Annotated in this window: 65 protein-coding genes and 2 tRNA genes (1 of these 67 running past the window's edge); 50 read left to right on the top strand and 17 right to left on the bottom strand. The window is 67.1% G+C overall.

The genetic code is table 11. The features are described 5' to 3' along the window. On the bottom strand, positions 1-137 hold the 5' end (the start) of the coding sequence (gene pip / locus AC07R7_RS00335; protein ID WP_492883813.1) for a prolyl aminopeptidase. It extends 853 nt beyond the left edge of the window; 137 of the gene's 990 nt are visible here — the first part of the coding sequence; its start codon is at positions 135-137; its stop codon lies beyond the left edge, outside the window. Between the two features lie 177 nt (positions 138-314). Between pip and AC07R7_RS00330 the strand changes: the two genes are divergently transcribed. Then, on the top strand, positions 315-575 hold the full coding sequence (locus tag AC07R7_RS00330) for a low temperature requirement protein A (RefSeq protein ID WP_492883815.1): 261 nt from the start codon (positions 315-317) through the stop codon (positions 573-575). Positions 576-679: 104 nt separating this feature from the next. Here AC07R7_RS00330 and AC07R7_RS00325 read toward each other — a convergent pair whose 3' ends face one another. Further along, the gene (locus tag AC07R7_RS00325) at positions 680-1,663 is read right to left on the bottom strand and encodes an alpha/beta fold hydrolase (protein WP_494633540.1); all 984 of its coding nucleotides are present in this window, start codon (positions 1,661-1,663) and stop codon (positions 680-682) included. 117 nt (positions 1,664-1,780) lie between these two features. On the opposite strand from AC07R7_RS00325, the gene AC07R7_RS00320 reads away from it, so the two are divergent. Then, complete coding sequence (locus tag AC07R7_RS00320) at positions 1,781-2,998, top strand: multidrug effflux MFS transporter (RefSeq protein ID WP_494633538.1); 1,218 nt, start codon at positions 1,781-1,783, stop codon at positions 2,996-2,998. Here AC07R7_RS00320 and AC07R7_RS00315 read toward each other — a convergent pair. After that, the gene (locus tag AC07R7_RS00315) at positions 2,989-3,369 is read right to left on the bottom strand and encodes a DUF423 domain-containing protein (protein WP_492884387.1); all 381 of its coding nucleotides are present in this window, start codon (positions 3,367-3,369) and stop codon (positions 2,989-2,991) included. The genes AC07R7_RS00320 and AC07R7_RS00315 overlap by 10 nt on opposite strands. Positions 3,370-3,491: 122 nt before the next feature. Between AC07R7_RS00315 and AC07R7_RS00310 the strand changes: the two genes are divergently transcribed. Genes AC07R7_RS00310 through AC07R7_RS00300 form a run of 3 tightly spaced genes read left to right on the top strand, consistent with a single transcriptional unit; the run spans position 3,492 to position 6,030 of the window. Continuing rightward, complete coding sequence (locus tag AC07R7_RS00310) at positions 3,492-4,598, top strand: Rv3169 family protein (protein WP_494633536.1); 1,107 nt, start codon at positions 3,492-3,494, stop codon at positions 4,596-4,598. A gap of 5 nt (positions 4,599-4,603) precedes the next feature. Continuing rightward, positions 4,604-5,608, top strand: coding sequence for a phosphotransferase family protein (locus tag AC07R7_RS00305; RefSeq protein WP_494634262.1), 1,005 nt, complete (start codon positions 4,604-4,606; stop codon positions 5,606-5,608). Then, complete coding sequence (locus tag AC07R7_RS00300; protein ID WP_494633535.1) at positions 5,605-6,030, top strand: hypothetical protein; 426 nt, start codon at positions 5,605-5,607, stop codon at positions 6,028-6,030. The genes AC07R7_RS00305 and AC07R7_RS00300 overlap by 4 nt, the downstream gene beginning before the upstream one ends. Before the next feature lie 14 nt (positions 6,031-6,044). On the opposite strand, the gene AC07R7_RS00295 is transcribed toward AC07R7_RS00300, so the two are convergent. The 3 genes from AC07R7_RS00295 to rlmB form a co-directional block, all read right to left on the bottom strand. Next, positions 6,045-6,782, bottom strand: coding sequence for a TerC family protein (locus tag AC07R7_RS00295; protein WP_494633533.1), 738 nt, complete (start codon positions 6,780-6,782; stop codon positions 6,045-6,047). Between the two features lie 120 nt (positions 6,783-6,902). Beyond that, complete coding sequence (stpX, locus tag AC07R7_RS00290; protein ID WP_494633531.1) at positions 6,903-8,636, bottom strand: stalk-specific protein StpX; 1,734 nt, start codon at positions 8,634-8,636, stop codon at positions 6,903-6,905. Between the two features lie 107 nt (positions 8,637-8,743). Then, positions 8,744-9,580 (bottom strand): 23S rRNA (guanosine(2251)-2'-O)-methyltransferase RlmB, encoded by an 837-nt coding sequence (gene rlmB / locus AC07R7_RS00285; RefSeq protein ID WP_492883828.1) that lies wholly within the window; start codon positions 9,578-9,580, stop codon positions 8,744-8,746. Between the two features lie 173 nt (positions 9,581-9,753). Between rlmB and AC07R7_RS00280 the strand changes: the two genes are divergently transcribed. From AC07R7_RS00280 to tuf, 3 genes are all read left to right on the top strand, one after another. Further along, positions 9,754-9,839, top strand: a tRNA-Tyr gene (locus AC07R7_RS00280). Positions 9,840-9,946: 107 nt separating this feature from the next. After that, a tRNA-Gly gene (locus tag AC07R7_RS00275) sits at positions 9,947-10,020 on the top strand. Between the two features lie 52 nt (positions 10,021-10,072). After that, on the top strand, positions 10,073-11,263 hold the full coding sequence (gene tuf, locus AC07R7_RS00270; RefSeq protein ID WP_492883830.1) for an elongation factor Tu: 1,191 nt from the start codon (positions 10,073-10,075) through the stop codon (positions 11,261-11,263). Positions 11,264-11,335: 72 nt separating this feature from the next. Here tuf and AC07R7_RS00265 read toward each other — a convergent pair whose 3' ends face one another. The 3 genes from AC07R7_RS00265 to AC07R7_RS00255 all read right to left on the bottom strand — a co-directional run bounded on the left by AC07R7_RS00265 (position 11,336) and on the right by AC07R7_RS00255 (position 14,751). After that, the gene (locus AC07R7_RS00265; RefSeq protein ID WP_494633528.1) at positions 11,336-12,700 is read right to left on the bottom strand and encodes a serine hydrolase; all 1,365 of its coding nucleotides are present in this window, start codon (positions 12,698-12,700) and stop codon (positions 11,336-11,338) included. 79 nt (positions 12,701-12,779) lie between these two features. Beyond that, complete coding sequence (locus AC07R7_RS00260) at positions 12,780-13,085, bottom strand: UBP-type zinc finger domain-containing protein (RefSeq protein WP_492883834.1); 306 nt, start codon at positions 13,083-13,085, stop codon at positions 12,780-12,782. A gap of 13 nt (positions 13,086-13,098) precedes the next feature. Then, positions 13,099-14,751, bottom strand: coding sequence for an FAD-dependent oxidoreductase (locus AC07R7_RS00255; RefSeq protein WP_494633526.1), 1,653 nt, complete (start codon positions 14,749-14,751; stop codon positions 13,099-13,101). A 133-nt stretch (positions 14,752-14,884) separates the two neighbouring features. On the opposite strand from AC07R7_RS00255, the gene fdhD reads away from it, so the two are divergent. The 4 genes from fdhD (at position 14,885) to AC07R7_RS00235 (ending at position 20,173) form a co-directional block, all read left to right on the top strand. Next, a complete protein-coding gene (gene fdhD, locus AC07R7_RS00250) occupies positions 14,885-15,700 on the top strand; it encodes a formate dehydrogenase accessory sulfurtransferase FdhD (RefSeq protein ID WP_494633524.1) in 816 nt (271 codons plus the stop codon). Then, complete coding sequence (locus AC07R7_RS00245) at positions 15,700-18,018, top strand: FdhF/YdeP family oxidoreductase (RefSeq protein WP_494633523.1); 2,319 nt, start codon at positions 15,700-15,702, stop codon at positions 18,016-18,018. The genes fdhD and AC07R7_RS00245 overlap by 1 nt, the downstream gene beginning before the upstream one ends. Before the next feature lie 54 nt (positions 18,019-18,072). After that, positions 18,073-19,218 (top strand): GNAT family N-acetyltransferase, encoded by a 1,146-nt coding sequence (locus AC07R7_RS00240; protein WP_494633521.1) that lies wholly within the window; start codon positions 18,073-18,075, stop codon positions 19,216-19,218. 112 nt (positions 19,219-19,330) lie between these two features. Then, positions 19,331-20,173 (top strand): GIN domain-containing protein, encoded by an 843-nt coding sequence (locus AC07R7_RS00235; protein ID WP_494633520.1) that lies wholly within the window; start codon positions 19,331-19,333, stop codon positions 20,171-20,173. Between the two features lie 87 nt (positions 20,174-20,260). Here AC07R7_RS00235 and AC07R7_RS00230 read toward each other — a convergent pair whose 3' ends face one another. Continuing rightward, positions 20,261-21,019: an outer membrane protein gene (locus AC07R7_RS00230; RefSeq protein ID WP_492841095.1), complete on the bottom strand. Its 759-nt coding sequence runs from the start codon at positions 21,017-21,019 to the stop codon at positions 20,261-20,263. A gap of 403 nt (positions 21,020-21,422) precedes the next feature. Here AC07R7_RS00230 and AC07R7_RS00225 point away from each other — a divergent pair, with 403 nt between their 5' ends. The 28 genes from AC07R7_RS00225 to rplQ all read left to right on the top strand — a co-directional run bounded on the left by AC07R7_RS00225 (position 21,423) and on the right by rplQ (position 36,279). Then, positions 21,423-21,626 (top strand): hypothetical protein, encoded by a 204-nt coding sequence (locus tag AC07R7_RS00225; RefSeq protein ID WP_492841093.1) that lies wholly within the window; start codon positions 21,423-21,425, stop codon positions 21,624-21,626. Between the two features lie 13 nt (positions 21,627-21,639). After that, positions 21,640-21,948, top strand: coding sequence for a 30S ribosomal protein S10 (gene rpsJ / locus AC07R7_RS00220; protein WP_004616952.1), 309 nt, complete (start codon positions 21,640-21,642; stop codon positions 21,946-21,948). Positions 21,949-21,961: 13 nt separating this feature from the next. Further along, on the top strand, positions 21,962-22,726 hold the full coding sequence (rplC, locus tag AC07R7_RS00215) for a 50S ribosomal protein L3 (protein ID WP_494633517.1): 765 nt from the start codon (positions 21,962-21,964) through the stop codon (positions 22,724-22,726). Next, on the top strand, positions 22,726-23,364 hold the full coding sequence (gene rplD, locus AC07R7_RS00210; protein WP_125159668.1) for a 50S ribosomal protein L4: 639 nt from the start codon (positions 22,726-22,728) through the stop codon (positions 23,362-23,364). Before rplC ends, rplD begins: the two co-directional genes overlap by 1 nt. Continuing rightward, positions 23,364-23,660, top strand: a complete 297-nt coding sequence (locus AC07R7_RS00205; protein ID WP_004616934.1) for a 50S ribosomal protein L23 — start codon at positions 23,364-23,366, stop codon at positions 23,658-23,660. The genes rplD and AC07R7_RS00205 overlap by 1 nt, the downstream gene beginning before the upstream one ends. A gap of 4 nt (positions 23,661-23,664) precedes the next feature. Further along, the gene (gene rplB, locus AC07R7_RS00200; protein ID WP_492841089.1) at positions 23,665-24,504 is read left to right on the top strand and encodes a 50S ribosomal protein L2; all 840 of its coding nucleotides are present in this window, start codon (positions 23,665-23,667) and stop codon (positions 24,502-24,504) included. A 3-nt stretch (positions 24,505-24,507) separates the two neighbouring features. Next, a complete protein-coding gene (gene rpsS / locus AC07R7_RS00195) occupies positions 24,508-24,786 on the top strand; it encodes a 30S ribosomal protein S19 (protein WP_035049354.1) in 279 nt (92 codons plus the stop codon). 2 nt (positions 24,787-24,788) lie between these two features. Beyond that, positions 24,789-25,169, top strand: a complete 381-nt coding sequence (gene rplV, locus AC07R7_RS00190) for a 50S ribosomal protein L22 (RefSeq protein ID WP_010919132.1) — start codon at positions 24,789-24,791, stop codon at positions 25,167-25,169. Next, on the top strand, positions 25,169-25,918 hold the full coding sequence (rpsC, locus tag AC07R7_RS00185; protein WP_492841086.1) for a 30S ribosomal protein S3: 750 nt from the start codon (positions 25,169-25,171) through the stop codon (positions 25,916-25,918). The genes rplV and rpsC overlap by 1 nt, the downstream gene beginning before the upstream one ends. A 13-nt stretch (positions 25,919-25,931) precedes the next feature. Continuing rightward, positions 25,932-26,363: a 50S ribosomal protein L16 gene (gene rplP / locus AC07R7_RS00180; protein ID WP_125159664.1), complete on the top strand. Its 432-nt coding sequence runs from the start codon at positions 25,932-25,934 to the stop codon at positions 26,361-26,363. Positions 26,364-26,368: 5 nt separating this feature from the next. Continuing rightward, positions 26,369-26,560, top strand: coding sequence for a 50S ribosomal protein L29 (gene rpmC, locus AC07R7_RS00175; protein WP_047413099.1), 192 nt, complete (start codon positions 26,369-26,371; stop codon positions 26,558-26,560). Positions 26,561-26,570: 10 nt separating this feature from the next. Beyond that, on the top strand, positions 26,571-26,810 hold the full coding sequence (gene rpsQ, locus AC07R7_RS00170; RefSeq protein WP_492841083.1) for a 30S ribosomal protein S17: 240 nt from the start codon (positions 26,571-26,573) through the stop codon (positions 26,808-26,810). A gap of 17 nt (positions 26,811-26,827) precedes the next feature. Beyond that, positions 26,828-27,196, top strand: coding sequence for a 50S ribosomal protein L14 (gene rplN / locus AC07R7_RS00165; protein WP_125159663.1), 369 nt, complete (start codon positions 26,828-26,830; stop codon positions 27,194-27,196). Continuing rightward, positions 27,196-27,510: a 50S ribosomal protein L24 gene (rplX, locus tag AC07R7_RS00160; protein WP_125159662.1), complete on the top strand. Its 315-nt coding sequence runs from the start codon at positions 27,196-27,198 to the stop codon at positions 27,508-27,510. Before rplN ends, rplX begins: the two co-directional genes overlap by 1 nt. After that, positions 27,503-28,060, top strand: a complete 558-nt coding sequence (gene rplE, locus AC07R7_RS00155) for a 50S ribosomal protein L5 (RefSeq protein ID WP_125159661.1) — start codon at positions 27,503-27,505, stop codon at positions 28,058-28,060. Before rplX ends, rplE begins: the two co-directional genes overlap by 8 nt. 21 nt (positions 28,061-28,081) lie before the next feature. Beyond that, positions 28,082-28,387 carry a 30S ribosomal protein S14 gene (gene rpsN / locus AC07R7_RS00150; protein WP_047413112.1) on the top strand — a complete coding sequence of 102 codons (306 nt, stop codon included), beginning with the start codon at positions 28,082-28,084 and terminating at the stop codon, positions 28,385-28,387. 10 nt (positions 28,388-28,397) lie between these two features. Beyond that, positions 28,398-28,796, top strand: coding sequence for a 30S ribosomal protein S8 (gene rpsH, locus AC07R7_RS00145; RefSeq protein ID WP_099579526.1), 399 nt, complete (start codon positions 28,398-28,400; stop codon positions 28,794-28,796). Between the two features lie 18 nt (positions 28,797-28,814). Next, on the top strand, positions 28,815-29,348 hold the full coding sequence (gene rplF, locus AC07R7_RS00140; protein WP_101719243.1) for a 50S ribosomal protein L6: 534 nt from the start codon (positions 28,815-28,817) through the stop codon (positions 29,346-29,348). A 3-nt stretch (positions 29,349-29,351) separates the two neighbouring features. Next, on the top strand, positions 29,352-29,702 hold the full coding sequence (gene rplR / locus AC07R7_RS00135) for a 50S ribosomal protein L18 (protein ID WP_013078658.1): 351 nt from the start codon (positions 29,352-29,354) through the stop codon (positions 29,700-29,702). Between the two features lie 10 nt (positions 29,703-29,712). Beyond that, positions 29,713-30,318 carry a 30S ribosomal protein S5 gene (gene rpsE / locus AC07R7_RS00130; protein ID WP_096051657.1) on the top strand — a complete coding sequence of 202 codons (606 nt, stop codon included), beginning with the start codon at positions 29,713-29,715 and terminating at the stop codon, positions 30,316-30,318. Positions 30,319-30,321: 3 nt separating this feature from the next. Beyond that, positions 30,322-30,507, top strand: coding sequence for a 50S ribosomal protein L30 (rpmD, locus tag AC07R7_RS00125; RefSeq protein ID WP_099579521.1), 186 nt, complete (start codon positions 30,322-30,324; stop codon positions 30,505-30,507). A gap of 171 nt (positions 30,508-30,678) precedes the next feature. Beyond that, positions 30,679-31,164 carry a 50S ribosomal protein L15 gene (gene rplO, locus AC07R7_RS00120; protein WP_125159660.1) on the top strand — a complete coding sequence of 162 codons (486 nt, stop codon included), beginning with the start codon at positions 30,679-30,681 and terminating at the stop codon, positions 31,162-31,164. Between the two features lie 233 nt (positions 31,165-31,397). Next, on the top strand, positions 31,398-32,753 hold the full coding sequence (secY, locus tag AC07R7_RS00115; RefSeq protein WP_492883854.1) for a preprotein translocase subunit SecY: 1,356 nt from the start codon (positions 31,398-31,400) through the stop codon (positions 32,751-32,753). Positions 32,754-32,974: 221 nt separating this feature from the next. After that, positions 32,975-33,550 (top strand): adenylate kinase, encoded by a 576-nt coding sequence (locus tag AC07R7_RS00110; RefSeq protein ID WP_492883856.1) that lies wholly within the window; start codon positions 32,975-32,977, stop codon positions 33,548-33,550. A gap of 247 nt (positions 33,551-33,797) precedes the next feature. Then, the gene (gene rpsM / locus AC07R7_RS00105) at positions 33,798-34,166 is read left to right on the top strand and encodes a 30S ribosomal protein S13 (protein WP_047413133.1); all 369 of its coding nucleotides are present in this window, start codon (positions 33,798-33,800) and stop codon (positions 34,164-34,166) included. A 12-nt stretch (positions 34,167-34,178) separates the two neighbouring features. After that, on the top strand, positions 34,179-34,568 hold the full coding sequence (gene rpsK / locus AC07R7_RS00100) for a 30S ribosomal protein S11 (RefSeq protein WP_004616890.1): 390 nt from the start codon (positions 34,179-34,181) through the stop codon (positions 34,566-34,568). A 77-nt stretch (positions 34,569-34,645) separates the two neighbouring features. Further along, complete coding sequence (locus AC07R7_RS00095; protein ID WP_047413138.1) at positions 34,646-35,662, top strand: DNA-directed RNA polymerase subunit alpha; 1,017 nt, start codon at positions 34,646-34,648, stop codon at positions 35,660-35,662. A gap of 203 nt (positions 35,663-35,865) precedes the next feature. After that, positions 35,866-36,279, top strand: a complete 414-nt coding sequence (rplQ, locus tag AC07R7_RS00090; RefSeq protein ID WP_492100988.1) for a 50S ribosomal protein L17 — start codon at positions 35,866-35,868, stop codon at positions 36,277-36,279. Positions 36,280-36,345: 66 nt separating this feature from the next. Here rplQ and AC07R7_RS00085 read toward each other — a convergent pair whose 3' ends face one another. From AC07R7_RS00085 to AC07R7_RS00070, 4 genes are all read right to left on the bottom strand, one after another. Further along, complete coding sequence (locus tag AC07R7_RS00085; protein WP_494633509.1) at positions 36,346-36,912, bottom strand: hypothetical protein; 567 nt, start codon at positions 36,910-36,912, stop codon at positions 36,346-36,348. 104 nt (positions 36,913-37,016) lie between these two features. Further along, on the bottom strand, positions 37,017-37,562 hold the full coding sequence (locus tag AC07R7_RS00080) for a sugar O-acetyltransferase (protein WP_494633507.1): 546 nt from the start codon (positions 37,560-37,562) through the stop codon (positions 37,017-37,019). A 2-nt stretch (positions 37,563-37,564) separates the two neighbouring features. Next, positions 37,565-38,392, bottom strand: coding sequence for an ABC transporter permease (locus AC07R7_RS00075; RefSeq protein ID WP_492883863.1), 828 nt, complete (start codon positions 38,390-38,392; stop codon positions 37,565-37,567). After that, complete coding sequence (locus tag AC07R7_RS00070) at positions 38,392-39,303, bottom strand: ABC transporter ATP-binding protein (protein WP_494633505.1); 912 nt, start codon at positions 39,301-39,303, stop codon at positions 38,392-38,394. Before AC07R7_RS00070 ends, AC07R7_RS00075 begins: the two co-directional genes overlap by 1 nt. Positions 39,304-39,466: 163 nt before the next feature. On the opposite strand from AC07R7_RS00070, the gene AC07R7_RS00065 reads away from it, so the two are divergent. The 6 genes from AC07R7_RS00065 (at position 39,467) to AC07R7_RS00040 (ending at position 46,258) form a co-directional block, all read left to right on the top strand. Beyond that, on the top strand, positions 39,467-40,702 hold the full coding sequence (locus AC07R7_RS00065; protein ID WP_494633503.1) for an alkaline phosphatase family protein: 1,236 nt from the start codon (positions 39,467-39,469) through the stop codon (positions 40,700-40,702). Between the two features lie 106 nt (positions 40,703-40,808). Continuing rightward, on the top strand, positions 40,809-42,074 hold the full coding sequence (locus AC07R7_RS00060; protein ID WP_494633502.1) for a TCR/Tet family MFS transporter: 1,266 nt from the start codon (positions 40,809-40,811) through the stop codon (positions 42,072-42,074). Positions 42,075-42,152: 78 nt separating this feature from the next. Continuing rightward, positions 42,153-43,589, top strand: coding sequence for a DegQ family serine endoprotease (locus tag AC07R7_RS00055; protein WP_494633500.1), 1,437 nt, complete (start codon positions 42,153-42,155; stop codon positions 43,587-43,589). Between the two features lie 34 nt (positions 43,590-43,623). After that, positions 43,624-44,925 (top strand): replication-associated recombination protein A, encoded by a 1,302-nt coding sequence (locus AC07R7_RS00050; protein ID WP_494633498.1) that lies wholly within the window; start codon positions 43,624-43,626, stop codon positions 44,923-44,925. Further along, positions 44,922-45,737, top strand: coding sequence for an RluA family pseudouridine synthase (locus AC07R7_RS00045; protein WP_492883871.1), 816 nt, complete (start codon positions 44,922-44,924; stop codon positions 45,735-45,737). Before AC07R7_RS00050 ends, AC07R7_RS00045 begins: the two co-directional genes overlap by 4 nt. An 11-nt stretch (positions 45,738-45,748) precedes the next feature. Further along, the gene (locus tag AC07R7_RS00040) at positions 45,749-46,258 is read left to right on the top strand and encodes a CC0125/CC1285 family lipoprotein (protein WP_494633496.1); all 510 of its coding nucleotides are present in this window, start codon (positions 45,749-45,751) and stop codon (positions 46,256-46,258) included. Here the strand turns inward: AC07R7_RS00040 and AC07R7_RS00035 are convergent, their stop codons facing one another. Continuing rightward, positions 46,259-47,491: a hypothetical protein gene (locus tag AC07R7_RS00035; protein WP_492883872.1), complete on the bottom strand. Its 1,233-nt coding sequence runs from the start codon at positions 47,489-47,491 to the stop codon at positions 46,259-46,261. A gap of 164 nt (positions 47,492-47,655) precedes the next feature. On the opposite strand from AC07R7_RS00035, the gene crcB reads away from it, so the two are divergent. Continuing rightward, positions 47,656-48,039: a fluoride efflux transporter CrcB gene (gene crcB / locus AC07R7_RS00030; protein ID WP_492883874.1), complete on the top strand. Its 384-nt coding sequence runs from the start codon at positions 47,656-47,658 to the stop codon at positions 48,037-48,039. Next, complete coding sequence (locus AC07R7_RS00025) at positions 48,036-49,031, top strand: RluA family pseudouridine synthase (RefSeq protein WP_492841591.1); 996 nt, start codon at positions 48,036-48,038, stop codon at positions 49,029-49,031. Before crcB ends, AC07R7_RS00025 begins: the two co-directional genes overlap by 4 nt. Positions 49,032-49,034: 3 nt before the next feature. On the opposite strand, the gene AC07R7_RS00020 is transcribed toward AC07R7_RS00025, so the two are convergent. Next, the gene (locus AC07R7_RS00020; RefSeq protein WP_494633494.1) at positions 49,035-50,312 is read right to left on the bottom strand and encodes a DUF1501 domain-containing protein; all 1,278 of its coding nucleotides are present in this window, start codon (positions 50,310-50,312) and stop codon (positions 49,035-49,037) included. Continuing rightward, on the bottom strand, positions 50,309-51,742 hold the full coding sequence (locus tag AC07R7_RS00015) for a DUF1800 domain-containing protein (RefSeq protein ID WP_494633493.1): 1,434 nt from the start codon (positions 51,740-51,742) through the stop codon (positions 50,309-50,311). Before AC07R7_RS00015 ends, AC07R7_RS00020 begins: the two co-directional genes overlap by 4 nt. 53 nt (positions 51,743-51,795) lie before the next feature. Here AC07R7_RS00015 and AC07R7_RS00010 point away from each other — a divergent pair, with 53 nt between their 5' ends. Further along, positions 51,796-52,518, top strand: coding sequence for an ATP12 family chaperone protein (locus tag AC07R7_RS00010; RefSeq protein WP_494633491.1), 723 nt, complete (start codon positions 51,796-51,798; stop codon positions 52,516-52,518). A gap of 129 nt (positions 52,519-52,647) precedes the next feature. Further along, the coding region (locus AC07R7_RS00005) for a carboxyl transferase domain-containing protein (RefSeq protein WP_494633489.1) at positions 52,648-53,108 on the top strand (461 nt) is incomplete at its 3' end.

Genomic DNA, 53,108 nt, shown 5'->3' with positions numbered 1-53,108 from the left:
GGATTGCCGCATTCCTCGTAGTAGATTTCGTGCGGGCCGCCGGTGGGCATCCAGCCGAACGAAAAAGGTTCGACCTCGCGGAACAGGCCGCGACGACCAACGGAACTCATGGCGGCGACGGAAGCGTTACGATCCATGAGACGAACCTAACGTGTTTTTCCGCCGCCTGTGAACGGAGGAAAGCAAAAGGCCTGCCCGATCGCGGGGATTTCCTCGCGTCGGAAAAGCAGGCCTTTCGTCAAAGAAACACACGAGTCTGCTTCGGCGGACCCTTGAGGTTTTCGCCTTTCGCTCGGTTCTGTATGTTGCCCGCCATGACTCAGCTCGCGCCCGAAGACTATTCCGACGACGAACTTCTCGCGATGCTGAACCCGGCGCAGTTGGCCGAACTCGATCGGCAGATCGGTGAGATGTTCGGGGCCGAGGGCGTCGATCGCGCCGAGGCGCTGTTCGCCATGGCCAGCGTCTACAGCCTGCGCGCCGGCGAGCGCGACGAGGTTTCGGCCCTGGCCATGCTGCAGCTGGCGGCCGCCATGCGTCGCCGGGCCGATCAGATGATCGCGGCCCGGAACTGAGAGACCGAAAACCTCGTCCTTCGACAAGCTCAGGATGAGGTTTTCTACTGAGCCCGCCTTGATCCTCATCCTGAGCCTGTCGAAGGACGAGGATCGCGCATCGGCTACAGCGGGAACCGCCGCTCCACCCAGTCCAGGATCGCCGCGTTGACCTCGGCGGGCTTCTCCTGCTGGGTCCAGTGGCCGCTGCCTTCGATCAGCACCTTCTCCAGGTCCGAGATCTGCTCACCCATGCGGTCGGCCATGGCTGGCGGCAGGACGACGTCCAGCTCGGCCATGATCATCAGGCAGGGGATGCCGTCGATCCGGCGGGGCAGGGTCTCGGCCTTCTCCCAGTTGCGGGTGAAATTGCGATACCAGTTGATGCCGCCGGTGAAGCCCGTACGCTTGAAGGCGTCGACGAAAAAGGCCAGTTCGTCGGGTTCCAGGAACTGATTGTCGTCGGTCGCCGGGTCGTAGTGGAGCAGGGCGTCCTGCAGGGCCAGGCTCCGGCGTTCGGCCGGGCGGCCCAGGAACTCGTCTTGTGAGCTCTTGGGCTTGCGCATGAAGAAGCGGATCGTCCGTTCCGGATCCGCGCCCAGCCGCGCGTCGGCCTCGCCCGGCTTCTGGAAGTTGACGATGTACATGTCCTCGCCATAGGCGTTGCGGAACATCTCGATCGGATCCAGCGGCAGGCGCGGGGTGAAGGGGGTGTTGAGGCCGATAATCCCGGCCACGCGATCGGGATGCAGCAGCGGCATCTGCCAGACGATGATGCCGCCCCAGTCATGGCCGACGAAGATCGCCTTCTCCACGCCCAGATGATCCAGCAGTCCGACGAGATCGCCGGTCAGGTGCTCCATGTCATAGGCCTCGACCGCCTCGGGACCGGGGGTCAGGCCATAGCCGCGCTGGTCGGGGGCGATCACCCAGCGGCCGGCGGCGGCCAAGGCGGCGATCTGGTGGCGCCACGAAAAGGCCAGCTCCGGAAAGCCGTGGCAGAAGACGATGGGCGCGCCCTGGCGCGGACCGGCCTCGTAATAGGCCATGCGGATGCCGTTGACGTCGGCGTACCGCGGCTCGGGCAGGCCCGGATTCTTGACCGTCATGATCGCGCGTCCTCCCGCGTTTCCAGGTGATTGCTGATCACCCTGGAGCCCGTCGCGGATCCGGGCAAGCTTCATTTCAGGTTTGCGTAAGGTCCAAAGGGCGTAGAAGGGCGCGCCATGACCGACACCGTTCCGCCGCCCGCCGCCGTTCCGTGGCGTCTCGTCCTGCTCCTCGGCGCGCTGACGGCCTTCGCGCCGATGTCGATCGACATGTATCTGTCCAGCCTGCCGGAGATCGGCCACAACCTGTCGGCGCGGCCGGACCAGACCCAGGCCACGCTGGCAGCCTTCTTCGCGGGCATGGCCATCGGTCAGTTCGTCTATGGTCCCCTGTCCGACCGTCTGGGGCGGCGCGGCCCCCTGCTGACGGGGATCGGTGTCTATATCATCGCGTCGCTGGCCTGCGCCCTGGCGCCCAACATCCACGCCCTGATCGGGGCGCGCTTCGTCCAGGCCCTGGGGGGATGCGCCGGAGCGGTGGTGGCGCGCGCGGTGGTGCGCGATCGCTTTGGCCACACCGACACCGCCCGGGTGCTATCGCTGATGATGCTGATCATGGGGCTGGCGCCGGTCCTGGCGCCGCAACTGGGGGGCGTGATCCAGGCGTTCGCCGGCTGGCGGGTGGTGTTCTGGGTCCAGGTCATCTTCGGCCTCGCTGTCGGGGCCTGGGTGCTGGCGAGCCTGAAGGAATCACGCTCGGCCGAGACCCTGGCCCAGGCGCGGTCGGAGAACCCACTGAAGGCCTATGTCGCCCTCCTGGGTCTGCGTCGCCTGGTCGGCTACGCCCTGGCCGGCGCGCTGAACGGGGCGGTGCTGTTCACCTATATCTCGGGCGCGCCGGATCTGGTGATGGGGACCTATGGCCACACGCCATTGGTCTTCAACCTGATCTTCGCCTTCAACGCCGTCGGCATTATCGGGGCCAGCCAGGTCAATCGTATGCTGCTGCGCCGCAACCTGCCGGACGAGGTGCTGAGCAAGGCCAGCATCGCCTCGATCGTCGCGGCTTTCCTGCTGACCCTGGCGGCCTGGACCGGCTGGGGCGGCCAGTGGACCGTTCTGCCGCTGCTGTTCGCCTCTCTGTCGCTGTACGGCCTGATGGGCGGCAACACCATGGCGGGCGCGCTCAGCGTCGACCCGCGCCGCGCCGGCTCGATCTCGGCCCTGATGGGCTCGGCCTCGTTCGGAGCGGGCGCGCTGGCGTCATGGGCTGGCGGCCTGCTGCACGACGGCACGGCGCGTCCGGTGGCCGTTGTGATGTTCGCCTGCCTGGTCGGCTCGGCCCTGGCGATCTTCTTCCTGGCCCTGCCGGTCGCGAGGAAGGCTCAGGCCTGATTGGGCATCGAGAAGCCGCGCCAAGCCATCAGCGCCCACGCGGCCATGAACGACAGCCCGCCGATCGGGGTGATCGCGCCCAGGATCCTCGGCGCGCCCAGGGCCATGGCGTAGAGCGAGCCCGAAAACACCAGCGTCCCGACGAAGAACAGCGCCGTGACCAAGCCCATGCCCTTGGCCCCGGCCCGATGCAGGGCGAAGGCTCCAAACACCGCCAGGGCGTGGATCATCTGGTACTGGGCGCCGGTCTTCAGCCACTCGACGGCCTTCCAGCTGTCGACGCCATGGGCGGCGAAGGCGCCGAAGGCCACGGACAGCAGGCCGCTCAGCGCCGCCAGGCCCGTCCAGGTCCGGGGAGTCCATCCCTCCATCGGCTTACGCTCCGTCACCGTTGCAATCGTCGAGCGCGACCTTAACGTCGTTCATCTGGACGTAAAGCGAAGCCGACTTCGTAAGCAGTCAGAGCGTTCGCGTGTCCAGAAGGGAGGACGGCATGGCGCTCACCTGGGGCGACGATTACCCGATCCATCAGACGCCCGAGCCCGTGGCCTACGCGGGGACGGATCGGAACTTCTACGACCGCTACTTCTTCAACGGCTACGCCGCTCAGGGCGACGGCGCCGACCTGTTCTTCGCCGCCGCGTTCGGCGTCTATCCGCATCTCAACATCGCTGACGCGGCCTTCTGCGTGATGAAGGAGGGCAGGCAGGTCAATCTGCACGCCAGCCGCTGGCTGAAGATGGAGCGAATGGATCTGACGGTCGGGCCGATCGCCATCGAAGTCCTTGAGCCGCTGCGGCGCCTGAAGCTGACCGTGACCGCGCCGGAGCAGGGGATCGCCGCCGAGATCGTCTTCGAGGGCCGATCCTTCCCGATCGAGGAGCCGCGCTTCGTGCGCCGCAACGGCCCGCGCACGTTGCTGGACTACACGCGCCTGACCCAGAATGGCCGTTACAGCGGCTGGATCGAGGTCGACGGCGCGCGGACCTCGGTGGACGGTTTCGTCGGCACGCGCGACCGCTCGTGGGGCGTCCGCCCCGTCGGCGCGCGCGACCCGCAGGAGCTGGCGCCGCCGGCCCCGCCGCAGTTCTTCTGGCTGTGGGCGCCGTGCAATTTCGCCGACGGGAGCCTCTTCTTCCACACCAATGACGACGAACTGGGCCGGCCCTGGAACCGCCGCGCGCTCTGGCTGGAGGACGGCGGTCGCGAGGACGATTTCGGCGGCTTCGCGCAGTCGTCCTGCGCCATCGAGTGGAAGAGCGGCACGCGCCACGCGTCCGCCGCGACGCTCGATCTGGGCGCCGACGGGACGATGACGATCGAGCCCAAGACCGAGTTCTTCATGCTGGGCCTGGGCTACAACCACCCCGTCTGGGGGCATGGCCTGAACCACGGCGAACTGAAGGTCGAGCGGGAGGACTTCGTCACCGCCGACATGGACCGGAAGATGCCGCATCTGCTGCACGTCCAGGCGCTGAGCGATGTGACCTATGTCGACGGCGCGGGCCGCTCGCGAAAGGGCAGGGGCGTCTTCGAGCAGCTGGCCATCGGTCCGCACGCGACATCGGGCTTCGCCTCGATCCTGGACATGGCCCCTTGAGCGGCCTGGCCGAACGCCTGGAGGCGTATCTTACCCGGATCTGGAGCCAGCCGGTCACCGTCGCCGACCTGTCGCGCATTCCCGGCGGAGCTAGCCGCGAGACCTATCGTTTCGTGGCGAACACGGGGGGAGAGGCCAAGCCGCTGATCCTGCGCCGCGACCCGTCCGGCAGCCTGATCGAGACCGACCGCGGCCTGGAATACCTGGCCCTGGAGAGTTTCCACGATCGCGTGCCCGCGCCGCGTCCCGTGGCGATGGACGCCGAGGGCGCGGAACTGGAGCGGCCGTTCTTCATCATGGAGCGGGTCGAGGGCGGGACGGTGGTCTCGCCGTTCACGGCGATGCCCTACGGCGCCCACGCGCGGACGGTCGGCGAGGCGTTCTTCGACATCCTGGGCCGCATAGCGGGCGTCGATCCCGGCGGCCTGCCATTGGCGAAAGCCGCCGAGACGCCCGCGCCCAAAGACTGTTGGCGAATCGCCGTCGACCATTGGGCCGGCGTGATCGAGGCCGACGAACAGCATCCGCAACCGATCGTCCGCGCCGCCATCCGGCTGTTGCGCCGCAAGCCGCCGCCTCCGCCCAGCGCGGTGCGGGTTGTGCATGGCGACTATCGCGGCGGCAATTTCCTGCACGCCCCGGACGGCCGCATCCTGGCGGTGCTGGACTGGGAGATGGTCCATCTGGGCGACCCGCTGGAGGATCTGGCCTGGGCCATCGACCCCCTGTGGAATCCGTTCGACTCCACGACCGTCGCCGCCATGATCCCGCGCGACGAGGCCCTCGCCATCTGGTCGAAGGCCAGCGGTCTCACGGTCGATGAGGAGGCCCTGGCCTGGTGGTCGCTGTTCGCGGCCGTGAAGGGCCAGGCGATCTGGACCTCGGCGGCCAAGGAATATCGCGACGGCGGTTTCAAGGAGCCGATCCTGGCGGTGTCGGGCTGGTACACCGCCCGGCGGCACGACCAGATCCTGGCCGCCGCGATGCTGCGTCTGGAGGACCTGTCATGACTCCGAGCCTGCCCGACATCCTAGTCGGCAACTTCATGTGCATGGCCGATCCCGGTCCGCCCGAACAGCAGGGCGAATTCATGGCCGGCAAGGTCGGGCTGGTGGCTCTGCTGTCGCTGCTGGCGGCTCAGGAAGCCGAGCGCGGCGTGGCGGCGCGGGTCGAGGAGAACGCCCTGATCCGCGCGACCCTGGCCGAGGCGGCGGCCGACTACGGGCTGGACGTCGTGGGCCTTCCGTCTACGGACGAGATGACGATCTCGGCGCTCGACCGCGTCAACGCGGCGCTGCGGACGGCGCTGATCGGCCTGCACGAGGCGGTCGAGGCGCGGGACGACACGGTCCGCCACCACGCGATCCTGCGGCTCTATGTCAGGATGGCCGACCTTCGACGGCTGGACCTGCCGCCGCTTCCGGCGCGCTGAGCGTGATCCTCGCCCTATTTGTGCTTGTTGTGCTGGGCCAGCTCGTCCGGCTTGATGTCTAGCGGCGCCGGGGCGGCGGCGTTGTAGGTGGCCGTCTGGTTCAGGTCCATGACCACGCTGCGGTGGCCTTCCCAGATCATGTGCACGGCGACATAGAGCACGATCGCCAGGCCGATGAAGCCGATCCAACGGTGCTTGTGCAGCAGGTTGGCGATGGCGCTGGCGGCCAGGCCCATCAGGGCGATCGACAGCAGCAGGCCGAAGATCAGGATGCCCGGGTGCTCGCGCGCCGCGCCGGCGACGGCCAGCACATTGTCCAGCGACATCGAGACGTCGGCGATCAGGACCTGCAGGAAAGCCTGCTTGAACGACTTGGGCTGGCGGGCGACGCGTGGCTCGGTGTTCGGATCGCCATCGACGCAGGCCATGGCGTCGGCCTCGGCCGCCTGTTCGCGCAGCTCGCGCCACATCTTCCAGCACACCCACAGCAGCAGGAAGCCGCCGGCCAGCAGCAGGCCGATGACGCCCAGCAGCCAAGTGGTGATCAGGGCGAAGCTGATGCGCAGCACGACCGCCGCGCCCAGGCCGTAGAGAATGACCTTCTTGCGGTCCTTGGGCGGCAGGCCGCCGGCCGCCAGGCCCACGGCCACGGCGTTGTCGCCGGCCAGGACCAGGTCGATCATCAGCACTTGCAGCAGAGCGGTCAGAGGGCCTTGAAGGCCGCCCAGATGGGCCGTCAGCGTTTCGAACATGTACCCTCAATGCGGTGAGGCGCGCGGCGATGCAAGGCGCAAAAAGGTCAGGTCCGCCGCAAATACGAGGACGCCCCGGACCATCGATCCGGGGCGTCGCTTTTTCGTCCGGCGCGGGCCCTAGTGGGCGTGCTCGGGTTCCTTGTGGTGGGCGTCGTGATGCCCGGCGGCGTGAGCGTCATGACCGGGCGCGGCGTGCGCGGGCTCGTCGTGAGTCGCGGCATGTTCGCCGTGGTGCTCGTCATGGACCGCGGCGTGCGTGTCGTGGCCGTGGTCGTCATGGCTGACCGGGTGGGCCGAGGCGGCGGCGACCATCGGGTTCACGTAACCGACGTGCTCGGCCGGCGCGTGCGGCTCGGGATGAGCCTCGGCGTGCAGATCGTGGCCGTGGCCGTCATGCGCGGCATAGCCATGGTCGTCATGGGCGTGAGCGTCGTGCCCATGGCTGTCATGCGCCTGGCCATGATCGACGTGGCCATGACCGTGGTCGTCATGATGCGAGACCGCCGAAGCGACCGCCGCGCCGGCCACCGCGCCGCCGGCGGCGGCCAGGAACGGGTTGACGTGCGAGACATGGGTCGAGGCCGGAGCGTGCTGCTCCTGCTCGTACTCCATCTCGTTGCGGCCGTAGTCGGTGAGGGTGCGGTACTTGCGCTGGCGCTCGGCGCGACGACGCGCCGCCGAGGCGCTGCGCGAGACGCCGACCAGGATGATCAGCGCCAGCAGCACCAGGGCTGAGCCCAGGGCGGTCTTGATCGGCACGGCGCCGAGGCCCGGCAGCGTGACGTTTCCGTTCAGGGCGCCCAGGTCGAGCTTGCCCACGCCCTTCTTGGCCTGTTCCGGCAGGGCGGCGACGCGCTTGCTGATCTCGCCCAGCGAGAAGCCTTGCGGGGTCTTGGCGCCGTTCAGCTCGAGGCCGAACCGCGACGTCAGCTGGCCCTTGGCCTCCGGACCGGGCTTGACCTGCCAGGCGAAGGTGGTCGGCTCGCCCGGCTTGACCACGGCCGTCTGACGGCCGTTCGGGGTGACTTCATAGCCTTCGCCCGAGAGTTCGGCATAGGCGCTGGTCTTCTTGGCGGCCTTGGTCAGGCCCAGCTTGGCGGCTTCCTGCTTGATCAGGTCGCCCAGCGTGGCCGGCAGCGACAGGGTCACCTGGCCGGGCTGGTTCTTGCCCAGGCTCTCGCCGGCGGCCAGGACCGCGCCATTGGTGGCGGCGGGCGCGACGACGGCCTGCAGTTTCTCGAGCTTGGTCGCCGGCTTCGCGGGAGCGGCCGGAACGACCGGCGGCTTGGCGGCCACGACCGGCGGCTTGGCCAGCGGCGCGGCGGGCACGGCCGGCTTGACGGCCTGGACGGGCGCGGGAGCCGAGGCGACCGTCTTCGGGGTCACCGGCTTGGCGACGACCATCGGCTTGGGCGTCGGCTTCGACACCGCGTGAGCCGTCGGGGCGGCCGGGATCGTCGCGTGGACGCGATGCGGCTTCTGTTCGTAGCGGCTGGAGCCCTTCGGATTGGCGATCGGGCGCATGGCCGTGACCAGCGTGCCGTCCGGGCGGCGCCAGGTCTTCAGATGCGAATTGCGCGAAGGCGGCGGCGGCAGAGGTCTGGACTCCACGCCGGCGTCGGCGCGGGCCTGGGCTTGCGCCTGGCTCGGACCACCCAGCAGGCCGTCCTGAGCCTGATCGGCGCTGGGCGGCGGCGCGGCCCCCATCAACTCCGGCGTCATGGACGCATCCTGGCGGTCGCTGGGCGGCGGCGGCGCGCTCACCTGGTCGCCGGCGCTGCAGCCGGCAAGCATCAGAACGCCGACCGCCGTAGTGGCCAAGGCGGCCAAGCGTACCTTACGTCCAAACATCGGGTCCCCCGATCCCATGTCTAACTCCTCCGCGAGCAAGCGCTCGCGGACCATTGTTCGCGAGAAGAGCACGTGCTTGCGACGAAATCAAAACGGTTAAAAGGGATTCACGAAACAGTTTCGTCCTGCGCGCGAACTTTCGAGGCTTCATAAAGCGCGATGGCCGCCGCGGCCGACACGTTCAGGCTTTCGAACCCGCCGGGCATCGGGATCTTTCCCAAGGCGTCGCAATGTTCCGCGACAAGACGACGAACGCCTTCGCCTTCAGACCCCAGAACGAGGACGGTGGGTTGGTGGTCCAGCACCGCCTCCAGGCTTTCCTCGGCCTCGCCGGCCAGGGCCACGGCCCGCCAGCCCATGTCGGCCAGTTCCTCCAGGGCGCGGGACAGATTGACCACGCGCGCGTGCGCGACCTTGTCCACCGCGCCCACGGCGGTCTTGGCCAGCACGCCGGAGAGCACCGGGGCGTGGCGATCCTGCAGGATCACGCCCCTGGCCCCGAAGGCGGCGGCCGAGCGGAAGATGGCCCCGATGTTCTGCGGGTCGGTGATCTGGTCCAGCATGACCAGCAGCCCCTTGGCGGGCGAGCCCATCTCGGCGATCGACAGGGACTCGGCCTCATCGATCTTCAGGGCCAGGCCCTGGTGCACGGCGCCCTGCGGCAGATGCTTGGCGATCTCCTGGCCCTCCATCACCTGCAGGCAGGTGAGCTTCTGCAGATCGGGGCCGAGTCGCTTGGCGCGGTCCGGGGTCGCCAGAAGGCGCTTCGGCGCCGGTCGCAGGGGGTTGGAAAGCGCCGCCTCGACGGCGTGCGTTCCCCAAATCCAGTCCTTGGCGTCGCCTTGCCCGCGAGAAAACTCGTTTTTATTCCGGGGCTTGGAACGAAAATCGCGTCCGGGTGCAGAAGGACGTTTCCGGTCGTTGCGTTCGGAATGAGAGGACACTATAAGACGCGCTCCGATTTGGGGCCCCAAGGGTTTCTTAGCCGGCCGGCGCTGCTCTTAGCATCGTCCGTCACCGTCCAAAGAAGCTTTTGTTCTGGTTCGAAGTTCAACGGCTTGCCGTTGCGCATCGAACCGGCTAAAGGCCGCCGGCTTCGGAACTCCGTCGCGTGCTTGGGGGAATGTCCCGAGTGGCAAAGGGGGGGGACTGTAAATCCCCTGGCGTACGCCTTCGCAGGTTCGAGTCCTGCTTCCCCCACCATGCACGCGACGAGTTCCGAGACGGGCGCGTCCTGAAGGCAAGATGGGTCCCAGAGCCAGAGACCGGGAGCCGATCGCGACCCCGCTAGCCCACGATTGGGTGATAAGGCGGGTATAGCACAATGGTAGTGCAGCAGCCTTCCAAGCTGAGGATGCGGGTTCGATTCCCGCTACCCGCTCCAGCTCCCCATATGAGTTACCCCAACAACACCCGCCGGCGCGAAGGTAGAGACGATGGCCAAGGAAAAGTTCGAACGCACTAAGCCGCACTGCAACATCGGCACCATCGGTCACGTTGACCATGGCAAGACGACGCTGACGGCGGCGATCACGATCACGCTGGCGAAGACGGGCGGCGCGACCGCCAAGAACTACGCCGACATCGACGCCGCGCCGGAAGAAAAGGCCCGCGGCATCACGATCAACACCGCGCACGTCGAGTATGAGACGGCCAACCGTCACTACGCGCACGTCGACTGCCCCGGCCACGCCGACTACGTGAAGAACATGATCACGGGCGCGGCCCAGATGGACGGCGCGATCCTGGTCGTGTCGGCCGCCGACGGCCCGATGCCGCAGACCCGCGAGCACATCCTGCTGGCCCGTCAGGTCGGCGTGCCGGCTCTGGTCGTGTTCATGAACAAGGTCGACATGGTCGACGACGAAGAGCTGCTGGAGCTCGTCGAAATGGAAGTGCGCGAGCTGCTCAGCTCGTACCAGTTCCCGGGCGACGATATCCCGATCACCAAGGGCTCGGCCCTGGCCGCCGTGGAAGGCCGCGACGCCAAGATCGGCGAAGACGCGATCCTGGCGCTGATGGCTTCGGTCGACGCCTACATCCCGCAGCCGGAACGTCCGGTTGACCTGCCGTTCCTGATGCCGGTCGAAGACGTGTTCTCGATCTCGGGCCGCGGCACCGTGGTCACGGGCCGTATCGAAAAGGGCGTCGTGAAGGTCGGCGAGGAAGTCGAGATCGTCGGCATCCGTCCGGTCCAGAAGACGACCTGCACGGGCGTCGAAATGTTCCGCAAGCTGCTGGACCAAGGTCAAGCCGGCGACAACGTGGGCGTGCTGCTGCGCGGCACCAAGCGTGAAGACGTCGAGCGCGGCCAAGTGCTCTGCAAGCCGGGTTCGATCACCCCGCACACCAAGTTCGTGGCCGAGGCCTACATCCTGAACAAGGAAGAAGGCGGCCGTCACACCCCGTTCTTCACCAACTACCGTCCGCAGTTCTACTTCCGCACGACCGATGTCACCGGCATCATCAAGCTGAAGGAAGGCGTGGAAATGATCATGCCGGGCGACAACGCCGAGCTGGACGTCGAGCTGATCACCCCGATCGCCATGGACCAAGGCCTGCGCTTCGCCATCCGCGAAGGCGGCCGCACGGTCGGCGCCGGCGTGGTTGCGAAGATCGTCGAGTAATCGACCTTCTTCAGCACGCACGGAACTGATCTAAGCGAAGGCCCCGGAGAGCGATCTCCGGGGCCTTTTGCTTCACGGTTTGTCCGCCACACGCGGCGCTTCCATGTCGCGGCCGCCTTGGTGCAACACCAGCGCCGTCGCCGGCGCATCGCCGGTCTGCTTGAAGCTCAGCTTGGCGTCGGGTCCGACCGCCGTGAACTCGCCCGGGGCGGTGGCGACGATGGCGACCGGGCCCTGGCCGGTGGCCTGGGTGACCAGCTTGTCGCCATCGCGGAACACCTTGAGGATGAAGGTCGGGCTCAGGGCGTAGGCGCCGACATACTTGTCCAGGGTCGCGGTCGACAGGGCGACGGCCTTGGGCGCCGCATAGGTCCCGAAGCACAGGCCCGCCAGGTTGTTGGCCATCGGCGTCGCCGGCGCGGCCTGGAAGTTCGACAACACGATCGTGACCAGGCCGTCCTTCGGATAGCGGTGCATGGCGGTGGCGAAACCGTTGATCCCGCCGCTGTGCGACACCCGCTCGTGGCCGTCCTGCACCCCTATGCTCCAGCCGAAGCCGTAGTGGTTGAGGTTCTCGGTCCAGGCGGCCTTGCGCGAGGCGTCGGTCAGGATCTTGCCGTCCGTCAGGGCGGTGTTCCAGATCAGCAGATCATCGACCGTCGAATAGAGCGAGCCGGCCGCGTAGGGCAGGCTCATGTCCAGATAGTCGGCGTTGCGCCAGCCCGCCTTGCCGGGCTCGTAGCCCGAGGCGCGCTTGGCCAGGATCTCGCCGCTGATGTCGTAGCCGGTGTTCCTCATGCCCAGCGGTTGGAAGATGTGCTGGTTCACATAATCGGCATAGGTCTGGCCCGAGACCTTCTCGATGACGACGCCCAGCAGGATGTAGCCGGTGTTGTCATAGGCGAACTTCGTGCCTGGCTCGAACTCCAGGGGCTTGTCCTGGGTGAGCTTGACGATCTCCTCGGGCTTCAGAGGCAGCTTCGAAGTACCCTTGGAGAAGAAATCCGGAATGCCCGTGTAGCTGGGGATGCCGGAGGTGTGGCTCAGCAGGTGCTTGATCGTGATCTTCGACCAGGCCGTCGGGGCGTCGGCGTAGAACTTGGAGACGGGATCGTCGACCGACAGCTTGCCGGCCTCGGCCAGCTGCAGGATCGCGGTGGCGGTGAACTGCTTGGTCAGCGAGCCGAGGCGGAACTTGGTGTCGGGGGCGTTGGGAATGTCCCATTCGCGATCCGCCGCGCCGAAGCCTTCGCGCAGCAGTGGCGCGCCGTCCTTGGCCACCAACACCGAACCCGTGAAGCGGCCGGCCTTGACCTGCTCTTCCACCAGGGCGCGGGCCTGCTTAGCGTAGTCGGCGGGGCAGCTTTGACCCGCGGCCAGGGCCGGGCTGGTCAGCAGCAGGCTGGCAGCGCCGAGCGCCAGGATCTTGAGCTTCATGGAAACGTCCCCTCGATTGAGAGGCGACGATCACCCCTGGCGATCCCGGCCGCAATTTAAGGATGCGTAACCTTGGCGCTCAGCCCTCGACGAACCGTGGGATCGGTCCGACCTGCGGGGTCTGGTCCGGCAACTCCACGAATTCCTCGTCCATGAAGCACCAGCCCCAGCCCTCGGGCGGGTCGTAGCCCTCGATGATCGGATGCTTGGTCGCGCGAAAGTGGGCGGTGGCGTGCCTGCTGGGACTGTCGTCGCAGCAGCCGACATGGCCGCAGGTCCGGCACAGGCGCAGGTGCACCCACCAGCCGCCGGTCTTCAGGCACTCCTCGCAGCCCTTGGAGCCGGGCGTGACGTGATGGATGGAGTCGCCGTGCGTGCAGGTCATGAGCGCGGTCCTCTCAGGCTTCGGCGAGATAGGCGTGGATGGCGGCGACGGCCTGGGCGCCTTCGCCGATGGCCGCCCCGACCCGCTTGACCGAGCCGGCCCGGACGTCGCCGATCGCGAACACGCCCTTGCGGCTGGTCTGCAGCAGCGGATGGCCGGGCGCGAGGTCGGTCCCGGTGCGGACGAAGCCGTGATTGTCCAGCTCGACATGGCAATGGGTCAGCCAGGCGGTGTTGGGCGCGGCGCCGATGAACAGGAAGAGGTGGCTGATCGCCTGGACGGTCTCGACGCCGTCCGGACCGCGCCAGCGCACGGCCGACAGCTGGTTGGGCTTGCCGTCCTCGCTTTCGAGGTCGACGATCGCGCTTTTGACGATGACCTCGATATTGGGCGTGCTCTCGATCCGGTCGATCAGGTAGCGGGACATGGTCGCCGCCAGGCTCTCGCCGCGCACGATCATCCAGACCTTCTTGACCTGGCTGGCCAGGTAGACCGCCGCCTGGCCCGCGGAGTTGCCGGCCCCGACCAGGGCGACCTCCTGGCCGGCGCACAGCTTGGCCTCCAGCGGCGAGGCCCAGTAGTGGACGCAGGCGCCTTCGAAGCGATCCAGATTCTCGACCTCCAGCCGGCGATAGCGGGCGCCGCTGGCGATGACGACGGTCTTGGCCTGGGCGGTCTCGCCGCTGGCGAGGGCCAGACGATAGCGATGCTGGTCGTCGTCCTCGCAGACCAGCGAGGCGACCTCGTCGGGAATGGCCAGCTCGGCCCCGAACTTCTGGGCCTGGCCGTAGGCGCGGCCCATCAGGGCCATGCCGGTGATCCCGGTGGGGAAGCCCAGATAGTTCTCGATCCGCGCCGAGGCTCCGGCCTGGCCGCCGAAGGCGCGGGTGTCCAGCACCAGCACCGACAGCCCCTCCGAGGCGGCGTAGACGGCGGTCGCGAGACCCGCCGGCCCCGCCCCGACGATGGCGACATCATAGAGGCGGTTGGCGTCGATCGGTCCGACCAAGCCGATACAGCGGCCCAGCTGGTGATTGGTGGGCTTTCGCAGGATCTCGCCGTTCGGACACAGCACGATCGGCAGTTCGCTGTCGTCGACCTGGAAGCGCTCGATCAGCACCTTGGCGCAGTCCATCTGGTCGGGGTCGAGGTGCTGGTAGGGATGGCCGTTGCGCGCCAGGAAGCCCGACAGGCGGATGACCTCGGCGTCGGCTTCGCGGCCGATGATGATCGGGCCGCCGGCGCCGGTCTCGATCAGGCTGACGCGGCGCAGGATCAGCGCGCGCATGATCTGTTCGCCCAGCTCGGCCTCGGCGACCAGCACGGCGCGCAGACGCTCCGGGGCGATCAGCAGCGCCTCGACCTGGGTGAGGGCCTTGACGTCGACCAGCGACGGGCGGCCCGACAGCTGGGCGATCTCGCCGACGAACTGGCCGGCGGCGTGCTCGACGATCGGCTGGCTTTCGTCGTGGGCGTCGCGGCGGCTGATCGCCACCCGACCGGCCAGGATGACGAACAAGCCGGGCGAGGCGACGCCGGCCGTGGCCAGGGCCGCGCCGGGCTCTGCATGGACGACATGGCCGAAGCGGCGCAGCCGATCGATCTCGGCCGTCTCCAGCCGGGGAAACATCTGCGCGCGTCGGGTGTCGAAGGTCGTGCCAGCCATGGGAGGAGATTGCGTCAGGAACGGCTCGCGGTCATCCGTTGAAGGTGACGGATTTGAACATTCGTGCGGTGACGTGACGGAGTCATTCGATCGAATGGTTCCTTTCGCACGAAGTGAGGCCTAGGTTTCGACCATGTCGCGTTCCTCCGCTACCCCACGCCCCGCCGTGCAATGGCGCGCCGGGACTCCTGTCCAGGCCCTCGAGCGGCCCCTGCCGCGCGAGACGGCCGTGGGCCTCTCGTTCGATGGCCGTCCGCACACGGTGCTGATGGCCACGCCGCAGGATGTCGAGGACCTGGCCCTGGGCTTCGTGATCACCGAGGGGATCGCCAGCGCCGCCGACGTGCTGGACATCGTCCGAAAGGACGAGGCGCTGGGCCTACTGGTCGATATCCGCCTGGCGCCCGGCGCCCTGGCCAAAAAGGCGCGACCGCGCAACCTGGAAGGCCGCTCCAGCTGCGGGCTCTGCGGCGTACAGCGGCTGGCGGACGCGGTGCGGCCGCTGCCGGTTCTGGGCGAGGGCGCGCGGATCGAACACGCGGCCATCCCGCGCGCTCTGGCGGCGCTAGAGGCCGAGCAGGCCCTGGGTCGCCTGACCCGCGCCACCCACGCGGCGGCCTTCTTCAATAGAGTGGGCGGCCTGGTCGCGGTGCGCGAGGATGTCGGCCGGCACAACGCCCTCGACAAGCTGGCCGGCCTGATGGCGCGCCAGAAGATCTCAGCGGCGGACGGCTTCGTCGTCGTCACCAGCCGCGCCTCGTTCGAGATGGTCGAGAAGACCGCGCGGATGGGCTGTTCGATCCTGGTCGCGGTCTCCGCCCCGACCGAGCTGGCGGTGATCAAGGCGCAGGAGGCCAACCTGACTCTGGTCGCCCTGGCCCGCGCCGACGGCCACGCGGTGTTCGCTGGCGGCGAGCGTCTTATAGAGTCAGAGTTGGAGCCGGTCTGATGGCGGACGACAAGGTTGCTCCAGGCAAGGTCGAGGGCGTTCGCCCCTACACTCATCCCGCCGGCGGCTGGGACGCGCTGAAGGCCGTGGCCGGCGCTCTGGTCGACCAGGAGACGGTCGTCGAGGGCGGCAAGACCTTGATGCGGGCCAACCAACCCGAGGGCTTCGACTGCCCCGGCTGCGCCTGGCCCGATCCCAAGCACACCTCGTCCTTCGAGTTCTGCGAGAACGGCGCCAAGGCCGTGGCCTGGGAGGCGACGACCAAGCGCGCCACGCCGGAGGTCTTCGCCCAGCATACGGTCAGCGAGCTGTTGACCTGGACCGATCACGCCATCGAGGACCTGGGCCGGCTGACCGAGCCGATGGCCTACGATCCGGCCGACGACCGTTATAAAGCGATTTCGTGGGGCGAGGCCTTCGCCCGCGCCGGCGGAGCGCTCAAGGCCTTGGCCCATCCTGACGAGGCGGAGTTCTACGCCTCCGGTCGGGCCAGCAACGAGGCGGCCTTTCTCTACCAGCTGCTGGGCCGGCGGTTCGGGACCAATAATTTCCCGGACTGCTCGAACATGTGCCACGAGCCGACCAGCGTCGGCCTGCCGGACTCGATCGGCCTGGGCAAGGGTTCGGTGACCCTGGAGGACTTCGACCACGCCGACCTGATCCTGTGCTTCGGGCACAATCCCGGCACCAACCATCCACGGATGATGACCTCGCTGCGCGACGCCAGCCGGCGTGGCGCGACGATCCTGGCCTTCAATCCGCTGAAAGAACGGGCGCTGGAAAAGTTCGCCGCGCCGCAGGATCCGGTAGAGATGGCGACCCTGAGTTCGACCCCGATCGCCTCGGCCTATTTCCAGCTGAAGATCGGCGGCGACGCGGCCTTCGTGCAAGGCATGATGAAGGCGGTGCTGGCCATGGAGGCCCGCGACGGCGGCGTCCTGGATCGCGCCTTCATCGAAGAACACACCGCCGGCTTCGAGATCCTGGCCGCCCAGCTCGAGGCCATGGACTGGGCTGACATTGAAGCCGGCAGTGGCATGTCGCGCGAACGGATCGAGGAGGCGGCGGCTGTCTACGCCCAGGCCAAGGCGACCATCCTCTGCTACGGCATGGGCCTGACCCAGCACCGCGACAGCTCCGGCACGGTGCAGCAGCTGGTCAACCTGCTGCTGCTGAAGGGCAATATCGGTCGGGAAGGGGCGGGGATCTGCCCATTGCGCGGACACTCCAACGTGCAGGGCAACCGCACGGTCGGCATCTGGGAGAAGCCGTCCAAGGCGCTGTCGGACGCGATCCAGGCCGTCTTCGGCTTCGACCCGCCGCGCGAGCACGGCCATACGGTGGTCGAGACGATCGAGGCGATGGAAGCCGGCCGGTCCAAGGTGTTTCTGGGCCTGGGCGGTAATTTCGCGGTGGCCGCGCCAGACCCGGTGCGGACCTTCGCGGCCATGCGCAAGCTGGACATGGCCGTCCACATCGCCACCAAGCCCAACCGCACGCACCTGCTGATCGGCGAGGCGGCGATCCTGCTGCCCTGCCTGGGCCGCACCGAGATGGACGTCCGCGCCGGCGTGCGCCAGTCGGTGACAGTCGAGGACTCGATGTCGATGGTCCACGCCTCGCGCGGCCTCAATCCGCCGGCGTCCGAGCACCTGATGTCAGAGCCGGCTATTGTATCGGGGATCGCTCACGCGACCTTCGGCCACGACCCGCATGTCGACTGGCTGGGTCTGGCCGACGACTACGACGCCATCCGCGACCTGATCGCCCGGGTTTTCCCGGCCTTCGACGATTATAATGACAGGGTTCGCGTTCCCGGCGGCTTCCGCCTTGAGGTCGGACCGTCGAACCGGGTGTGGAGGACCGCCAGCGGCAAGGCCAATTTCCTGCCGTTCGACCCCAGGGGCGGCGATCCGCGCCGGGGCGATCCCGATGTCATGATCCTGACCACCCTGCGCAGTCACGACCAGTACAACACCACCATCTACGGCATGAACGACCGCTATCGCGGGGTGTTCGGCCGGCGCGACGTGATCTTCGCCAATCCTCACGACATGGCGCGGCTGGGCCTGGCGCAAGGCGATCTCGTCGACCTGGGCGCGGCTTTCGACGAGACCGGCGAGCGGATCGTGCGGGCCTTCACCGTGGTGGCGCGCGACATTCCGCCGGGCTGCCTGGCGGCATACTATCCCGAGACCAATGTCGTGGTGTCGCTGGACGACCATGACCAGCGCTCGGGCACGCCGGCCTACAAGTCCGCCCCCGTGCGCTTGCGTCCTCACCAGACCGCTTGGCAAGGCGCGGCGGCGCGCAACTAAAGCGGTTGTTAGGAGCCGCTATGTCTAATGCGCCCAACCCAAGGGAGAGGGCGCGTGGGCGTGGATGTCGAGACCGTGGCGGTTTCAGAGCTGGGAGCGGCCGAGCGCGCGCTCTGGAGCCGCTTCCGCGAGGAAGACCCCGCCCTAGCCAGTCCTTATTTCGACCTGCGCTTCGTGGAGGCCGCCAGCCAGGTCGCGCCGAACGCCCGGATCGCTGTCATTCGCGAGGACGGGGCGGTTCGCGGATTCCTGCCGTTCCAGCAGCGGGGCGGCCTGCTGCAGCCCCTGGCCGCGCCGCTCAGCGACTTCCACGGTCTGATCGCCGAGCCGAATCTCTCCATCGGCGCGCTGTTGCCGCGCCTGGAGGGCGTGCGCCGCGCGCGGGTCAGCGGCCTGATCGGGGCGGGGGAGGCGGACCGGCCGGGGCTGTCGGCCCGTCGCGCGATGGCCGCCGATCTCTCGCAGGGCTTTGACGCCTACCTGGCCAGCCGCGACACGCGGTTCCTGAAGGACAAGCGCCGCCGTCGGCGGGCCCTGGAGCGCGATCATGGCCCGCTGTCGTTCGACTTCGAGCGGCCGACACGGGCGGAAATCGACCTGGTCATCGATCGCAAGCGGGCTCAGCTAGCGCGCACGCACCAGTACGACATCTTCGCCTGCGGCTGGACGGTCGCGCTGCTGCACCGGCTGGCCGAGATCGACGCGCCGGACTTCGGGCTGCGGCTGGCGGTGCTGAAGGCGGGCGGCGCGCTCGTCGCCGCCGAGCTGGGCCTGACCTCGGGCGCGCGGCATCACCTATGGTTCCCGATCTACGACCCGGCCTTCGCCAAATACTCGCCGGGCAGCCTGATGACATTGGACACCCTGAAGACCGCCGCGGCGCGTGGCGTCACGCGCGTGGATTTCGGCGTCGACGCCGACGCCTACAAGCGCGACTTCGCCGATCCGGCCGAGGCGGCGTTCGAAGGGCTGATCGAGCGGCGAGCCTCCTCACGGGGGCTGTCGATGCGCGGCTTCGGCGTTTCGCGGCTAGCCCGGCGGCTCGACCGCATCGTGGCCTGCGAGCCTGGCCTGGTCGGCCAAATCCGGGGCGGCACGGGCTTCATGGCCGCCATGGCGCGCCGCCATCCCAGGCTGGGGGCGGGCGTGGGCCTAGGACTGGGGTTGGGACTGAGCTTGGCCGCGATGATGGTCGACTAGGCGACCCGCGTTATATGACATCGCGGTCATGACCTCGAATTAAGTCGAAACCTTGTCGGGCGACCGCTAGCTTCCCCTTATCGAATTACACGCAATCGAGGGGAGAACATCGATGCGCGCTCTGACCACCCTGGCCGTTCTGGCCGCCGCCGTCACCGCCGCTGGCGCCGCTCAAGCCGCACCGTCCGTGAAGATCAAGGACGCCGTCGCGCGCGTGGTGGTGATCCCCGAGAACCGCACCGATGTGAAGGTCGAGTTCATCACCACCAACGCCGACCTGCCGCTGAGCGTGCGCCAGAATGGCGACGAGGTGATCGTCGATGGCGACCTGCGCATGAACCGGATCAACAGCTGCAACAGCCGCGACGGCAAGGTCTGGGTGAAGGTTCGCGGCGTCGGCCAAGTGTCCTACGACAACTTCCCGCAGGTGGCCGTGCGCGTGCCGATGAACGTGCGGGTGCAGGCTGGCGGCGCCGTGTTCGGCGACATCGGTCGCTCCGACAGCGTCAACCTGGCCAATGCCGGCTGCGGTGACTGGACCGTGGCCAACACCAAGGGCGAACTGCATGTCAGCCAGGCCGGTTCGGGCGACACCAAGGCCGGCACGGCGTCGTCGGTCGAGATCAGCATCGCCGGCTCGGGCGACGTGGCGACTCAGGCCATCTCGGGTGACCTGGAGGCCAGCATCGCGGGCTCGGGCGACATCAAGGTGGCCAGCATCGCCGGCAAGCTGGAAGGCAATATCGCCGGTTCGGGCAACATCACCGTCCTGGGCGGCCGCAGCCGCATGGTCGAAGTCAATGTGATGGGGTCGGGCGACGTTGCCTTCAACGGCGAGGCCGACGATGTCGACGTCTCGGTCGCCGGCTCGGGCGACGTGCGCATCGCCAAGGTCAACGGCGCGGTCAAGAAGCATGTGGCCGGTTCGGGCGACGTGATCATCGGCGGCCGCTGATCGGCGAGCGTCTTTATATATAGAGTGAAGGCCCCGGGATCGCTCCCGGGGCCTTCTTCATATCCGGACCTTGGGTCCAGGCCGTCCTTAGCGGACGCCGAAGCCGAACAGGTCGCTGGCCGTGGCCAGGTCGGCGCCGGCGCGATCGCGGTCCTTCAGGCTGCCGCCGAACGTGTAGCGGAAGCCGACCTTCACGGCGTCCGAGTTCAGCTTGGCCAGGTCCTTCGATTCCGCGTGGGTGTACTTGGCGAAGGTCGACCAGCCGGTGTTGGCGAACTTGTATTCGCCACCGGCGTTCACGTCCCACAGGTCGGCGTTGACGTTGGTGTCGATGCGCGACCAGCCGGCGCCGGCGTTCAGGCGGAAGTTATCCGACACGAAGTAACGGGCTTCGCCGCGGACGGTGTACAGGTCGGCGTCCAGGTCGTTCGACTGGCCGTAGGCGACCAGGCCCGTCAGCGTGACGTTGTTCAGGTACTTCTGGGCTTCGGCGCCGACCGCCCACAGGGTGTCGTTCGACGGACGCGACAGGGCGGTGAAGCCGCCGACGCGCACGGTGTCGCCGAGCTTGGTGGTCAGGTGCACGGCGCCCGAGGCCACGGTTTCGTCCGACAGGTCATTGTCCGAGATCGAGACGTCGCCGTTGGCGGTCACGGTCCAGGCGCCCGAGAGGGGGATGGCGACCGAGCCGTCGAGCACGGCCGACGTGCCGTTGGCGCCGCCGGCGCGGGTGTTGACGTCGGCGTAGTTCACGGCGGCGCCGACCGAACCGATGTTTTGGGCGAAGGCCGGGGCCGAGACGGCGGCGGCGATCAGGGCGGCGGTGGCGAAGAGCTTCGTATTCATAGTGGGGTATCCCCTTACACAAGAGTGGCTCACCGGCTGGCTGGACGGTCGTTGTTGGGGGAGGGGCCGCCCAGTCCGTCGGTGAGGGGCGGCATCTATGGAGGTTCGACCTTGGCCTCAAGATCGCCGGCGACGCTTCAAGGCGGATTTATACAAATTTGTGACACTTGCGCGGGTGAGATTTTCGCCTACGCGCAAGCGGGCGCACGTTCTTGCTAACCATTGGGCCTTATGGGTTAAAAGCAGACCGACGTTATGTTTTCGCGGGACTTGCGCCGCGGGGGCAGGGCGCCTATTCAGAACCGGCCCGACGAGTCGCGTCCTACAAAGGCGCGAGGAACCGGACAGAGCGCTTGACGAAACCGATTCCGGAACGTACAAGCGCGCCTCTGTTGGACCGGCTGTGAGCTCTCGGGCTCAAACGCGGTTCGCGAGACGCCCGGACATAGCGCCTCAAGCCTTCTTTCGAGAGGGTGGTGTGATATCTGGTCATCAGCCCCGGCGGGAAACCGCGGGGGTCATTTGTTTTGCGGACGCTGCGTACGAGCTCTCTCGGGAGTTCGAGTTGGTCTTTGAAATGGTTCGAGACGCGGGCGCAGCCCACTAGGAAACCGAGCGATATGGATCGTCAGAACATCCGCATCCGGCTCAAGGCCTTCGATCACCGCGTGTTGGATCATTCCACGCGCGAGATCGTCAACACGGCCAAGCGCACGGGTGCGACGGTGCGGGGCCCCATCCCCCTGCCCACGCTTATCGAGAAATTCACCGTCAACCGTTCGCCGCACGTCGACAAGAAGTCGCGCGAGCAGTTCGAGATCCGTACGCACAAGCGCGTTCTCGACATCGTTGACCCGACTCCGCAGACCGTGGACGCGCTGATGAAGCTCGACCTGTCGGCCGGCGTTGACGTCGAAATCAAGCTGTAAGGAGGGCCGATCCATGACTCTCCCCACCCAACGCACCGGCATCATCGCCAAGAAGCTCGGCATGACCCGCTTCTTTGACGAAGCTGGTCAGCACGTGCCGGTCACCGTCCTGTCGCTCGACGGTTGCCAGGTCACCGCTCAGCGCACCGTTGAGAAGGACGGCTACACCGCCCTCCAGCTCGGCGCCGGCGCCAAGAAGGCCAAGAACACCCCGAACGCCATGCGCGGTCACTTCGCGAAGGCGGCCGTTGAGCCGAAGCGCGTCGTCGCCGAGTTCCGCGTCGAAGAGAACGCCCTGATCGAAGTCGGCGCCGAACTGACGGCCGACCACTTCGTCGCCGGCCAGAAGGTCGACATCCAAGGCGTGACCGTCGGTAAGGGCTTCGCCGGCGCCATGAAGCGCTGGAACTTCGGTGGTCTCCGCGCCACCCACGGTGTCTCGGTCTCGCACCGCTCGCACGGCTCGACCGGTAACCGCCAGGATCCGGGTCGTACGTTCCCGGGCAAGAAGATGGCGGGTCACCTCGGTCAAGAAACCGTCACCACGCTGAACGTCACCGTTTGGAAGGTGGACGTCGAGCGCGGCCTGATCCTGATCAAGGGCGCTGTCCCGGGTCACGAAGGCAGCTACGTGAAGGTTCGCGACGCCGTGAAGAAGGCTCTGCCCGCCGACGCTCCGCGTCCGGGCGCCTTCCGCAAGGCCGGCGAAGTTCCGGCCGCCGCTGAGACCCCCGCTGAAGAGGCCTCCGCGGCTGCGACCGAAGAGGGCGAAGGCTAATGAAACTCGACGTCATCAAACTGGACGGCGGCAAGGCCGGTTCCGTTGATCTCGACGACGCCATCTTCGGCATCGACGAAATCCGCGGCGACATCCTGCAGCGCGTCGTGACCTGGCAGCTGGCCAAGCGCCGCTCGGGTAACCACAAGATTCAGGTTCGTAACGAGGTCTCTCGTACGAGCAAGAAGATGTACAAGCAAAAGGGCACCGGCGGCGCTCGTCACGGCTCGCGCCGTGCGGCTCAGTTCGTCGGCGGCGCCAAGGCCCACGGCCCTGTCGTCCGTAGCCACGCTTTCGACCTGCCGAAGAAGATCCGGGCCCTGGCTCTGCGCCACGCCCTGTCGTCGAAGGCCAAGTCGGGTGCGCTGGTCGTCCTGGACAGCGCCATTCTGACCGAAGCGAAGACGGCCGCCCTGCGCGCCAACTTCGACAAGATCGGTCTGAAGAACGCCCTGGTCATCGCCGGTCCGGAAGTGGACGCGAACTTCAAGCTCGCCGCCCGCAACATCCCGAACGTGGATGTCCTGCCGAACGCCGGCCTGAACGTCTACGACGTGCTGCGTCGCCAGACCCTCGTCCTGACCAAGGACGCGGTCGAAGCGATCTCGGCGCGTTTCGCTGAGAAGGAAGCCGCCTAATGGCCGCCACCGCTCGCCACTACGACACGATCCTGTCGCCGGTGATCACCGAAAAGACGACCCTGCTCTCGGAGCAGAACAAGGTTGTCTTCAAGGTGGCCAACGACGCGACCAAGGACGAAATCGCCGCCGCCGTCGAAGAGCTGTTCAAGGTCAAGGTCACGAAGGTCAACACCATCGTGACCAAGGGCAAGACCAAGCGCTTCCGTGGCATCGTCGGGCGTCGCAACGACGTCAAAAAAGCGATCGTGACCCTGGCCGACGGCCAGTCGATCGACATCACGACGGGGCTCTAATCAGATGGCCTTGAAGCATTTCAACCCGACCAGCCCCGGCCAACGCGGCCTGGTGCTGATCGACCGCAGCGAACTTCACAAGGGCAAGCCCGAGAAGAAGCTCGTTGAAGGCCTGACCAAGTCGGGCGGTCGCGGCGGCAATGGCCGTATCGCGGTCCGTTTCCGCGGCGGCGGCGCCAAGCGCCTGTACCGTCTGGTCGACTTCAAGCGTCGTAAGCAAGGCACGGCTTCGGTCGTTCGTCTTGAGTACGATCCGAACCGCACCGCCTTCATCGCCCTGATCAAGTATCAGGCCGATGGCGAACTGGCCTACATCCTGGCCCCGCAACGCCTGAAGGTTGGTGACGAAGTCGTCACCGGCGAGAAGGTCGACGTGAAGCCGGGCAACGCCTCGCCGCTGCGTACGCTGCCGATCGGCACGATCATCCACAACATCGAGCTGAAGCCCGCCAAGGGTGGTCAGATCGCCCGTTCGGCTGGCGCCTACGCCCAGCTGGTCGGCCGTGACGCCGGCTACGCCCAGATCCGCCTGAACTCGGGCGAACTGCGCATGGTGCTCGATACGTGCATGGCCACCGTCGGCGCCGTTTCGAACCCCGACCACATGAACCAGAACCTCGGCAAAGCCGGTCGTTCTCGTCACATGGGCCGTCGCCCGCACGTCCGCGGTGTCGCCATGAACCCGGTCGACCACCCCCACGGTGGTGGTGAAGGTCGCACCTCGGGCGGCCGCCACCCGGTGACCCCGGCTGGTAAGCCGACCAAGGGCGCCAAGACCCGCGTCAACAAGGCCACGGACAAGTTCATCATCCGTTCGCGCCACAAAGCGAAGAAGGGCCGCTAAGCCATGACCCGCTCCGTCTGGAAAGGCCCGTTTGTCGACGGGTACCTCCTGAAGAAGGCCGACGCCGCTCTGTCGTCGGGCCGCAAGGACGTCATCAAGACCTGGTCGCGTCGTTCGACCATCATGCCGCAGTTCGTCGGCCTGGTGTTCGGCGTGCACAACGGCCAGAAGCACGTCCCGGTCTCCGTGTCGGAAGACATGGTCGGCATGAAGTTCGGTGAGTTCGCGCCCACGCGTAACTTCCCGGGCCACGCCGCCGACAAGAAGGCCAAGAGGAAGTAATCATGGCCAAGCAGAAGCAAGAACGCCGCCTGCCGGCCGCCGAAGCGATGTGCAAGGTGCGCACCCTGCGCACCAGCCCGCGGAAGCTGAACCTGGTCGCTCAGTCCATCCGTGGCCTGAACGTCCAGCGCGCTCTCAACGAGCTCGAGTTCAGCCACAAGCGTATCGCCCAGGACGTCCGCAAGGCGCTGTACTCGGCGATTTCCAACGCCGAGAACAACCACAACCTCGACATCGACTCCCTGGTCGTCGCCGAGGCCTATGTGGGCAAAAACCTGATCATGAAGCGTTTCTCGCCCCGCGCCCGCGGTCGCGCGACGCGCGTCGAGAAGCCGTTCTCCGAGATCACGATCGTGGTCCGCGAACTGGGTGAGGCCGCCTAATGGGTCAGAAAGTCAATCCGGTCGGGCTGCGGCTCGGCGTAAACCGCACCTGGGACAGCCGTTGGTTCGCCGACGGCGCCCAGTACGGCAAGATGCTGCACCAGGATCTCGCGATCCGCGCCAACCTGAAGAAGCGCCTGTACCAAGCCGGTGTCTCGCGCATCATCATCGAGCGTCCGCACAAGAAGTGCCGCATCACGATCTATGCCGCTCGTCCGGGCGTCATCATCGGCAAGAAGGGCGCTGACATCGACAAGCTCCGCAAGGATCTGTCGATCAAGACCGAGGGCGAAGTCCACCTGAACATCGTCGAGATCCGCAAGCCGGAAACCGACGCTCAGCTGGTGGCCGAGTCGATCGCTCAGCAACTCGAGCGCCGTATCGCTTTCCGTCGCGCCATGAAGCGTTCGATCCAGTCGGCCGTGCGTCTCGGCGCCAAGGGCATCCGGATCAACGTCTCGGGCCGCCTCGGCGGTGCGGAAATCGCTCGTATGGAATGGTACCGCGAAGGTCGCGTGCCGCTTCACACGCTGCGCGCCGACATCGACTTCGGTTTCGCCCAAGCCAAGACCACCTATGGCATCATCGGCGTGAAGACCTGGATCTTCAAGGGCGAGGTGCTGGAGCACGATCCGATGGCGCTCGACAAGCGTCTCGCCACTGAGTCCGGCCCGGCCGGCGAAGGTGGTGGGCGTGAGCGCGGCGATCGTCCCGACCGGGGCGACCGCAACCGTCGCGATCGCGGTTAAGGATTAGATCGCTATGCTGTCTCCGAAAAAGACCAAATTCCGCAAGCAGTTCAAGGGCCGCATCCACGGCGCTTCGAAGGGCGGCACCCTGCTGAACTTCGGTTCGTACGGCCTCAAGGCCGTCGAGCCGGAGCGCATCACGGCTCGCCAGATCGAAGCCGCCCGTCGCGCCATCACCCGCCAGATGAAGCGTCAAGGCCGCGTCTGGATCCGTATCTTCCCGGACGTGCCGGTCACCGGCAAGCCGGCCGAAGTCCGGATGGGTAAGGGCAAGGGCGCCGTGGACTACTGGGCCGCTCGCGTGGCTCCGGGCCGTATCATGTTCGAAATCGACGGCGTGCCGGACGATATCGCGCGTGAAGCGCTCCGCCTGGGCGCCGCCAAGCTGCCGATCCGCACTCGTGTTGTCACCCGCCTCGACGCGGGCGTGGCCCAGGAGGCTTGAGGCTCATGAAGATCGCTGACATCCGGGGCCTGACCCCCGACCAGCTGGCCGACACCCTGATCAGCCTGAAGAAAGAGCAGTTCAACCTGCGCTTCCAGGCCGCCACGGGCCAGGTCGAGAAGACCCACCGCGTCAACGAGATCCGCAAGGATATCGCGCGGATCAAGACCGTGCTGCGCGCCAAGGCCGCGGCTTAAGGAGAACGATATGCCCAAGCGTATCCTCGAAGGGGTGGTCGTCTCCGATAAGGGCGACAAGACCGTGGTGGTGAAGGTCGAACGGACCATCGTTCACCCGGTTCTTAAGAAGATCGTGCGTCAGTCCAAAAAGTACCACGCGCACGACGAATCCAACGCGTACAAGGCCGGCGAAGCTATTCGCATCGTCGAGTGCGCTCCGAAGTCCAAGCTGAAGACCTGGGAAGCACTTCCCAAGGCTTCGGCTTAATCTGGAAGGTTTAGACCATGATCCAGATGCAAACTAACCTGGAAGTCGCTGACAATTCTGGCGCTCGCCGGGTCATGTGCATCAAGGTGTTGGGCGGCGCAGGCCGTCGCTACGCCAGCGTGGGCGACGTCATCGTCGTCTCCGTGAAGGAAGCCATCCCGCGTGGCCGCGTGAAGAAGGGTGACGTGCTTCGCGCCGTCGTCGTTCGGGTGAATCAAAATCTGAAGCGCAAGGATGGCTCGGTCATCCGCTTCGATAAGAACGCCGCGGTCATCGTGAACAAGGCGAGCGAGCCGGTCGGCACGCGGATCTTCGGCCCGGTTCCTCGTGAACTGCGCGCCAAGAACCACATGAAGATCATCTCCCTCGCTCCGGAGGTGCTGTAATGGCCGCTAAGATCAAGAAGGGCGACCGCGTCGTCGTTCTGGCCGGCAAGGACAAGGGCAAGCAAGGCGCTGTGACCCAGGTTCTTCCGAAGGAAAACCGGGTTGTCGTGGAAGGCGTGAACATGGTTTCGCGTCACACCAAGCCGACCCAAGCCGAACCGCAAGGCGGCATCAAGCAAAAGGAAGCCGCGCTGCACGTCTCGAACGTCGCCATCGTGGACTCCAAGGGCAAGCCCACCCGCGTCGGCTTCAAGATCGAAGGCGACAAGAAGGTGCGTGTCGCCAAGACGACCGGCGAGGTGATCAATGGCTGATCAAGCTTATGAGCCCCGGCTGAAAACCGTTTATCGCGAGCGCATCCGCGCCGCGATGAAGGAGCAGTTCGGCTATACCAACGAGATGCAGATCCCCAAGCTGGACAAGATCGTCCTGAACATGGGTATCGGCGAGGCTGTGGCCGACTCCAAGAAGGCCCAAGTCGCTCTGAAGGACCTGCAGGCGATCGCCGGCCAAAAGCCTGTCGCCACCAAGGCCCGCAAGTCGATCGCCGGCTTCAAGCTGCGCGAAGGCATGGTGGTCGGTGGCAAGGTCACCCTGCGCAAGGACCGGATGTACGAGTTCCTGGACCGCCTGGTCACGATCGCGCTGCCGCGCGTGAAGGACTTCCGTGGTCTGAACGGCAAGAGCTTCGACGGCCGTGGCAACTACGCCATGGGCCTGAAGGAGCACCTGGTGTTCCCGGAAATCAACTATGACCAGATCGAACAGATCTGGGGCATGGACATCATCGTCTGCACCACTGCGAAGTCCGACCAGGAAGCCAAGGCTCTCCTGAAGGAATTCCAGTTCCCGTTCACCAATTAAGAGCGGGCAGGGAAAAGCACCATGGCAAAGAAAAGCGCCGTCAACCGCAACGAAGCCGTCAAGGCCCTCGTCAAGAAGTTCGCCGAGAAGCGCGCCGCGCTCAAGGCGACCGCCAACGACGAAAGCCTGCCGCTCGAGGAACGCTTCGAGGCCCGCCTCAAGCTCGCCAAGCTGCCCCGCAGCAGCTCGGCGATCCGCATCCGCAACCGCTGCGAAGTCACGGGCCGTCCGCGCGCCTACTACCGCAAGCTGAAGATGAGCCGTATCGCGCTCCGCGAACTGGGTTCGCAGGGTCAGATCCCCGGCCTCGTCAAGTCGAGCTGGTAAGGACGATCAGATGTCGATGAACGATCCCCTGAGCGACCTGATCGCTCGCATCAAGAACGCCGCCACGCGCAAGCGCAACAAGGTCTCGACGCCGGCTTCCAAGCTGCGCGCCCGCGTCCTCGACGTGCTGGCCGATGAAGGCTACATCCGCGGCTACTCGCTGATCGAGAAGCCCGGCGCGTTCCCCGAATTCGAGATCGAGCTCAAGTATTTTGACGGTGAGCCCGTGATCGCCGAGATCAGCCGCGTGTCCAAGCCTGGCCGTCGCGTCTATTCGTCGATCAAGGACCTGAAGCCGATCAAGAACGGCCTGGGCATCTCGATCCTTTCGACGCCGAAGGGCGTCATGTCGGACACCGCTGCACGCGACGCTAATGTCGGCGGCGAAGTCCTCTGCCGCGTCTACTAGGCGCGGGAGGGAAAGAGCATGTCACGTATCGGTAAGAAAGCCGTCGCAATCCCCTCGGGCGTGCAAGTCACGCTCGCGGGTCAGACGGTCACGGTGAAGGGCCCCAAGGGTCAGTTGTCGTGGACGATCGCCGACGAAGTCGAAGTCAAGCAAGAGGGCGCTGAGCTCCTTCTGACTCCGCGCGTCGACACGAAGCGCGCCAAGGGCATGTGGGGTCTGTCCCGCACGCTGGTGGCCAACATGGTGCATGGTGTCACCGCCGGGTTCGAGGAAAGCCTCGAACTGGTCGGCGTTGGTTACCGCGCGGCCATGAAGGGCACCGCCCTGAGCCTCCAGCTCGGTTTCAGCCACGACGTGGACGTTGAGGCTCCGGCCGGCGTCACCTTCGCTGTGCCGAAGCAGACCGAAATCAAGATCGCCGGCATCGACAAGCAGGCGGTTGGTGAGATTGCCGCGAAGATCCGCCGCATTCGTCCGCCTGAGCCGTACAAGGGCAAGGGCGTGCGTTATGCTGGCGAGAAGGTTCGCCGCAAGGAAGGCAAGAAGAAGTAAGCCATGGCGCTCTCTCCTCGTGAATCGGCGGCCAAGCGCGCTCAGCGCGTTCGCACCCGCCTCAAGAGCCTCGCCAACGGTCGTCCGCGTCTGTCGGTCTTCCGTTCGTCGAAGAACATCTACGCCCAGGTCATCGATGATGAACGCGGCGTGACCCTGGCGTCGGCTTCCACCCTGGAAGCCGAAGGCAAGGGCGCGGACAAGGATGCCGCCGCCGCCGTGGGCAAGCTCGTCGCCGAGCGCGCCATTGAAAAGGGCGTCAAGGACGTCGTTTTCGATCGTGGTGGTTACATCTTCCACGGCCGGGTGAAAGCCCTGGCCGACGCCGCGCGCGAAGCCGGCCTGAACTTCTAAGGGAAACAGAATGGCTCGTGGTGAACAACAGCGCGGTGAAGGCGGTCAACGCCGTGACCGTCGCGACCGCAACGCCCCCGAAGAGCGGGTCGACAGCGACATCGTCGAAAAGCTCGTCCACATCAACCGCGTCGCCGCCACCGTGAAGGGTGGCCGTCGCTTCAGCTTCGCCGCTCTGATGGTCGTTGGCGACCAAAAGGGCCGCGTCGGCTTCGGTCATGGCAAGGCGCGTGAAGTGCCGGAAGCCATCCGCAAGGCGACCGAAGAAGCCAAGAAGACGATGATCCGCGTTCCGCTGCGCGAATCCCGCACCCTGCACCACGACGGCGCTGGCCGTTGGGGCGCTGGCAAGGTGATGATGCGCGCGGCGCCTCCCGGCACCGGCGTCATCGCCGGCGGTCCGATGCGCGCGGTTCTCGAAACCCTGGGTGTCCAGGACGTCGTGGCCAAGTCGACGGGTTCCTCGAACCCGTACAACATGGTTCGCGCCACGTTCGAGGCCCTGAAGGTCCAGTCGTCGCCCCGCCAGATCGCCGCCAAGCGCGGCAAGAAGGTTGGCGACATCCTCGGCCGTCGCGCCGACGGCGCTTCGTCGCCGGAAGCCATCGAGGGTTAAGTCATGGCTGAAGCTAAGCAAGTCACGGTCCGCCAAACGGGCAGCCCGATCCGTCGCGAAAAGGACCAGCGCGCCACGCTCGCCGGTCTGGGTCTCAACAAGCTGGGCCGTACGTCCACGCTGGAAGACACCCCGTCGGTCCGCGGCATGATCCGCAAGGTCGCGCACCTGCTGGAAATCGTCGAGTAGTCCTCTACACGACGACGAAATACGCCACCCCGGTGAAAGCCGGGGTGGTTTTCGTTTGAAATGCCATTTCGTCATTGAGTTTCTTGGCGATTTGGGGTTTTAAGCGCGCTCTGATTTTCACAAGCCGAGTCCAGCCGCTGGCTGGGCGCAGATCTCCAAGGAGAGGCACACATGACCAAGCTGAACGAACTGGCCCCGCAGGAAGGCTCGACCAAGGGCCGCATGCGCGTCGGCCGTGGCCCGGGTTCGGGCAAGGGCAAGACCGCCGGTCGCGGTGTGAAGGGCCAGAAGGCGCGCTCGGGCGTCGCCATCGCCGGCTTCGAAGGCGGCCAGATGCCGCTGCACATGCGTATGCCTAAGCGCGGCTTCAACAACCCCTTCCGCCTTGAGTTCGCCGAAGTGAACCTGTGGCGCCTGGAGCAAGCCGTCGCCGCTGGCAAGTTCAAGGCCGGCGCCGAACTGGCTCCCGCCGACCTGGTCGCCGCCGGCGTCATCCGTCGTGAACTCGACGGCGTGAAGCTGCTGGGCAAGGGCGAGATCAAGACCGCCCTGAAGCTGACCGTCTACTCGGCCACGGAAGCCGCCATCAAGGCCGTCGAGGCCGCTGGTGGTTCGGTCACCGTGACCAAGAAGGCCAAGGCGCAAGCCGAAGCCTAAGGCCATATGTCATCCCGGTGAGCGCCTGGCGCTTTTCCGGGACTTCGTTTCGACCGGGATGACAGAAATAGGGGGCTCGCCGTGACATCACGGCGAGCCTCACCTATTTGTGGCCTCTACCTGGGCCTGCCCTTTTCAAATCGTTTGAAACGGATAAGCAGGCTCCGCGCCAAATTTCGTTGGAGTCGCCGGATAGTGTCCGGCCGTCACGCTCCAGAGTCGTGGGGATCTGAATGGCCTCGGCCGCCGAACAACTCGCAGCCAACATGAATTTCGCGTCGTTCCAAAAGGCGACCGAACTTCACAAGCGCATCTGGTTCACGATCATCGCCCTGGTCGTCTACCGCCTGGGCACCTACGTGCCGATCCCCGGCATCGACCCGGCCGCGTTCTCGCGGCTGTTCAGCGGCAACGCCGAGGGCATCCTCGGCATGTTCAACACGTTCTCGGGCGGCGCCGTGCAGCGCATGGCCATCTTCTCGCTGAACGTGATGCCCTACATCAGCGCCTCGATCATCGTGCAGCTGATGGGCTCGGTGTATCCGCCGTGGGAGAAGCTGAAGAAGGAAGGCGGGGAAGCGGGCCGCAAGACCCTCAACCAATACACCCGCTACCTGGCCGTGGTTCTGGCCGTGGTCCAGTCGGCCTCGATCGCCATCGGCCTGTCCGCCCAGCCTGGCCTGGTGGCCGGCGGCGTCGGTCCGGTGTTCTTCGTCGCCTCGACCGTCGTGGCCCTGACCGGCGGCACCCTGTTCCTGATGTGGCTGGGCGAGCAGATCACCAGCCGCGGCGTCGGCAACGGCGTCTCGCTGATCATTTTCGCCGGCATCGTGGCCCACTTGCCGATGAGCCTGGGCCAGTTGCTGGTCCAGTCGCAGACCTCGGGCAACTACACCCCGCTGTTCCTGATCCTGGTCGGCGCCGTGGCCGCCATCCTGGCCATCGTGTTCATGGAGCGCTCGCAGCGCCGTCTGCTGGTCCACTATCCCAAGCGCCAGCAGGGCAACCGCATGGTCGGCGGCGAGAGCTCGTTCATGCCGCTGAAGATCAACACCGCGGGCGTCATTCCGCCGATCTTCGCCTCCAGCTTGCTGCTGCTGCCGACGACGGCCCTGCAGTTCATCAATGCGGCCAACCTGCCGTCCTGGGCCCAGTGGCTGCCGGGCGTGGTCGGCGCGCTGCAGCACGGCCACCCGGCGTTCCTGGTGCTCTACGCGCTGCTGATCATCTTCTTCTCGTTCTTCTACACCTCGGTCGTGTTCAACCCCGAGGAGACGGCCGAGAACCTGCGCAAGTACGGTGGCTTCCTGCCGGGCATCCGTCCGGGCAAGCGCACCGCCGAATACCTGGACTACGTGCTGACCCGCCTGACCGTGATCGGCGCGGGCTACATCACCGCCGTCTGCGTGGCGCCGGAGCTGGTCATGATGGCGGTCAAGTCGAACCAGTTCGCCCTGGGCGGCACCTCGATCCTGATCGTCGTGACCGTGACCATGGACACCGTGGCGCAGATCCAGTCGCACCTGCTGGCCCACCAGTACGAGGGCCTCATCAAGAAGTCGAAGCTGCGGGGCGGCCGTAACCGCTAGGTCGAGCTTCGATCTAATTAGATGCTGTGGAAGCCGGTTTGTCACAAAACCGGCTTCCGTTTTTTTCCGGCGCAATCTAGGTCTTCTGCGGGAGGCTGAGCATGACAGCCGAAAGTGGATGCCGGTTTCGGTGCCCGTCATGCTCACTGTTTAACTGAGCCTGTCGTGGCCACGACAGGCGAAAGCAGGCCTAAGACCTGCCAACGCGCGAAGGGGCTTATATGAACTTGATCCTGTTCGGTCCGCCGGCGGCGGGGAAGGGCACTCAGGCCAAGCGTCTGGTCACGGAGCGTGGCATGGTCCAGCTCTCGACCGGCGACATGCTGCGCGCCGCCATCGCCTCGGGCTCGGAGCTTGGCCTGAAGGTCAAGGGCGTGCTGGACCGCGGCGAGCTGGTCACCGACGAGATCGTCATCGCGCTGATCGAGGACCGCCTGCCCGAGGCCGAGGCGGCCGGCGGCGCGATCTTTGACGGTTTCCCGCGCACGGTCGCTCAGGCCGAAGCTCTGGATAAGATGTTGGCGGCGCGTGGACAGAAGATCGACTCTGTTCTCCGACTCAAGGTAGACGAGCCAGCCCTGATCGAGCGGATCAAGAAGCGATTCGAAGAACAGGGACGGCCTGACGACAATCCCGAAGTCTTCGTGACTCGTCTGGCCCAGTACAATGCCCAGACCGCGCCGCTGCTGCCTTACTATGAAGGGCAGGGGAAGCTCACGGAACTGGACGGAATGGGTTCGGTCGAAGCCGTCGCCAGTTCCATCGACGCCGCCCTGGAGCCTGTCTCTGTCGGTTAAACCGACAGAGAGGAACAGGCTCCAACTACCGCGAGGTGGCGTGACATCTGTCACGCGGGCGTCGTCGCTTAAAGAAGCCCTGATTCACTGGATGTCTGGTGGATTCAGTTGTTGACGGAAGCGAAACGATCCCTATAACGGGGCGCTTCCGCGAAAGGGCGCGATCCGTGCGCGCCGGTTTGGATCCTCTGGATCGAGCCGGGCGCGCCGTTCGCGTCTTTAGTGCGTGACTAGGAGAACATTAGACGTGGCCCGTATCGCAGGCGTCAACATCCCGACGAACAAGCGCGTTCTGATCGCGCTTCAGTACATTCACGGCATCGGCCAACGGTCCGCGCGTGAAATCATCACGAAGGTGGGCATCGAGGATGCGCGTCGGGTCAATCAACTGACCGACGCCGAAGTCCTGGCGATCCGCGAAACGATCGACCGCGACTATACCGTCGAGGGTGATCTGCGCCGCGAGAACTCGATGAACATCAAGCGTCTGATGGACCTGGCCTGCTATCGCGGCCTGCGTCACCGTAAGGGCCTGCCGGTCCGCGGTCAGCGCACCCACACGAACGCTCGCACCCGCAAGGGTCCGGCCAAGCCGATCGCCGGCAAGAAGAAATAAGGTAGCCTGACGATGGCCAAGGAACCGGGTCGCGTTAAAAAGCGCGAACGCAAGAACATCACCTCGGGCGTGGCGCACGTGAACGCCTCGTTCAACAACACCATGATCACCATCACCGACGCTCAGGGCAACACGATCTCGTGGTCCTCGGCGGGCATGATGGGCTTCAAGGGTTCGCGCAAGTCGACCCCGTACGCCGCTCAGATGGCTGCGGAAGACGCGGGCAAGAAGGCCGCCGAACACGGCGTCAAGACCCTGGAAGTCAACGTTTCGGGTCCGGGTTCGGGCCGTGAATCGGCTCTGCGCGCGCTGCAAGCCGCGGGCATGACCATCACGACCATCCGCGACGTCACGCCGATCCCGCACAACGGCTGCCGTCCGCCCAAGCGCCGTCGCGTCTAGTACTATTTAGACCACTAATCTCCTTCGCCGGCTGCGCAAAACGCGGCCGGCGAGCCGCGTTCAAGGGACCCGACCACGTGATCGAAAGAAACTGGAACGAGCTGATCCGTCCTGAGAAGCCGCAGATCGAAACCGGAGCCGATGCGACCCGCAAGGCCCGTATCGTCGCCGAGCCCCTCGAGCGCGGTTTCGGTGTGACGCTCGGCAACGCCCTGCGTCGCGTTCTGCTCTCGTCGCTGCAAGGCGCCGCCGTCACCGCCATCCAGATCGATGGCGTGGTGCACGAATTCTCCTCGCTCGAAGGCGTCCGCGAAGACGTCGTCGATATCGTTCTGAATATCAAGCAACTGGCCGTTCGGATGCACGCCGAAGGCCCGAAGCGCATGACCCTGCGCGCCACGGGCCCCGGCCCGGTGACCGCCGGTCAGATCGAAACCCCGGCCGACATCGAAATCCTGAACCCCGACCACGTGCTCTGCACGCTGGACGACGGCGCTTCGGTGCGCATGGAGTTCACGGTCAACAACGGCAAGGGCTACGTCCCGGCCGACCGCAACCGTCCGGAAGACGCGCCGATCGGCCTCATCGCCGTCGACGCCCTGTACTCGCCGGTCAAGCGCGTCGCCTATCGCGTCGAGCCGACCCGTCAGGGCCAGTCGCTGGACTATGACAAGCTGGTCCTGGAAGTGGAAACCAACGGCGCCGTCACTCCGGTGGACGCCGTGGCCTACGCCGCCCGGATCCTGCAAGACCAACTGCAGATCTTCATCACCTTCGAGGAACCGAAGGCCAAGTCGGCCGACGAGTCCAAGCCGGAACTGCCGTTCAACCCGGCTCTGCTGAAGAAGGTGGACGAGCTGGAACTGTCGGTCCGTTCGGCCAACTGCCTGAAGAACGACAACATCGTCTACATCGGCGACCTGATCCAGAAGACCGAAGCCGAGATGCTCCGCACCCCGAACTTCGGCCGCAAGTCGCTGAACGAGATCAAGGAAGTTCTCGCCGGCATGGGCCTGCACCTCGGCATGGACGTGCCGAATTGGCCGCCGGAGAACATCGAAGACCTGGCCAAGAAGTTCGAAGACCAAATCTAAGAACCTCGAAGCCTGCCGCGCCAAATCCGGGCCGCCTTTCCTCTCTTCGGACAGGGGAGGCGGCCTGGGCCTTTTGAAGCCGCTAACGCGGTGGAGGGCCCCGGCGCTTCGCTCTGACCCGGTCGGGACGGACCAGGATTGGTGACAATCAGGCGCTCAACACGTTTTGCGCCACTCGGGCTCGATGCCCAGGAGACTAAGACATGCGTCACGGTAACGCCCACCGTAAACTCGGCCGCACCTCGGCTCACCGCACCGCCATGTTCGCCAACATGTCGGCCTCGCTGATCAAGCACGAGCAGATCGTCACCACCCTGCCCAAGGCCAAGGAACTGCGTCCGATCGTCGAAAAGCTGGTCACCCTGGCCAAGCGCGGCGACCTGCACGCTCGTCGTCAGGCCATCAGCTCGGTTCGCGACGTCGAGCAAGTCGGCAAGCTCTTCGCGGTCCTCGGCCCGCGCTACAAGGACCGTCAGGGCGGCTACATCCGCGTCCTGAAGGCCGGCTTCCGCTACGGCGACAACGCCGCCATGGCCGTGATCGAGTTCGTCGACCGCGACGTCTCGGAAAAGGGCAAGGACTCGGGGCCGGTCTACGTCAACGACGCCGAAGACTAAGATCTTTCAGCGCCAGCTGAACGCGAAGGCCCCGGAGAGATCCGGGGCCTTTTGTCGTTTCTGCGCTCAGGGCTTGACGGCCGCCGCCCGAGCCGCGCGCAGAGCTTCGAGTTGCTCGGCTTGGCGGGCTAGGGCGGGGACGCCAAGTTCGCTGCGGAGGGCGTCGGAGACCAAGTTACGGTCATAAGGCTCCTGGCCCATCGAGCCCCTGAACTGTGTGCCGTAAACCTGCGGTTTGCCGATCATCATCAGGTAGCGGTCGAGCGTCGCGCTAGCGATCCACAGAGACGACTTGTCACCCTTGCCGACCGCCACCATCGCCAGGGTGTGGGCCAGAAGGTAGTCGTCCGCCTTCGAGCCGTGCTGGAAGATGAAAGCGGCGTGCTCGTAGTCTTCGGCCGTGTGTAGAGCGCCGGCCGTGAGCAACGCGCGGGTGGCCAAGCGTCGCTGTTCGTCGCGAGCGGTGACCTTGTCCCAATCTATTTCGTCAGGCTCCCGATCGCTTTGGTCCTCGTTGTAGAGGCGGGTCATCTCGGCGTTCGAGGTGGTTGGCGCCGCCAGCGAACGGGCATGCGCAGGGTCAGCGAGAAGAAACAGGCTGATCAGGGCGAGCAGAGACATGCGCAGCTTCATAGAGTCTTCCAAGCGTGGCAAAGCCTGCAGCCACCATGGCATGAACTCCTCTAGAGATGCGATATGGGAGTCCGCGTCTTGAGGTGGATCTTGGAGTTCCGCCGCTAGCCCTTCGGCTTCACCGGCCGCGCCGGGTTTCCCACCACTGTCGCCCCCGCCGCCACGTCCCGCGTCACCACCGCGCCGGCCCCGATCACCGCGTCGTCGCCGATGGTCACGCCGGGCAGGATGATCGCGCCGCCGCCGATCCAGACATTGGCGCCGATGTGGATCGGCTTGCCGGACTCCTGGCCCGTGCGCCGCAGGGCCGGATCGCGCGGATGGTCGGCGGTCAGGATCTGCACGCCCGGGCCGATGGCGGTGGCCGCGCCGATAGTGACCTCGGCGACGTCCAGGATCACGCAGTTGAAGTTCATGAATACGCCGTCGCCCAGACGGATATTGTAACCGTAGTCGACGAAGAACGGCGCGCGGACGGCCACGTTCTCGCCGACCGCCCCCAGGCCCTGGGCCAGCAGCATCGGGCGCTCGTCGAGGCCGGAGCTGTTATAGCGATCCATCCAGGTCTGGGCCGCGCGCTGGTCGGCCTGCAGCTCGGCGTCGACGGCATAGAGCTCGCCGGCCAGCATCCGTTGCTTCTGGGTCTTCACGCCTACTCCTTGGTCAGGTCCTGGCGGCGGAACAGCAGCACCGCGCAGGTCGTCAATACGGCTGTCCACACCGCCAGCATGGCCAGGGCCGCGCCGGCCGAACTGGCGGTCTGGCCCAGCATGGTCGGTTCCAGCAGGGTCGCGCGCAGCAGGTCCGCGTCATAGACGGGGATGGCCAGCAGCTTCCAGCTGGACTGGCCCTGTTCCATCATGCGCAGCGAACTGGCCAGCACCGTCTGCACGAACCGAACGCCCAGGCAGGCGACGACCACGCCCATGCTCGAGCGCGACAGCACCCCGATACAGGCGGCCAGCGCCGCCAGGGTCATGGCCTCCAGCCAGGTGATGGCCAGGACGCCGAGCACGTCGAACAGGTTGCGGTCGAACATCGAGACGGCCAGGGGCTTGCCGTTGATCCCCGCGCCGATCACCGCCGCGGCGGCCGACAGCACGGCGGTCAGGGCCAGGCTCCAGAACACCGCCTCGCCGACCACCACCAGCTTGGCCAGCAGCAGGTTCTGGCGGGTGTTGCGGGGCGTCAGCAGTCGCCAGGTCTCCCAGCGGTAATCGCCGGCCAGGATGGCGGCCGCGCCGATCATCAGGAACAGCGCCCCGAAGGTCGAGGCCCCGCCCGCCAGCGCCTTGATCATCTGGTCCAGCAGGCCGATCCCGAGGCCCGGCATCGGCTTCTTGACCACATAGTGCAGGAAGAGGTCGCCGCCGATGCTGAGCAGGAAGCCCACGATCGGCGCGAAGCAGAACCCCCAGAACAGGGCCGAACGGTCGCGCAGCAGGCGGAAGCGTTCGGCGGCGATGGCGTCGGTGAGCATCAGAGCGCTCCTTCGTTCGAAGGCTGGGCCGTCTCGAGGGTCCTGAGATAGACGCCCTCCAGGTCGGCGTCGCGCCAGCGGGCCTCGGTGATCTCGACCCCGGCCTCGACCAGGGCGCGGATCAGGGCGGGGGCGTCTTCGCGGCGGATGTCGGCCAGGGCCGAGTCCGCGCCGTCGGCGACGCCCTTGGCGCCCAGCACGCTCAGGACCTGGGCGATGGGCGAGGCGGCGGTGATGCGCAGGCGGGCCTCGCCGGCGGTCAGTTCGGCCACGCCGCCCTCGGCCACGACCTTGCCCTTGGACAGGATGGCCACGCGCTGGCAGACGCGCCGCACCTCGTCCAACTGGTGGCTGGCCAGGATGACGGTGACGCCTTCGCGCTTGGCGAGGTCGACGATCAGGGCGCGGATCTCCTGGATACCGGCCGGGTCCATGCCGCTGGTCGGTTCGTCCAGGATGACGAGTTCGGGCTTGGTGAAGAAGGCGGCCGCCAGGCCCAGGCGCTGCTTCATGCCGACCGAATAGCCGCTGGTCGAACGGTCGGCGGCGTGGGCGATGCCGACCCGCTCCAGCCAGCCGTCGATGTCGGCGCTTTTCGCGCCGCTCTCCAGGGCCAGCATCTTCAGGGTGTCGCGGCCGGTCAGATAGGCGGGGTAGCGCGGCGTCTCGATCATCGCCCCGACCTTGCGCAGGGCGGTGATGTCGCCGGGCGCGGCGCCGAACAGCCGGGCCGAGCCGGTGGTGGGTCGCACGAGGCCGAGCGCGATGCGGAACAGGGTGCTCTTGCCCGCGCCGTTGGGACCCAGCACCCCGAACACGCCGCCGGCCGGAATGGCGATGGAGAAGTCGTCAAGGGCGCGCACCGCCCCGTAGGTTTTGGTGAGGCGGTCGGCCTCGAGGGCGATCGACATGCGGGGAGTTCCGAGCGCCGAAACGAGTCGGCAGGCGAGGGGGACTATGGCGACCCGGGGCGCCCCCGCCAAGTTAAGAGCCGGTCATGCGGTTCCTGTCACACCCCTGTAACGCCGGACGCTGATCAGGGGGCTTCAGTTCCCTCCGCTTAAGAGCCCGCCGATGTCCGTCTTTCGCCTGCTGTCCCTGATCGTGGCCGTGAGCCTCGCCTTGGCCGGTGGCGTCCAGGCGCGGGAAAAGGCCCCGCACCTGACTGTCCTGGTGTCGATGGACGGCTTCCGCGCCGACTATCTGGACCGCGGCGTGACGCCGAACCTGAAGGCCCTGGCCGACGACGGCGCGCGCGGGTCCATGCGCCCCTCGTTTCCCAGCCTGACCTATCCGAACCACTACACCCTGGTGACCGGCAAGCGTCCCGACCGCAATGGCGTGGTCGGCAACGAGATGGAGGACGCCGTGATCGGCGGCCCCAAATTCGTGATGAACGGCCCGACGTCCAACGACCCCCGCTGGTGGAACCAGGCCAAGCCGTTCTGGGTCTCGGCCGAGCAGCAGGGCAAGAAGAGCGCCGCCATGTTCTGGCCGGGCTCGGAGACGGCGATCGACGGCGTCCGCCCCAGCCATTGGATGAAGTACCAGCACGACCTTCCGTACGACGCGCGGATCGACCAGGTGCTGGCCTGGATGGACAGCGCCGACGGCCCGCCGCTGGCCTTCGCCACCCTCTATTTCGACGCCGCCGATACGGAGGGGCACCACTATGGCCCGGACTCGCCGGAGCTGATGGCGGCCCTGGCCGAACTGGACCGCTGCATCGGCCGTCTGGTCGAGGGGCTCAAGGCGCGCGGACGTTTCGAGACGACCGACCTTGTCATCGTCGCCGATCACGGCATGGCGCCGCTGCCGGCCGCTCATCGCATGGTGCTGGACGATCTGATCGACGTCTCGAAGATCCACCTCGTCGCCAAGGGCGCGGTGACCAGCTTCTCGCCCCTGCCGGGCCAGGCCAAGGCGGTCGAGACGGCGTTCCTCAAGACCGCGCCGCCGCACATGACTTGCTGGAAGAAGGGACGGATCCCGGCGCGTTTCCACTATGGCCGCAACAAGCGCGTGCCGGCCATCGTCTGCCTGTCGGAAACCGGCTGGTACACCACGACGCTGGAAGCCCGGAAGAAGCCTGGCAAGTGGGACGGCAAGGACGGCGGCGCGCACGGCTTCGACCCTTATGACGCCAGGATGCGCGCGGTGTTCGTGGCCCACGGCCCCTCGTTCAGGCCGGGCGTCGTGCTGCCGGTATTTGACAATGTCGACGTCTATCCGCTGCTGGCGAAGGTGACCGGCGTGAAGCCCGAGAAGGGCGACGGGTCGCTGAAGGTGATCAGCCAGGCGCTGCGCTGACAGTCGCCCGCGGCGTGGAGCGCGCGGAACGGCGGCCGGCGCCGCTGGCGGGTCTTGCGAGCCGGGCGAACAGCGTCCAACTAGGGACCGCCGGGGAGGGCGATCCATGAACCAACCGAACACCGGAGCCCAAATCACGGGCGCAAAGCGTCAGGCCGCGCTGGGCTTCATCTTCGTCACCGCGATCATGGACGTGCTGTCCCTGGGCGTGATGATCCCCGTCCTGCCCAACCTGGTGAAGCAGTTCGGCGGCGGGGACACGGCCGTGGCGGCCGACTGGAACATCCTGTTCGCCACGGTCTGGGGCGTGATGCAGTTCTTCTGCTCGCCGATCCTGGGTTTGATGTCCGACCGTTTCGGCCGCCGGCCCGTGATCCTGACCTCGATCTTCGGCCTGGGCGTCGACTTCCTGTTCATGGCCTTCGCGCCCAGCCTGTGGTGGCTGTTCGTTGGCCGGATCTTCAACGGCATGACGGCGGCCAGCTTCTCGACCGCCTCGGCCTACGTCGCTGACGTCACCACGCCGGAGAACCGCGCCAAGGGCTTTGGCCTGATGGGCGCGGCGTTCGGCGTCGGTTTCACCTTCGGTCCGGCCCTGGGCGGCTGGCTGTGGCAGTTCGACCATCGCGCGCCGTTCCTGGTCTGCGCGGGCCTGGCGCTGTGCAACTGGCTCTATGGCTTCTTCGTCCTGCCGGAATCGCTGCCGCCCGAGCGCCGCCAGCCGCGCTTCGACTGGACGAAGGCCAATCCCGTGGGCTCGCTGCAGCTGCTGAACCGCCATCCGGGCCTGCTGGGCCTGGCCGGCGTCGGCTTCCTGTTCCAGCTGGCCCACAACGTCCTGCCCAGCGTGTTCGTGCTCTATATGGGCTTCCGCTATGGCTGGTCGCCGGCGACCATCGGCCTGACCCTGATGGCCAGCGGTATTTCCAGCATCATTGTCCAGGCCCTGGTCGTCGGCCGGGTGGTCAAGGCGTTCGGAGAGCGAGGGGCGCTGATGATCGGCCTGTTCTCGGGTTTCGCCGGCTTCATGATCTACGCCCTGGCGCCGACGGGGATGCTGTATTTGTGCGGCCTGCCGCTGTTCGCGCTGTCGGGCCTGATCCAGCCGGGCCTGCAAGGGTTGATGACCCGCCGCGTCGCGCCGAACGAACAGGGCCAGCTGCAAGGCGCCAATTCGGCTATGATGGGCATCGCCTCGATCATCGGACCGCCGCTGTTCCTGTTCCCTTTCGCCTTCGCCATCCGCCACGACAACACCTTGCACATGCCGGGCCTGCCGGTGCTGATCGCCGCGGCGCTGATGCTGGCTTCGACCGTGCTAGCCTACGCCAAGGCCCGACCGCTGCCCGCGCCGGAACCGCGGGCGGCCTGAAGCCTTACCATCGCGCAAAACGCCTTAGACTCGCCAGAAAGCTCGGCTGAGTTCCCGAGGAACGTTAGGAGCCTTTTCTTGAAGACCATCCGCGCCCTGCTGCCCGTCGTCGTCCTGCTGGCCGCCTGCTCGAATCCGGCCGGGCCGTCCAATGCCCAATCGGTCGGCAACGGACCCGTTCCCGACATGCCGCAACCGACCCGCCGCGCTCCGGCCGACGCGGCGTCGATGAAGCTGTCGTTCTCGCCGGTGGTGAAGAAGGCCGCCCCGGCGGTCGTCAACGTCGCCAGCCGCCGGGTGGTGCAGCGCCGCGTCGATCCCTTCTGGGACTTCTTCATGGGCGGCGGCGGCCAGGGCGGCAGCCAGGTGCAGGGCTCGCTAGGGTCGGGCGCCATCGTCCGCGCCGACGGGGTGATCATCACCAACCACCACAATATCGACGGGATGAGCGACATCACCGTTCAACTGGCCGACCGCCGCGAGTTCCCGGCCACGGTTCTGCTGGACGATCCGCGCGCCGACCTGGCCGTGCTGAAGATCGACACCAAGGGCGAGAAGCTGCCGGTCATGGCCATCGACGACCAGGACCAGATGGAGGTCGGCGACCTCGTCCTGGCGCTGGGCAATCCGTTCGGGGTGGGCCAGACCGTGACCAACGGCATCGTCTCGGCCCTGGCCCGGACCGACGTCGGCGCGGCCAATTTCGGCAGCTACATCCAGACCGACGCGGCCATCAATCCCGGCAATTCGGGCGGGCCGCTGGTGGACATGGACGGCGACCTGGTCGGCATCAACACCTTCATCATCTCGCGCTCGGGCTCGTCCAGCGGGGTGGGCTTCGCCATCCCGGCGGCCGTGGTCCGCCAGGTCGTCTCGGCGGCCCTGGGCGGGGGCCATAGCGTCGTGCGTCCCTGGCTGGGCGTGAAGGGCCAACCGGTCACCGGCGACATCGCCAAGAGCCTGGGCATGAGCGCCCCGCGCGGCGTGCTGGTGGCTCAGGTCTATCCCGGCTCGTCGGCCGATCGCGCCGGCCTCAAGGAAGGCGACGTCATCCTGTCGATCGACGGCCGGCCGGTGAATGACGAGGGCGGCGGCGCCTTCGCGATCGGCACGCACAAGGTCGGCGACCGGGTGCCGATGCAGATCCATCGCAACGATCGCGAGCAGACGCTGACCGTCCGCGCCGAGGCCGCGCCGGAAGTTCCCGCCCGCGACGAACGCACGCTGTCGGGCGCCAACCCGTTCACCGGCGCCACCGTGGTCAACCTGTCACCGGCCGTCGCCCAGGACCTGGACGTCGACCCGTTCGTCGGCAAGGGCGTGCTGGTCACCAAGATCGGCGGCGGCTACGCGGCCAATATCGGCCTGCAGCCGGGCGACTTCATCCGCGAGGTCAATGGCCGCCCGGTCAATACGGTGGCCGACCTCAACGCCGCCGCGAAACTGCCGACCCGCAACTGGGTGGTGACGATCGAGCGCAACGGTCAGCGGATCACGGCCCGCTTCTCGGGCTGACGACTTGCGCCCGGCGGCCTGCTAGAAGAGTCGCATGTCCGATCTCTTCCAGGCCGCCGGCCTGACGCCCCATGCGCCGGCGCCGCTGGCCGACCGCCTGCGACCCCAGAGCCTCGACGAGGTGGTGGGCCAACAACACCTCTTGGGTCCCGAAGGTCCCATCGGCCGCATGGCCGCCGCCCATCGCCTGGCCTCGATGATCCTGTGGGGGCCGCCCGGCACCGGCAAGACCACGATCGCGCGCCTGCTGGCCAAGGCCGGCGGCTACGAGTTCCAGCAGATCTCGGCCGTCTTCTCGGGCGTCGCCGACTTGAAGAAGGCCTTCGAGCAGGCCCGCATGCGCCGCGCGGCCGGCCAGAGCACCTTGCTGTTCGTAGACGAGATCCACCGCTTCAACCGCGCCCAGCAGGACGGTTTCCTGCCGTTCGTGGAGGAGGGGATCGTCACCCTGGTCGGCGCCACGACCGAGAACCCGTCCTTCGAGCTGAACGGCGCTCTGCTGTCGCGCTGCCAGGTCTTCGTGCTCAAGCGCCTGGGCGAGGACTCGCTGGACCAGTTGCTGCAACGCGCCGAGGTCGCCGAGAGCCGGCCGCTGCCGATCGACGCCGAGGCGCGTTCGACCCTGGTCGCCATGGCCGACGGTGATGGCCGCTACCTGCTGACCCTGGCCGAGACCCTGTTCTCGATCGGGACCGACAGCCCGTTGAATGCGACGCAGCTCGGCCAGTTCCTGCAGAAGCGCCGCCCGGCCTACGACAAGGACCGCGAGGAGCACTACAACCTCATCTCGGCGCTGCATAAGTCGGTGCGCGGCTCTGATCCCGACGCGGCGCTCTACTGGCTGGCGCGGATGCTGGAGGGTGGCGAGGATCCGTTGTTCATCGCCCGTCGCCTGGTGCGCATGGCGTCCGAGGACATCGGCGCGGCCGATCCGCTTTCCCTGCTGCTGACCACCGCCGCTAAGGACGCCTATGACTTCCTGGGCTCGCCGGAAGGAGAACTGGCCCTGGCCCAGGCCGTGGTCCACATGGCGTCGGCGCCCAAGTCCAACGCCGTCTACAACGCCTACAAGGCCGCCCGCCGCGCGGCCAAGGAGACCGGCAGCCTGATGCCGCCGTCGCACATCCTCAACGCGCCGACCAAGCTGATGAAGAGCCTCGGCTATGGCGACGGCTACGCCTACGACCACGATGTCGAGGGCGGCGTCTCGGGCCAGAACTACTTCCCGGACGGCATGGAGCGTCGGCGGTTCTATGAGCCGAAGCCTGTCGGCGCCGAGGCCAAGGTACGTGAACGCTTGGAAGCCTGGGGGAAGGTGCGTAAGGACGGCAAATGAGCAGTCCGAAATTCCGCCGTCCCCCTGGTGTCGCCAAGCCCAAGGCCATCGAGTGCCCGATCACTCTGACGCCCGAGGAGATCGACACGGCCAAGTCGTGGGTGCTGTACGAGGACGAGACGGTCATCGTGCTGGACAAGCCCGCCGGCCTGTCCAGCCAGGGCGGACGGATCAAGGCCCATACGCTGGACGACCTGCTGTGGGCGTTCGCCAAGCCGGGAAAGGCTCGGCCGCGTCTGATCCACCGTTTGGACCGCGACACCTCGGGCGTGATCCTGACGGCCAAGACCAAGCCGGGCGCGGCCTTCCTGGGCGAGGCCATGATGGCCAAACGCTTCCGCAAATCCTACCTCGCCATCGTCGCGCCGGGCGCGCCCGAGCCGAAGGGCGGCATGATCGACAGCCCGTTGCGCCGCGAGTCGATCGGCCGCGAGGCCTATATGCGGGTCTGCGCGCCCGATCATCCGGACGCCGAGACCGCTCGCAGCCGCTATCGCACCCTGGCCAGCAATGGCGTCGCCGCGCTGGTCGAGTTGTCGCCCGACACCGGCCGCATGCACCAGCTGCGGGTCCATATGGCGTCCATCGGCCGGCCGCTGGCGGGCGACAGCCGCTATGGCGGGGCGCTGATGCTGGGCGGCGCGGCCGTGCCGCGCCTGATGCTGCACGCCGCGCGCCTGACCTTCCCGCACCCGCTGGGCGGCGAGCGCAAGGTCATGGCCCCGCTTCCGTCCGATTTCAAAGCCATGCTCCAGGCCCTGGATCTGGCGGTTCCGGAACAGCCCGGTTCCGAGGCCGTTGATCCGGTCTGAGGATATTCGCCATGAAGATCGCCAAGCCCCTGATCGCCGCCGCCCTGTCGGGCCTGCTGCTGGCCGCCTGCGCCACCGCCCCGACCGTTTATCGCGCCCAGCTCGGCGCGCCCAACGACGTCGGCTACTCGGAATATCGCCTGGAGGCGGGACGCTATCGCGTCACCTTCCAGGGCGGGCCGGGCGCGAAGGAGGCGCAGGTCGCCGACTATGCCCTGTTGCGCGCCGCCGAACTGGCCCTGCGCGACGGTTATGACTGGTTCCGGATCGCCGACCGCTCGACCAATGTCAGCGGCTACGACCGGGGGCCCCGCGTCTCGGTCGGTGGCGGCTCGGCCAGCTTCGGCCGGCGTTCCAGTGTCGGCGTGGGACTGGGGACGAGCTTCAACCTCGGCCCGGGCCCGGCCGTGTCGCGTTCGATCGAGGTGGTGTTCGGCAGGGGGCCGACGCCGCGCGATCGCGACGCCTACGACGCGCGGGACGTGGTCAAGAACGTCGGCTACGGCCGGCAGCGAGTCTAGTTAGGCCGCCGCTCTCTTACCCAGCGGATAGTTCGCGCGCAGCGCCGCGTGGGTGAGGCCGGCCGTCTCGGCGGCGGCGAAATAGCCGTCCTGGGGCAGGCCTTGCAGGATGGTCATCGGGGCCAGGCCCCGGGCGTCGCGACCGAAGGCCATCATCTCCATGGCGATCTTGCCGGCTTCGCCGGAGAGATCTGAGGCGTCCAGCGCCAGGCCGGCCAGGCGGGCGTCGCGCAGCACGCGCAGGGCCTCCTTGTCCGGCGGCACGCGGGCGATGACGCCGCGGGTGAGGGCGCGTAACAGGCCGACCACTTCCAACAGACGGCCGGCGGGGGTGCCGCGGGTGACATCGACCAGTTCGATCATCAGGCCGCCGCGCAGCAGGCTCAGCGACAGGCCGGCTGTGCCGGTCAGCAGATCTCGGCCGCGCTGGGTGCCGAGGGTGCGGAACGAGGCCGGCAGGATCAGTTCGGGCGCGTTGTGGCCTTGGGCCGAGCGCGCGAACACCGCAGCGTATTTCAGCGTCGACTCGTCGATGAAGGCTACATCGCGGTCCGACAGCTTGGTCAGGGCGCGGGCCGAGGCCTGGCGACCGCTGGCCAGGTGCGTGACCATCGGCTCGACCCGCACGGCGGTGGTGATGTTGCGCCGCAGGCTGACCACATGCTCCAGCGTGAAGTCCACGCGCAGCGCGGCGCCGCCGGCGGTGGTGAAGGCCACCGGGGTGCGGCGGGCCTCGTCAGCCGGATCCACTTCGATGCGGACCGGCGAGCGCGCGGAGTCGCGGCGGGCGCGGGCGGCCAGGATCACGGTCGGGTCGATCGGCTTGCAGACCGCCTCGCCGTTCTCGACCCCGATCACCGAACGGATGCCCAGATCCTTCGCCGAGGCGGCGCCCAGCAGATGGGTCAGCACGTCTTCCAGGATCCGCACGCTGGTCGCTTGGGCGGCCAATCCCTGGTCGTTGTTCATGGCGATCAGGAATTCGCTGTCCGAGATGCGGGCCCGCATGTCGTTGCGGTCCAGATGCTCGTTCAGCTTCAGTTCGACATAGGTCCAGACGTCGCCGCGCTTCTGGCTCCACCATTCGCCGGCCCAGTGCCGGATGGCCTTGATGCTGATCACGTTGACCGAGCCGCGCGCGACCAGCTCCGAGCCCGACAGGCGCTGAGCCACCGGGCCCGGAAGGGCCACGCGTTCGGTCGCGTCCGAAGAGGTTGAGGTGTCGAAGGGCATGGGTCTGGCGCTGTTGATACGCCCTGGAGAATGCGGGAAGCGCGCTTAACCGGTCGTTCGGAAATACGGTTTCCAAACGCGTTTACCGTGAAAGAAACCGGGGAAAATCAAGGGAACTTCGTTGGATGCTTGGCGTTGACGCCAGCTCGGCGCATAAGGCGTTCATGAACAAGCTGCTTCTGGTGGCCGCTGGCGGAGCCGTCGGCTCGGTCGCGCGCTATCTGGTCGGCGTCGGCGCCATGCGGGTCATGGGGACGGGCTGGCCGTATGGCACCTTCACCGTGAACATCGCCGGGGGCTTCCTGATGGGATGCCTCGCCTCGTGGCTGGCGCATCGCGGCAGCGGATCCAACGAACAGTGGCGCGTGCTGCTGGGCGTGGGCGTGCTGGGCGGCTTCACGACGTTCTCTTCGTTCTCGCTGGAGACCGCGCTGATGATCCAGAAGCGCGACTATCTGCCAGCCTTCTCCTATGCCGCCGCCAGCGTGCTTCTGTCCGTGGCGGCCCTGTTCGCGGGCCTTCTGATCGCCCGCAAGGTTTTCGCATGAGCATCAAGGAAGTCCGCACGCTGTACGTCGACGCCGGCGAGGACGGGGTCCGCCTCGACCGCTGGTTCAAGCGCCGTTGGCCGCACCTCAACCACATCCAGCTGAACAAGCTTTTCCGCTCGGGCCAGGTCCGGGTCGACGGCTCGCGCGCCAAGGCCGACACCAAGCTGGTCGCCGGTAGCCAGATCCGCGTGCCGCCGCTGCCCGACGCGCCCGATCCGAACGAAAAGGCCAAGCTGTCGCCGCGCGACATCGCCTACGCCAGGTCGCTGGTGCTGTACGAGGACGAGGAGGTCCTGGCGCTGAACAAGCCCGCCGGCCTGGCCGTTCAGGGCGGCACCAAGACCACCCACCACGTCGACAAGCTGCTCAGCGCCTGGGGCGAGGGCGTCAATCGACCGCGCCTGGTCCACCGCCTGGACCGCGACACCTCGGGCGTGCTGCTACTGGGCAAGACGCCCGCCGCGGCCGCGCGCCTGTCGGGCGCCTTCGCCAAGCGCAAGGCGCAGAAGACCTACTGGGCCATCGTCGCCGGCAATCCGCACCCGACCGAGGGCGTGATGGAGCTGCACCTGGCCAAGCGCGGGGTCGGTGATCGCGAACTGGTGGTGCCGGCCCAGCCCAAGGACCCGGACGCCCAGCCGGCCGAGACCGAATTCGTCACCATCAGCCGCGCCGGGCCGCGCGTCACCTGGATGGCCCTGCGTCCGCACACCGGCCGCACCCACCAGTTGCGCGCCCACATGAAGGCCATGGGCCATCCCATTCTCGGCGACCCCAAGTACGGCGACGACAAGTCCGCGCCGCTGTCGGAGGGGCTGAAGCTGCAGTTGCACGCCCGCTCGATCCTGCTGCCGCACCCGTCGGCCGGCATGCTGCACATCGAGGCGCCGTTGAGCCCCGAGATGAAGGAAGGCTTCCGCAAGTTCGGCTTTTCGGAAGACGAGGCCGACGCCGAACCGTTCGCTCGACGGCAAACCAAGCGGCGGTAGGAGCTACACCAGACCCGTGACCGGCTTCGCCGCCGCGCTGTCCGGGAACACCTTGCGCTCCAGGATCGCGCGGTCGACGCCGATGTGGTCGGCCAGCACGCCCTTGAACAGGCCGCGCATGTCGAGTGTCGGGGCGGTGTCGCGGTTCTCGAACAGGGCGTTGTCGGCCAAGCCCGGCCAGTCGCCGACGATGCCGCCGCCCTTCTTCAGCGCCCCGCCCAGGACGAGGCCGGTCGAAGCCGTGCCGTGGTCGGTGCCGCCGGTGCCGTTGACGCGGGCCGTTCTGCCGAATTCGGTGACGGCGATGACCACCGTGTTCTTCCACTCGGCGCCGAGCCCGGTGTGCAGGCCGTCCAGCACCGCGTCCATATAGGACAGCCGCGTGGCGATCTGGCCCGGCTGGCCGGCGTGGGTGTCGAAACCGTCCAGCGAGATGGCCGCGATCTGGGGACCGCCGGCCTGGATCATGAAGCCGCCTAGGGTCGAGCCCAGTTTGCGCGCCGCCTCGCCGCCGGCGCGGTTCTGGCGGTCGCTGGCCATGGTGGGTGACATCGGCGCGGCGCCCGGTTTTGCCGGCGTCGAGGCCGCGGCGACGTTCATGGCCGGGGTTGCCGAGAGGGCGGTCATCGCTGTCTGGGCCATGGTCTCGGTCTCCAGCCCGCGCGCGAAGGCCGGGCCCAGCATCGGGTCGTTCTTGTAGAGGTCCTGCAACAGGGTCGGCAGGCGCGCGGTCTCGTCGACGCCCTTGCCGGGCGACCAACTGGCCGCCTGGACCTTGCCGCGCAGGATCAGCGGGGCGGTGGTCCCGACCGACAGCCCCTCGACCTTGCGAGCGGGGGCGAGGGCCTCCAGCGTGCGGTTCAGCCAGCCGGTCTCGGTCCCGTAGACATGGGCCGCGCCGGTCTCCAGCACGTCCTGGGCCTCGAAGTGGGAGCGGGCGCGGTCGGGGCTGGCGATGGCGGGCGCGATGCGGGCCTCGCCTTGCTGGGCGAGAGCATGGACGGACTTCAGCGCCGGGTGCAGGCCGAAGGTTTCGTCCAGCTTCAGCACCTGGTCGGGCTTCAGGGCGATCGAGCCGCGCAGGTTGGCGTAGTTCGCATCGCCCACCGGTGGCGAAACAGACAGGCCGTCCATGCCGCCCCGGCAGATCACGACGACGAGCTTCTTCCTGGCGAGATCGCCTTCTGTGGCCGCGAAGGCCTGCGACCCCAGGAAGTTGACGCTGATGCCCAGGCTGGCGCCCAGGCCAAGCAGGGAGCGGCGGTTCAGTTGAGCGGTCATCGGCGTTGGAACTCCGGGCTCATCACGAGAAGGGCGAAGGCTTCCTTGCGGGTCTCGGCGCGCGACACGGCCTTGGCGACAGGGGGCGTCAGGCGCGCGCCCAAGGCCGAGACGGCCAGGGCGTTGGGATCGGTGCGGTCGGCGACCACGGCGGCGAAGCCCTGGGCCCACTGCATCCGCTTGACCAGGCCGTCGGGCGAGGCCCAGGTCTGGGCGTCCTCGGCCCAGCCCTTGGGGGAGGGGGGCGAGAAGGGCTTCTGGCCCAGGCCCGTGAGGATCGGCGCCAGGCGTTCGATCGCCGACGGTTCGGCCCCGATCAGGCGCCAGGTCGACAGGGTGTATTCGTAAGGTGTCTTGAACTTGGCGGGCGTCGGATCCCAGGCCTCGGGGCTTTCGACCAGGGCCTTGGCGACCTGAGCGAGGTCGCCGCCGGTGTCCATCCAGCGCTTCTCCAGGCGCGCGGTCAGGGCGGGCGAGGGCGTGTCGGAGACGAAGTGGAGGGCGAGCTTGCCGCAGACGTGGCGGGCGGTGCGCCTGTCGGCGGCCAGGGTCTTCAGGACCGCCATGCCCTGCTGGATGTCGCCCTGGGCGTATCGGCGGCCCATGATCGTGCGCGCGCCCGGCTCGTGGGCGGCGTCGCGAAATACGAACTGGCCCTGGAGGTCCTCGTTGTCGCGGCCGACCGAGAAGCCGGTCAGGGCGCGGGCGAACTCGGTGACGTCGCCTTGCGTATAGCCGGCGTCGACGCCGACCGTGTGCAGTTCCATGATCTCGCGGGCCAGGTTCTCGTTCAGTCCGGCCCGGGCGCCGCGCCTGCGGACGCCGACCTGGCTGTTCGGACCAATCGACTGGGCCTGGTCCAGATAGGTCAGCATGGCCGGGTGGGTCGACGAGGCGACGAGCAGGTTCTCGAAACTGTCGAACACGTGGGGGCGGATCGCCTCGCGCTCGAACGGGCCGATCAGCACCGAGGTGATCTGCTTGGTGGCCGAGACGGTGAAGTGGTTGGCCCAGAACAGCGCCCAGCGTTCGCGAAAGCCCGCTGGCGTATTGGTCGCCAGGCGCGCGCGGGCCAGGAAGTCGGCATTGACCTTGTCCCGCAGGGCGATCTGGGCGGCCTTCGCGGCTTGCAGAGCCGCATCGTCGGGAGTCTCGCCGTCTTTCTTCTGACGCGCGGCTTTCTGCTGCTGCTGGTAGTCGCTCATCTGCTCGAAGCGCTGGACAGAGGTCTCGCCGCCGTCCTGCGGGGCGTCGGCGCCGTCGCGGCGGATCTGAGCGATCAGGAAGCCTTGCGGATCGGCCTTGGCGGCGTCGATCTCGCCGGGGCGGGCGCCCAGGCCGAACCGGGTGACGGCGATGGCGGCCATCATGTCCTTGGACGGTAGGCTCAAGCGGCGCTCTCCCTTGCGCTGACACGCGATCTTGCTCATTCAACGCGGGCCATTGGCCGTTCCGTCGCGCGGCCCGAAAAAGAGTTCTCGCCGTGTCCGACAAGTCCGAGCTGCTGCTGAAACCCAAGCGCTTCTACAAGGCCGCCGTCGCGGCCCCGGTCGAGGAGGGCTTCGCCGTTCAGCTCGACGGCCGCACGCCCAGGTCGCCGGCCAGGAAGCCGCTGATCCTGCCCAACCAAGCCCTGGCCGACACGATCGCCGCCGAGTGGGAGGCCCAGGTCGAGTATATCGACAACAGCCTGATGCCGGCCACGCGCTTGGCCTTCACTGCCATCGATCGCATCGCCGAGACCCGCGCCGAGGTGGCCAGGGAGGTCACCGCCTACGCGGCCTCCGACCATCTTTGCTACCGCGCCGAACACCCGACGCCGCTGGTCGAGCGCCAGGAGCGCGAGTGGGGCGCGATCCTGGACTGGGCCAAGGCTGAGCATGGCTTGGTGTTCACCCCCGTCGGCGGGATCATCCACCAGCCGCAGCCGCCGGCCACCCTGGCGGCGGTCGAGGCCCTGGCCCTGACCCTGGACGATTTCGGCCTGGCTGGGGTGGCTTTCGCCGCCGGTCTCTACGGCTCGACCGTGCTGGCCCTGGCCGTTCGCGCCGGCCGTCTGACCGGCCGCAAGGCCCTGGATCTGTCGCGCCTGGAGGAGGCGTTCCAGACCGAGCAGTGGGGAGAGGACGCCGAGGCGACCGCCCGCGTGGCGTTCCTGGCGGTCGAGGCCGAGATGATCGACCGCTGGTTCGCCGCGCTCCGTTAGGGGGCGAGACCTTCCGTACTCCGCGGCGCCGCAAGGTCCGTCTTGCCTGTACCCCCTGGCCTCGCTAGGGCTTGAGTTTCCAAGGTGGGCGAACCACCAGCACGAAGATCCGGGCAGGGAGCTAGCGCGTTGCAGCACATTCTCGAGGAACTCGACCGCCGTCGCGCGCAGGCCAGGGCCGGCGGCGGTGAGGCGCGGGTCGCCGCCCAGCACGCCAAGGGTAAGCTGACCGCTCGCGAGCGGATCGACCTGCTGCTGGACGAGGGCTCGTTCGAGGAGTTCGACATGTTCGTCGAGCACCGCAGCGCCGACTTCGGCATGCAGGACCAGAAGATCCCCGGCGACGGCGTCGTCACCGGCTGGGGCACCATCAACGGCAAGGTCGTCTATCTGTTCTCCAAGGACTTCACGGTGTTCGGCGGCAGCCTGTCGAACGCCCACGCCCAGAAGATCATCAAGGTCCAGCGCCAGGCCATGAAGGTCGGCGCGCCGATCATCGGCCTGTTCGACGCCGGCGGGGCCCGCATCCAGGAGGGCGTCGACAGCCTGGCCGGCTATGCCGACATCTTCCTGGAAAACACCCTGGCCAG

It is taken from the genome of Caulobacter sp. GW821-FHT05F04 (genome assembly GCF_059419665.1).
Note: the sequence above shows the minus strand (reverse complement) of the source record. Positions and strands in the feature narration are given on the sequence as shown.

Coding starts and splice junctions, on each gene's coding strand:
- AC07R7_RS00330 (WP_492883815.1), top strand. CDS start 315: ATGACTCAGCTCGCGCCCGAAGACTATTCCGACGACGAACTTCTCGCG.
- AC07R7_RS00325 (WP_494633540.1), bottom strand. CDS start 1,663: ATGACGGTCAAGAATCCGGGCCTGCCCGAGCCGCGGTACGCCGACGTC.
- AC07R7_RS00320 (WP_494633538.1), top strand. CDS start 1,781: ATGACCGACACCGTTCCGCCGCCCGCCGCCGTTCCGTGGCGTCTCGTC.
- AC07R7_RS00315 (WP_492884387.1), bottom strand. CDS start 3,369: ATGGAGGGATGGACTCCCCGGACCTGGACGGGCCTGGCGGCGCTGAGC.
- AC07R7_RS00310 (WP_494633536.1), top strand. CDS start 3,492: ATGGCGCTCACCTGGGGCGACGATTACCCGATCCATCAGACGCCCGAG.
- AC07R7_RS00300 (WP_494633535.1), top strand. CDS start 5,605: ATGACTCCGAGCCTGCCCGACATCCTAGTCGGCAACTTCATGTGCATG.
- AC07R7_RS00295 (WP_494633533.1), bottom strand. CDS start 6,782: ATGTTCGAAACGCTGACGGCCCATCTGGGCGGCCTTCAAGGCCCTCTG.
- stpX (WP_494633531.1), bottom strand. CDS start 8,636: ATGTTTGGACGTAAGGTACGCTTGGCCGCCTTGGCCACTACGGCGGTC.
- tuf (WP_492883830.1), top strand. CDS start 10,073: ATGGCCAAGGAAAAGTTCGAACGCACTAAGCCGCACTGCAACATCGGC.
- AC07R7_RS00265 (WP_494633528.1), bottom strand. CDS start 12,700: ATGAAGCTCAAGATCCTGGCGCTCGGCGCTGCCAGCCTGCTGCTGACC.
- AC07R7_RS00260 (WP_492883834.1), bottom strand. CDS start 13,085: ATGACCTGCACGCACGGCGACTCCATCCATCACGTCACGCCCGGCTCC.
- AC07R7_RS00255 (WP_494633526.1), bottom strand. CDS start 14,751: ATGGCTGGCACGACCTTCGACACCCGACGCGCGCAGATGTTTCCCCGG.
- fdhD (WP_494633524.1), top strand. CDS start 14,885: ATGTCGCGTTCCTCCGCTACCCCACGCCCCGCCGTGCAATGGCGCGCC.
- AC07R7_RS00245 (WP_494633523.1), top strand. CDS start 15,700: ATGGCGGACGACAAGGTTGCTCCAGGCAAGGTCGAGGGCGTTCGCCCC.
- AC07R7_RS00235 (WP_494633520.1), top strand. CDS start 19,331: ATGCGCGCTCTGACCACCCTGGCCGTTCTGGCCGCCGCCGTCACCGCC.
- AC07R7_RS00230 (WP_492841095.1), bottom strand. CDS start 21,019: ATGAATACGAAGCTCTTCGCCACCGCCGCCCTGATCGCCGCCGCCGTC.
- rpsJ (WP_004616952.1), top strand. CDS start 21,640: ATGGATCGTCAGAACATCCGCATCCGGCTCAAGGCCTTCGATCACCGC.
- rplC (WP_494633517.1), top strand. CDS start 21,962: ATGACTCTCCCCACCCAACGCACCGGCATCATCGCCAAGAAGCTCGGC.
- rplD (WP_125159668.1), top strand. CDS start 22,726: ATGAAACTCGACGTCATCAAACTGGACGGCGGCAAGGCCGGTTCCGTT.
- AC07R7_RS00205 (WP_004616934.1), top strand. CDS start 23,364: ATGGCCGCCACCGCTCGCCACTACGACACGATCCTGTCGCCGGTGATC.
- rplB (WP_492841089.1), top strand. CDS start 23,665: ATGGCCTTGAAGCATTTCAACCCGACCAGCCCCGGCCAACGCGGCCTG.
- rpsS (WP_035049354.1), top strand. CDS start 24,508: ATGACCCGCTCCGTCTGGAAAGGCCCGTTTGTCGACGGGTACCTCCTG.
- rplV (WP_010919132.1), top strand. CDS start 24,789: ATGGCCAAGCAGAAGCAAGAACGCCGCCTGCCGGCCGCCGAAGCGATG.
- rpsC (WP_492841086.1), top strand. CDS start 25,169: ATGGGTCAGAAAGTCAATCCGGTCGGGCTGCGGCTCGGCGTAAACCGC.
- rplP (WP_125159664.1), top strand. CDS start 25,932: ATGCTGTCTCCGAAAAAGACCAAATTCCGCAAGCAGTTCAAGGGCCGC.
- rpmC (WP_047413099.1), top strand. CDS start 26,369: ATGAAGATCGCTGACATCCGGGGCCTGACCCCCGACCAGCTGGCCGAC.
- rpsQ (WP_492841083.1), top strand. CDS start 26,571: ATGCCCAAGCGTATCCTCGAAGGGGTGGTCGTCTCCGATAAGGGCGAC.
- rplN (WP_125159663.1), top strand. CDS start 26,828: ATGATCCAGATGCAAACTAACCTGGAAGTCGCTGACAATTCTGGCGCT.
- rplX (WP_125159662.1), top strand. CDS start 27,196: ATGGCCGCTAAGATCAAGAAGGGCGACCGCGTCGTCGTTCTGGCCGGC.
- rplE (WP_125159661.1), top strand. CDS start 27,503: ATGGCTGATCAAGCTTATGAGCCCCGGCTGAAAACCGTTTATCGCGAG.
- rpsN (WP_047413112.1), top strand. CDS start 28,082: ATGGCAAAGAAAAGCGCCGTCAACCGCAACGAAGCCGTCAAGGCCCTC.
- rpsH (WP_099579526.1), top strand. CDS start 28,398: ATGTCGATGAACGATCCCCTGAGCGACCTGATCGCTCGCATCAAGAAC.
- rplF (WP_101719243.1), top strand. CDS start 28,815: ATGTCACGTATCGGTAAGAAAGCCGTCGCAATCCCCTCGGGCGTGCAA.
- rplR (WP_013078658.1), top strand. CDS start 29,352: ATGGCGCTCTCTCCTCGTGAATCGGCGGCCAAGCGCGCTCAGCGCGTT.
- rpsE (WP_096051657.1), top strand. CDS start 29,713: ATGGCTCGTGGTGAACAACAGCGCGGTGAAGGCGGTCAACGCCGTGAC.
- rpmD (WP_099579521.1), top strand. CDS start 30,322: ATGGCTGAAGCTAAGCAAGTCACGGTCCGCCAAACGGGCAGCCCGATC.
- rplO (WP_125159660.1), top strand. CDS start 30,679: ATGACCAAGCTGAACGAACTGGCCCCGCAGGAAGGCTCGACCAAGGGC.
- secY (WP_492883854.1), top strand. CDS start 31,398: ATGGCCTCGGCCGCCGAACAACTCGCAGCCAACATGAATTTCGCGTCG.
- AC07R7_RS00110 (WP_492883856.1), top strand. CDS start 32,975: ATGAACTTGATCCTGTTCGGTCCGCCGGCGGCGGGGAAGGGCACTCAG.
- rpsK (WP_004616890.1), top strand. CDS start 34,179: ATGGCCAAGGAACCGGGTCGCGTTAAAAAGCGCGAACGCAAGAACATC.
- rplQ (WP_492100988.1), top strand. CDS start 35,866: ATGCGTCACGGTAACGCCCACCGTAAACTCGGCCGCACCTCGGCTCAC.
- AC07R7_RS00085 (WP_494633509.1), bottom strand. CDS start 36,912: ATGAAGCTGCGCATGTCTCTGCTCGCCCTGATCAGCCTGTTTCTTCTC.
- AC07R7_RS00075 (WP_492883863.1), bottom strand. CDS start 38,392: ATGCTCACCGACGCCATCGCCGCCGAACGCTTCCGCCTGCTGCGCGAC.
- AC07R7_RS00070 (WP_494633505.1), bottom strand. CDS start 39,303: ATGTCGATCGCCCTCGAGGCCGACCGCCTCACCAAAACCTACGGGGCG.
- AC07R7_RS00065 (WP_494633503.1), top strand. CDS start 39,467: ATGTCCGTCTTTCGCCTGCTGTCCCTGATCGTGGCCGTGAGCCTCGCC.
- AC07R7_RS00060 (WP_494633502.1), top strand. CDS start 40,809: ATGAACCAACCGAACACCGGAGCCCAAATCACGGGCGCAAAGCGTCAG.
- AC07R7_RS00050 (WP_494633498.1), top strand. CDS start 43,624: ATGTCCGATCTCTTCCAGGCCGCCGGCCTGACGCCCCATGCGCCGGCG.
- AC07R7_RS00045 (WP_492883871.1), top strand. CDS start 44,922: ATGAGCAGTCCGAAATTCCGCCGTCCCCCTGGTGTCGCCAAGCCCAAG.
- AC07R7_RS00040 (WP_494633496.1), top strand. CDS start 45,749: ATGAAGATCGCCAAGCCCCTGATCGCCGCCGCCCTGTCGGGCCTGCTG.
- AC07R7_RS00035 (WP_492883872.1), bottom strand. CDS start 47,491: ATGCCCTTCGACACCTCAACCTCTTCGGACGCGACCGAACGCGTGGCC.
- crcB (WP_492883874.1), top strand. CDS start 47,656: ATGAACAAGCTGCTTCTGGTGGCCGCTGGCGGAGCCGTCGGCTCGGTC.
- AC07R7_RS00025 (WP_492841591.1), top strand. CDS start 48,036: ATGAGCATCAAGGAAGTCCGCACGCTGTACGTCGACGCCGGCGAGGAC.
- AC07R7_RS00020 (WP_494633494.1), bottom strand. CDS start 50,312: ATGACCGCTCAACTGAACCGCCGCTCCCTGCTTGGCCTGGGCGCCAGC.
- AC07R7_RS00015 (WP_494633493.1), bottom strand. CDS start 51,742: ATGAGCAAGATCGCGTGTCAGCGCAAGGGAGAGCGCCGCTTGAGCCTA.